This is a genomic window from Candidatus Bathycorpusculum sp., assembly GCF_009778815.1.
GTDB classification, from domain to species: Archaea; Thermoproteota; Bathyarchaeia; order Bathyarchaeales; family Bathycorpusculaceae; genus Bathycorpusculum; species Bathycorpusculum hydrogenotrophicum.
Map to the genome: position 1 here is coordinate 1 of NZ_WRFL01000001.1, position 57,671 is coordinate 57,671.

At 43.8% G+C, this 57,671-nt stretch carries 52 protein-coding genes, 1 tRNA gene and 2 pseudogenes (1 of these 55 running past the window's edge); 21 read left to right on the forward strand and 34 right to left on the reverse strand.

The window, feature by feature from the left end; all coding sequences use genetic code 11:
• Positions 1-2,139, reverse strand: a pseudogene (locus tag FWF39_RS00005) (hypothetical protein); the annotation flags it as partial.
• Between the two features lie 539 nt (positions 2,140-2,678).
• Between FWF39_RS00005 and FWF39_RS00010 the strand changes: the two are divergent.
• Together FWF39_RS00010 and FWF39_RS00015 are read left to right on the forward strand one after the other, a co-directional pair.
• Positions 2,679-3,182, forward strand: coding sequence for a hypothetical protein (locus tag FWF39_RS00010; protein WP_343381377.1), 504 nt, complete (start codon positions 2,679-2,681; stop codon positions 3,180-3,182).
• Positions 3,183-5,213, forward strand: coding sequence for a minichromosome maintenance protein MCM (locus FWF39_RS00015; RefSeq protein ID WP_343381378.1), 2,031 nt, complete (start codon positions 3,183-3,185; stop codon positions 5,211-5,213).
• Between the two features lie 322 nt (positions 5,214-5,535).
• On the opposite strand, the gene FWF39_RS00020 is transcribed toward FWF39_RS00015, so the two are convergent.
• The 5 genes from FWF39_RS00020 to FWF39_RS00040 are packed head-to-tail and all read right to left on the reverse strand — an operon-like array spanning position 5,536 to position 7,764.
• Positions 5,536-6,306, reverse strand: coding sequence for a PAC2 family protein (locus FWF39_RS00020; protein ID WP_343381379.1), 771 nt, complete (start codon positions 6,304-6,306; stop codon positions 5,536-5,538).
• 2 nt (positions 6,307-6,308) lie between these two features.
• Entirely contained in the window at positions 6,309-6,470 is a 162-nt protein-coding gene (locus FWF39_RS00025) for an RNA-protein complex protein Nop10 (RefSeq protein WP_343381380.1), read from the reverse strand.
• The gene (locus FWF39_RS00030; RefSeq protein WP_343381381.1) at positions 6,470-7,255 is read right to left on the reverse strand and encodes a translation initiation factor IF-2 subunit alpha; all 786 of its coding nucleotides are present in this window, start codon (positions 7,253-7,255) and stop codon (positions 6,470-6,472) included. Before FWF39_RS00030 ends, FWF39_RS00025 begins: the two co-directional genes overlap by 1 nt.
• 12 nt (positions 7,256-7,267) lie before the next feature.
• Positions 7,268-7,465, reverse strand: coding sequence for a 30S ribosomal protein S27e (locus FWF39_RS00035; protein WP_343381382.1), 198 nt, complete (start codon positions 7,463-7,465; stop codon positions 7,268-7,270).
• 23 nt (positions 7,466-7,488) lie between these two features.
• Entirely contained in the window at positions 7,489-7,764 is a 276-nt protein-coding gene (locus FWF39_RS00040; RefSeq protein ID WP_343381383.1) for a 50S ribosomal protein L44e, read from the reverse strand.
• 158 nt (positions 7,765-7,922) lie between these two features.
• On the opposite strand from FWF39_RS00040, the gene FWF39_RS00045 reads away from it, so the two are divergent.
• A tRNA-Ser gene (locus tag FWF39_RS00045) sits at positions 7,923-8,047 on the forward strand.
• A gap of 51 nt (positions 8,048-8,098) precedes the next feature.
• Here FWF39_RS00045 and FWF39_RS00050 read toward each other — a convergent pair.
• Positions 8,099-8,993 (reverse strand): annotated as a pseudogene (locus tag FWF39_RS00050) (BRO family protein).
• Positions 8,994-9,350: 357 nt separating this feature from the next.
• Here FWF39_RS00050 and FWF39_RS00055 point away from each other — a divergent pair.
• The 3 genes from FWF39_RS00055 to FWF39_RS00065 all read left to right on the forward strand — a co-directional run bounded on the left by FWF39_RS00055 (position 9,351) and on the right by FWF39_RS00065 (position 13,570).
• The gene (locus FWF39_RS00055) at positions 9,351-10,415 is read left to right on the forward strand and encodes a ribonuclease H-like domain-containing protein (RefSeq protein WP_343381384.1); all 1,065 of its coding nucleotides are present in this window, start codon (positions 9,351-9,353) and stop codon (positions 10,413-10,415) included.
• Positions 10,406-12,736 (forward strand): DEAD/DEAH box helicase, encoded by a 2,331-nt coding sequence (locus FWF39_RS00060; protein WP_343381385.1) that lies wholly within the window; start codon positions 10,406-10,408, stop codon positions 12,734-12,736. The genes FWF39_RS00055 and FWF39_RS00060 overlap by 10 nt, the downstream gene beginning before the upstream one ends.
• 243 nt (positions 12,737-12,979) lie before the next feature.
• Positions 12,980-13,570: a DUF116 domain-containing protein gene (locus FWF39_RS00065; RefSeq protein WP_343381386.1), complete on the forward strand. Its 591-nt coding sequence runs from the start codon at positions 12,980-12,982 to the stop codon at positions 13,568-13,570.
• A gap of 164 nt (positions 13,571-13,734) precedes the next feature.
• Here the strand turns inward: FWF39_RS00065 and FWF39_RS00070 are convergent, their stop codons facing one another.
• From FWF39_RS00070 to FWF39_RS00100, 7 genes are all read right to left on the reverse strand, one after another.
• On the reverse strand, positions 13,735-13,902 hold the full coding sequence (locus tag FWF39_RS00070; protein WP_343381387.1) for a hypothetical protein: 168 nt from the start codon (positions 13,900-13,902) through the stop codon (positions 13,735-13,737).
• A gap of 150 nt (positions 13,903-14,052) precedes the next feature.
• Positions 14,053-15,552, reverse strand: a complete 1,500-nt coding sequence (malQ, locus tag FWF39_RS00075; protein WP_343381388.1) for a 4-alpha-glucanotransferase — start codon at positions 15,550-15,552, stop codon at positions 14,053-14,055.
• Positions 15,545-18,127, reverse strand: a complete 2,583-nt coding sequence (gene treY, locus FWF39_RS00080; protein ID WP_343381389.1) for a malto-oligosyltrehalose synthase — start codon at positions 18,125-18,127, stop codon at positions 15,545-15,547. Before treY ends, malQ begins: the two co-directional genes overlap by 8 nt.
• A gap of 2 nt (positions 18,128-18,129) precedes the next feature.
• Positions 18,130-20,562 (reverse strand): DUF3536 domain-containing protein, encoded by a 2,433-nt coding sequence (locus FWF39_RS00085; RefSeq protein ID WP_343381390.1) that lies wholly within the window; start codon positions 20,560-20,562, stop codon positions 18,130-18,132.
• Positions 20,559-22,436, reverse strand: a complete 1,878-nt coding sequence (gene treZ / locus FWF39_RS00090) for a malto-oligosyltrehalose trehalohydrolase (RefSeq protein ID WP_343381391.1) — start codon at positions 22,434-22,436, stop codon at positions 20,559-20,561. Before treZ ends, FWF39_RS00085 begins: the two co-directional genes overlap by 4 nt.
• Positions 22,437-22,597: 161 nt before the next feature.
• A complete protein-coding gene (locus FWF39_RS00095) occupies positions 22,598-24,046 on the reverse strand; it encodes a tryptophanase (protein WP_343381392.1) in 1,449 nt (482 codons plus the stop codon).
• A gap of 300 nt (positions 24,047-24,346) precedes the next feature.
• Positions 24,347-24,646, reverse strand: coding sequence for a hypothetical protein (locus tag FWF39_RS00100; protein WP_343381393.1), 300 nt, complete (start codon positions 24,644-24,646; stop codon positions 24,347-24,349).
• A gap of 139 nt (positions 24,647-24,785) precedes the next feature.
• On the opposite strand from FWF39_RS00100, the gene FWF39_RS00105 reads away from it, so the two are divergent.
• The 4 genes from FWF39_RS00105 (at position 24,786) to FWF39_RS00120 (ending at position 30,595) form a co-directional block, all read left to right on the forward strand.
• On the forward strand, positions 24,786-26,858 hold the full coding sequence (locus FWF39_RS00105) for a radical SAM protein (RefSeq protein ID WP_343381394.1): 2,073 nt from the start codon (positions 24,786-24,788) through the stop codon (positions 26,856-26,858).
• A 200-nt stretch (positions 26,859-27,058) separates the two neighbouring features.
• Positions 27,059-28,243 (forward strand): magnesium transporter, encoded by a 1,185-nt coding sequence (locus FWF39_RS00110; protein ID WP_343381395.1) that lies wholly within the window; start codon positions 27,059-27,061, stop codon positions 28,241-28,243.
• Positions 28,244-28,361: 118 nt separating this feature from the next.
• A complete protein-coding gene (locus tag FWF39_RS00115) occupies positions 28,362-29,522 on the forward strand; it encodes a TrkA C-terminal domain-containing protein (RefSeq protein ID WP_343381396.1) in 1,161 nt (386 codons plus the stop codon).
• A 194-nt stretch (positions 29,523-29,716) separates the two neighbouring features.
• Entirely contained in the window at positions 29,717-30,595 is an 879-nt protein-coding gene (locus tag FWF39_RS00120) for a hypothetical protein (RefSeq protein WP_343381397.1), read from the forward strand.
• 236 nt (positions 30,596-30,831) lie between these two features.
• On the opposite strand, the gene FWF39_RS00125 is transcribed toward FWF39_RS00120, so the two are convergent.
• Complete coding sequence (locus FWF39_RS00125; RefSeq protein WP_343381398.1) at positions 30,832-31,188, reverse strand: transcriptional regulator; 357 nt, start codon at positions 31,186-31,188, stop codon at positions 30,832-30,834.
• Positions 31,189-31,269: 81 nt separating this feature from the next.
• On the reverse strand, positions 31,270-32,526 hold the full coding sequence (locus FWF39_RS00130; RefSeq protein WP_343381399.1) for an adenosylhomocysteinase: 1,257 nt from the start codon (positions 32,524-32,526) through the stop codon (positions 31,270-31,272).
• 199 nt (positions 32,527-32,725) lie between these two features.
• Between FWF39_RS00130 and FWF39_RS00135 the strand changes: the two genes are divergently transcribed.
• Both FWF39_RS00135 and FWF39_RS00140 read left to right on the forward strand, forming a co-directional pair.
• Entirely contained in the window at positions 32,726-33,274 is a 549-nt protein-coding gene (locus tag FWF39_RS00135; RefSeq protein WP_343381485.1) for an ATP-binding protein, read from the forward strand.
• Between the two features lie 5 nt (positions 33,275-33,279).
• The gene (locus FWF39_RS00140; RefSeq protein ID WP_343381400.1) at positions 33,280-34,146 is read left to right on the forward strand and encodes a PHP domain-containing protein; all 867 of its coding nucleotides are present in this window, start codon (positions 33,280-33,282) and stop codon (positions 34,144-34,146) included.
• Here FWF39_RS00140 and FWF39_RS00145 read toward each other — a convergent pair.
• The 10 genes from FWF39_RS00145 to FWF39_RS00190 all read right to left on the reverse strand — a co-directional run bounded on the left by FWF39_RS00145 (position 34,143) and on the right by FWF39_RS00190 (position 41,796).
• Positions 34,143-35,150, reverse strand: coding sequence for a gluconokinase (locus tag FWF39_RS00145; RefSeq protein WP_343381401.1), 1,008 nt, complete (start codon positions 35,148-35,150; stop codon positions 34,143-34,145). The genes FWF39_RS00140 and FWF39_RS00145 overlap by 4 nt on opposite strands.
• A 95-nt stretch (positions 35,151-35,245) precedes the next feature.
• Entirely contained in the window at positions 35,246-35,875 is a 630-nt protein-coding gene (locus FWF39_RS00150) for a phosphoribosyltransferase family protein (RefSeq protein WP_343381402.1), read from the reverse strand.
• Between the two features lie 117 nt (positions 35,876-35,992).
• The gene (locus tag FWF39_RS00155) at positions 35,993-36,325 is read right to left on the reverse strand and encodes a hypothetical protein (protein WP_343381403.1); all 333 of its coding nucleotides are present in this window, start codon (positions 36,323-36,325) and stop codon (positions 35,993-35,995) included.
• A gap of 56 nt (positions 36,326-36,381) precedes the next feature.
• A complete protein-coding gene (locus FWF39_RS00160) occupies positions 36,382-37,005 on the reverse strand; it encodes a HemK2/MTQ2 family protein methyltransferase (RefSeq protein ID WP_343381404.1) in 624 nt (207 codons plus the stop codon).
• The gene (gene rsmA / locus FWF39_RS00165) at positions 36,989-37,807 is read right to left on the reverse strand and encodes a 16S rRNA (adenine(1518)-N(6)/adenine(1519)-N(6))-dimethyltransferase RsmA (protein WP_343381405.1); all 819 of its coding nucleotides are present in this window, start codon (positions 37,805-37,807) and stop codon (positions 36,989-36,991) included. Before rsmA ends, FWF39_RS00160 begins: the two co-directional genes overlap by 17 nt.
• A gap of 8 nt (positions 37,808-37,815) precedes the next feature.
• Entirely contained in the window at positions 37,816-38,382 is a 567-nt protein-coding gene (locus FWF39_RS00170) for a DUF655 domain-containing protein (RefSeq protein WP_343381406.1), read from the reverse strand.
• Positions 38,383-38,449: 67 nt separating this feature from the next.
• Positions 38,450-38,788, reverse strand: coding sequence for an RNA polymerase Rpb4 (locus FWF39_RS00175; protein WP_343381407.1), 339 nt, complete (start codon positions 38,786-38,788; stop codon positions 38,450-38,452).
• A 10-nt stretch (positions 38,789-38,798) separates the two neighbouring features.
• Positions 38,799-39,098, reverse strand: a complete 300-nt coding sequence (locus tag FWF39_RS00180; protein WP_343381408.1) for a 50S ribosomal protein L21e — start codon at positions 39,096-39,098, stop codon at positions 38,799-38,801.
• A gap of 10 nt (positions 39,099-39,108) precedes the next feature.
• Positions 39,109-40,440, reverse strand: coding sequence for a tRNA pseudouridine(54/55) synthase Pus10 (locus FWF39_RS00185; protein WP_343381409.1), 1,332 nt, complete (start codon positions 40,438-40,440; stop codon positions 39,109-39,111).
• Between the two features lie 9 nt (positions 40,441-40,449).
• Entirely contained in the window at positions 40,450-41,796 is a 1,347-nt protein-coding gene (locus FWF39_RS00190; protein WP_343381410.1) for a signal recognition particle protein Srp54, read from the reverse strand.
• 252 nt (positions 41,797-42,048) lie between these two features.
• Here FWF39_RS00190 and FWF39_RS00195 point away from each other — a divergent pair, with 252 nt between their 5' ends.
• Entirely contained in the window at positions 42,049-42,255 is a 207-nt protein-coding gene (locus FWF39_RS00195) for a hypothetical protein (protein ID WP_343381411.1), read from the forward strand.
• Positions 42,256-42,302: 47 nt separating this feature from the next.
• On the opposite strand, the gene FWF39_RS00200 is transcribed toward FWF39_RS00195, so the two are convergent.
• The gene (locus FWF39_RS00200; protein ID WP_343381412.1) at positions 42,303-42,695 is read right to left on the reverse strand and encodes a translation initiation factor IF-5A; all 393 of its coding nucleotides are present in this window, start codon (positions 42,693-42,695) and stop codon (positions 42,303-42,305) included.
• Between the two features lie 633 nt (positions 42,696-43,328).
• On the opposite strand from FWF39_RS00200, the gene FWF39_RS00205 reads away from it, so the two are divergent.
• Entirely contained in the window at positions 43,329-45,137 is a 1,809-nt protein-coding gene (locus FWF39_RS00205) for a DUF2070 family protein (RefSeq protein ID WP_343381413.1), read from the forward strand.
• Here the strand turns inward: FWF39_RS00205 and FWF39_RS00210 are convergent.
• Both FWF39_RS00210 and FWF39_RS00215 read right to left on the reverse strand, forming a co-directional pair.
• Positions 45,134-45,667, reverse strand: coding sequence for a hypothetical protein (locus FWF39_RS00210; RefSeq protein ID WP_343381414.1), 534 nt, complete (start codon positions 45,665-45,667; stop codon positions 45,134-45,136). The two genes, FWF39_RS00205 and FWF39_RS00210, sit on opposite strands and share 4 nt — an antisense overlap.
• A complete protein-coding gene (locus FWF39_RS00215; RefSeq protein ID WP_343381415.1) occupies positions 45,664-46,500 on the reverse strand; it encodes an NAD(+)/NADH kinase in 837 nt (278 codons plus the stop codon). The genes FWF39_RS00210 and FWF39_RS00215 overlap by 4 nt, the downstream gene beginning before the upstream one ends.
• 317 nt (positions 46,501-46,817) lie before the next feature.
• Here FWF39_RS00215 and FWF39_RS00220 point away from each other — a divergent pair, with 317 nt between their 5' ends.
• Entirely contained in the window at positions 46,818-47,123 is a 306-nt protein-coding gene (locus FWF39_RS00220) for a hypothetical protein (RefSeq protein WP_343381416.1), read from the forward strand.
• A gap of 155 nt (positions 47,124-47,278) precedes the next feature.
• On the opposite strand, the gene FWF39_RS00225 is transcribed toward FWF39_RS00220, so the two are convergent.
• Positions 47,279-47,449 carry a preprotein translocase subunit Sec61beta gene (locus FWF39_RS00225; protein ID WP_343381417.1) on the reverse strand — a complete coding sequence of 57 codons (171 nt, stop codon included), beginning with the start codon at positions 47,447-47,449 and terminating at the stop codon, positions 47,279-47,281.
• 252 nt (positions 47,450-47,701) lie between these two features.
• On the opposite strand from FWF39_RS00225, the gene FWF39_RS00230 reads away from it, so the two are divergent.
• Positions 47,702-47,989, forward strand: a complete 288-nt coding sequence (locus tag FWF39_RS00230) for a MazG nucleotide pyrophosphohydrolase domain-containing protein (protein ID WP_343381418.1) — start codon at positions 47,702-47,704, stop codon at positions 47,987-47,989.
• Here the strand turns inward: FWF39_RS00230 and FWF39_RS00235 are convergent.
• The 3 genes from FWF39_RS00235 to FWF39_RS00245 form a co-directional block, all read right to left on the reverse strand.
• The gene (locus FWF39_RS00235) at positions 47,986-48,159 is read right to left on the reverse strand and encodes a hypothetical protein (RefSeq protein ID WP_343381419.1); all 174 of its coding nucleotides are present in this window, start codon (positions 48,157-48,159) and stop codon (positions 47,986-47,988) included. The two genes, FWF39_RS00230 and FWF39_RS00235, sit on opposite strands and share 4 nt — an antisense overlap.
• Before the next feature lie 133 nt (positions 48,160-48,292).
• Complete coding sequence (locus FWF39_RS00240; RefSeq protein WP_343381420.1) at positions 48,293-51,739, reverse strand: DNA polymerase II large subunit; 3,447 nt, start codon at positions 51,737-51,739, stop codon at positions 48,293-48,295.
• A 113-nt stretch (positions 51,740-51,852) separates the two neighbouring features.
• Positions 51,853-52,113 (reverse strand): hypothetical protein, encoded by a 261-nt coding sequence (locus FWF39_RS00245; RefSeq protein WP_343381421.1) that lies wholly within the window; start codon positions 52,111-52,113, stop codon positions 51,853-51,855.
• Between the two features lie 102 nt (positions 52,114-52,215).
• Between FWF39_RS00245 and FWF39_RS00250 the strand changes: the two genes are divergently transcribed.
• The 4 genes from FWF39_RS00250 to FWF39_RS00265 all read left to right on the forward strand — a co-directional run bounded on the left by FWF39_RS00250 (position 52,216) and on the right by FWF39_RS00265 (position 56,053).
• Positions 52,216-53,049: an NAD+ synthase gene (locus FWF39_RS00250; protein ID WP_343381486.1), complete on the forward strand. Its 834-nt coding sequence runs from the start codon at positions 52,216-52,218 to the stop codon at positions 53,047-53,049.
• Positions 52,961-53,893: a carbon-nitrogen hydrolase family protein gene (locus FWF39_RS00255; RefSeq protein WP_343381422.1), complete on the forward strand. Its 933-nt coding sequence runs from the start codon at positions 52,961-52,963 to the stop codon at positions 53,891-53,893. Before FWF39_RS00250 ends, FWF39_RS00255 begins: the two co-directional genes overlap by 89 nt.
• A 511-nt stretch (positions 53,894-54,404) precedes the next feature.
• Positions 54,405-54,884: a hypothetical protein gene (locus tag FWF39_RS00260; RefSeq protein ID WP_343381423.1), complete on the forward strand. Its 480-nt coding sequence runs from the start codon at positions 54,405-54,407 to the stop codon at positions 54,882-54,884.
• A 272-nt stretch (positions 54,885-55,156) separates the two neighbouring features.
• Positions 55,157-56,053 (forward strand): helix-turn-helix domain-containing protein, encoded by an 897-nt coding sequence (locus FWF39_RS00265; RefSeq protein WP_343381424.1) that lies wholly within the window; start codon positions 55,157-55,159, stop codon positions 56,051-56,053.
• 63 nt (positions 56,054-56,116) lie between these two features.
• Here FWF39_RS00265 and FWF39_RS00270 read toward each other — a convergent pair whose 3' ends face one another.
• Positions 56,117-56,548, reverse strand: a complete 432-nt coding sequence (locus FWF39_RS00270; RefSeq protein ID WP_343381425.1) for a hypothetical protein — start codon at positions 56,546-56,548, stop codon at positions 56,117-56,119.
• Between the two features lie 796 nt (positions 56,549-57,344).
• On the opposite strand from FWF39_RS00270, the gene FWF39_RS00275 reads away from it, so the two are divergent.
• Positions 57,345-57,671 carry the 5' end (the start) of an orc1/cdc6 family replication initiation protein gene (locus tag FWF39_RS00275; RefSeq protein WP_343381426.1) on the forward strand. The gene runs 903 nt beyond the window's last position, so only the first 327 of its 1,230 coding nucleotides appear in the window; the start codon lies at positions 57,345-57,347; its stop codon lies off the right edge, out of view.

The window sequence follows — 57,671 nt, forward strand, 5'->3', positions numbered from 1 at the left end:
GAAGCTGTTGGCTGTGTCGGTTGGGCAGGTGGTTTTGAGAACTGTTATGGATCCTGTTTGGGGTGCTTGTTCTGTGTTTTGATAGAGTATGGATATAGTTTCTCCCTGATCTAGATTGATAAAGACGGTGCGTGTTGCTAAATCGACATATGAGTTGTTGGTGGGGTCGTTTATGATTATGTTGGTTAGGTCCCAGCCTGCTTGTGCAATCTCAGTAACCGTATAACTACCAGGTGCTAGATTGCCGCTGTTCCAAGTCGTGCCATCAGTTAAGCTAAAGCTTCCTGGCGGTGCAGAGGTGACGAAGTTAAAGGCTGTTGAGGCGCTACTGGGGTTGGTTAGTTTAGTGACGCTAAAAGAACCTTCGGGGGGTGCTGCTCGCCAGTTTGCTGTTACGATGACGTTGTTTGGGGGCATGGTAAAGGTTGCGGTTGGAGTATTGGGTAGGGTGATGCCGCCTTGGTTAACGGTCCAGCCGGTAAAGATGTAGCCGGGTCGGGTTCCAGCATTTATGGTGACGGTGTCACCTTCTTGGTAGCTTCCTGCACCGGTTATTTGGGCGTAGCTGTCGATTACGGTTACGTTGTAGAGTATAAAGCGTGTACCGTTTTTGTAGCTTATGTCATAGTTGTTGTATCCTTGGGTGAAGGGGACAGTCCAGACTACGTTGGCGCCTATTTGTGCGTGATATAGTGCATCATCTATGGGGTTTCGGTTGTATGCTACTGAGGCACGGTTATTTGCAAATACCATACCGTTATAGACAAAGAGATGGTTTAGGTTTGCATAGGCTACCCAGATACCACCGCCATCGTTTGAGGCAATGTTACCTGAGATTGTGCCGCTAAATAACTCCACAACACCTTGATTGATGTATATACCACCACCGTCTATGGCCATATTGTTAGAAATTGTGCCGCCAAACATGGTAAAAATGTCATAAGAAAGGGTAGCGATGTATATGCCTCCGCCCTGGTTAGCGGTATTGTTGGAAATTGCGCCGCCAGTCATCGTAAGAGAACCCAAGTTTCCTACGCCTCCGCCCCAGTAGGCTTTGTTAGTAGAAATTTCGCCGCCAGATATTGTGAAAACGCCTAATCTGCTGTTGTATACGCCACCGCCATCAGTGGCTGTGTTATTAGATATTTTGCCGCCAGACAAACGGAAATCGTCACTGTTGTATACGCCGCCACCAAGAGAGGTCGCTGTGTTGTTAGAAATTGTGCCGCCAATTACAGTAAGGCTGCCCTCGTTGTATATACCGCCGCCTTCGTTGGCTGTGTTGTTGAAAACTAAACCGCCCGATATGGTAATGTTGCTATACAATCCGACGTATGGGTATGTCACGTAGTTGAATATGCCACCGCCAATATTGTCCGCTTTGTTGCCAGAGATTTCGCCGCCAGTCATCGTAAAGATGCCAAATGAGTTTTCTACTCCAGCGCCAAGGTTAGTCACGGTGTTACTCGAAATTTTGCCGCCTGACATTGTAAAGTTGCCGACGTTGCCTACGCCGCCGCTACGGTAAGCTGTGTTGCCAGAGATTTCGCCGCCATACATTGTAAAGTTGCCGCTGTTATAGACGCCGCCATCAGAGATAGTTGCGGTGTTGTCTAAAATTTTGCCGCCGGTCATAATGAATGTGCCATAGTTGTTTACGCCAGCGCCATAGTTGGTATATGTGTTGCCAGAGATTTCGCCGCCAGATAAGATCAGTGTGCCGCCTAGCGAAACACCTACGCCGCGGCCGGTAGAGCCGCTTGTATGAGTTACGGTAATGCCTGCTAGATCTAAAATGGCTCCATCGTTAACAGTTATGGTGAATGCTCCGGGTGCACCAATCAGTCTAAAATTACCTGCACCACTACTTGTTAATGTGATTGCTTTGCCTGTATCAATGGTGAGTGGAGCGCCTGTGAGGTGGATATCTGCGGTTAGTTCAATAATGGTAGGTCCTACAGCATTATTGATAGCGTTTCTAAGTTCGGTTTCAGTTGATACGGGGACTGCTGCCGCTGTTAGTATACCAGCAGATAGAGCAGAAAACATCAACACAAAAATCAGAGAGAAAACAAAAAAATCTCTGCGTGAATGATGCCTAGATTTAGTTTTAAAATTTGGTTTAAAATTTTTTCTCATAAAAAAACTCCTTCTAAAAAGCAATGCTAAAACGTAGATGCTAACGTGTATACGTCAACAGATATAGCGTTAAAACATGCATAATTTTAGCAGTTAATCGCGTATATATGCGTTCTGTTTATTGATACTATAGGAAACAAGAGTTCATCCTTTGAGAATCATCTGACACGTTACCAATAACCGTTTGGACGCTAATTTGCTAAATCCTAAACGACCTGCATCAGAGTTGAGCCGCCACAATACAAACCATCCCCAACCACTACACTAGCATACATGCAACTAAGGGTTAAATAAAAAAACAAAAGGGATACTCCGATAAAAAACCAATTAAAGAAACACAGATAGCTAAACAGAGCAAGCCTCAAAGACGGCTCATCTAACTTTAGATAACACGGATTTTTATCGAAAACCCTTAAAGCTATAGCGGCCTAACTGTTGAGTCCCGCAAAGCAATAAGAGATGTATAGAGGGACAAGGGTTTGATAACTAACAAAATCAACACAATGGATTTCTGCTACAAGAATTCCATGGTAAGAATTGTGGCAAATCGCAATTGCCCCGAAATCAAACTAGCAGGCTTAACTGTGGGTCCCTTTGATGAAGGAAATGAATATGAAGTTTACTTTTGGGTAGCTAAAGAATTAACCACTTTGGGTATGGCACATTTTCGTGAAGATGACATCTTAGATGTCACAAAACTGTTCAAGATGCAGTGGAAAGAAGGCGTACAAATTCCCGGACAAATCAGTGAACTGCCCGGCGATTTTTATCCAAAACTGCGCAGATTTCTACAGGATCTAAAAGAACAAGCAACCCAAGCGCAACAATCTGAGAAATTTCATGAATACGACCGCGTCAAACATCTAGCCCGTGACATCACCAACTCACGGCTAAAAAAAATTATCGCCCTCGCCGCAGCCCCCGGACAGGGTGAACAAGTCCTCAAAAAATTAACCACCGAAGAAAAACTCATCTATGATCAACTGGTAAAAATAATCGCTGAATGGAAAACTAAAATCTTGGAACCCGGAGCAGATATGTAGATGACGATTGAAATAAGTGATGCACAACAACGCTTCCAAGAATTTTTTAAGAAAGAAAAGTATAGACAGAGAATCGCTCAACTATCCATCAGCGGCAAAAACTCATTAGCTATTGACTTTGAAGAACTCTATGGCTTTGATCAAGCACTCGCTGAGCAACTCTTAGCCAAACCCGAAATATATCTTAAAAATGCTGCTGACGGCGCCAAGGAGCAACTCCGCATTGAAGATGTGGAGTATGCTGAAAAAGTCGAAAAACTCATTGTACGTGTTGTAAAGCTACTGGGCAAAGAGCAACTCCGCAGACTTGGTTCAAAAAACATGAGTAAAATGGTTATGGTTGAAGGAATCGTCGTCCGTGCTACACCCGTACGCCCTATGGTACAAGTTGCCGCATTCAAATGCAAACGCTGTGGAACGATGAACTATATTGAGCAAACTGGACAGTTCCTCAAAGCCCCCGGCCTTTGTTTAGCAATTGACTGCGAAAAAGACGGCCCCTTTGAATTTAGTCAAGAAGATTCCACATTTATCGACTCGCAAGATCTGCGACTACAAGAAAAACCTGAAGATCTCCCCCCAGGACAGTTACCGCGAGTACTGGCCTGCAAACTCATCGGAGATGAAATTGTTGATGTTGCAAGACCAGGGGATCATGTTTCAATAGTGGGTATTGTGCGAGCATTTGCACCCTCGCTTATGGGGATGGGAAAACTCCGCACGTTTATCCTCCAGCTCGATGCAAACTCTACAGAGGTCTTGGGTAAAGAACCAGAAACTTCTCCACCTACACCTGAGGAAGAAGCTCAAATTCGCGAGCTATCCAAAGATCCATATGTGCATAAAAAAATCATTAGCTCCATTGCACCCTCCATCTTTGGAAACGAGCACCTAAAAGAAGCGGTTATGTATTTGATCTTTGGCGGAGTCTCTAGAAGCCTTCCAGATGTCAACATAAGAGGCGAAATAAACGCCCTTATCATTGGAGATCCAGGCACTGCCAAAAGCCAGATGTTGCAATATGTCTCGCGTTTAGCGCCAAGAGGGCTCTATACATCAGGCAGAGGCACCACCGCCGCTGGATTAACTGCGGCTGTTGTACGCGAGAAAGGCGGAAGCATGTCACTTGAAGCAGGCGCATTGGTATTAGCTGACAAGGGAATTGCCTGTATTGACGAAATGGACAAGATGCGGCCTGAAGACCGTGTTGCCATTCACGAAGCCATGGAACAACACACCGTTTCAGTCGCAAAAGGAGGTATTGTCGCTACCCTAAACGCTCGAACTGCGGTGCTTGCAGCCGCCAACCCATCGCTTGGCAGGTATGAACCCAACCGTACTGTTGCAGAAAATATTTCTCTGCCAGTCACCATACTCTCCAGATTTGACTTGATTTTTGTTTTACGTGATGTGCCCAACAAAGAGGCAGACGGGAAAATGTCGCGCCACATCTTGGAGATGCACAGACGCGGAGTGAGCCCGGTTGAAGTTCAAGTTGATTCTGAATTGCTTCGCAAATACATCAGCTTTGCCAAGAGTATTAAGCCAGAACTCAGCGAAGATGCCCTAAAGCGGCTAAGCGAATTCTATTTAGCGATGCGTTCGGCCAGCGAATCAGAAGGTTCACCTGTTGCTATCACCGCTCGTCAGCTCGAATCACTGGTTCGCGTTTCTGAAGCCCGAGCACGTGTAGCCTTGCGACCCATAGTTACACCTGAAGATGCAGAGGCAGCCATAGCCATCATGAAACGCTCACTAGAGGAAGTGGGCATCGACATGTCTAGCTTTAAAGTTGATATTGATTTGATCATGACTGGCCGCCCCAAGAGCATCCGTGACCGCTTAGGCATAGTACTCTCAACCATTATGGACATGGAAAAATTAACAGGTATAGTTGAACGCGATGCACTGGTCAATGAACTTGAGACCAAACACAAGATTCCAAAAAACGAAATCGAACGCATGATTGGACAACTACTCCGTGAAGGCACAGTCTATGAACCCCGCGAAGGATGCCTAAAGAAGACCTAAACAATTGAAAACAACAAATAACCACACATACTAACGTGAATTAGATAAACATAATAGCTTAGCACACAGGTAACCGGGCTATCAAGATTACTTGATACCGAAATACCACGGGCAATTCATTTAGAGTAGCCAAGAAACCACTTTGAAGGTGCTAATAGAGTATTTTTATCGATAACCTGCAAAGGGAAAAGATGCACAGGTTTGCACGGTTATCAGTCGACAATAAAGAATTGATCAGCTATATCTGAACAATAAATTGAAAAGAGATTGTTTTACCCTTTGACGAGAGGGTATCGTTGGGAACTGAGATATGGGAAAGGGATTAGGAGATGTAGGTTGTTTTTTTGTCTTCTTGTTTGCGGTTTTCCTCAGCTTCAAGCGCACGTTTGACTTCGATTTGTTGAAGTTTTGTGACCATAGTTTCTGCTTTGGCGATTTCGTCGTCTAAGTTTTTGAGGTCTAACTCGAAGTTAAAAGTGGATTTGAGGACTTCGAGCACACTTTTAGCAGCTAGGGGGTCTGGGAGATAGCCGCGGGTTTCACCTAGCAGACAGAGGGCTTCGATTTTTTTGAATTTAGCTAAGCCTAAAATTAGACCAGCGGTGCCTACAATGGGACTTCCAGCGGTGCTAAGTGTTGCGCCGCCATCGATTGCACGGTTTAGGATTGTTTGATCATTTGCAGCAATGTAGACACGGGGTTTTTCTTGGGGTTCTATACGATAGCCACCGATTGTTGCAATGGCTTTTACGCCGTATTTCTCGCTAAAGTCCAGCATGCGATCAGCGATTTCGTATTGGCCTTCGATAGTTTGGGATTGACTGTCGCCTGTAAAGAGAATGATGTCATTGCCGTTGGGGTTTTGATAGTAGTAAAAACTACCCCTCAGGAGCCGTACGTTACCTTTTTTGTTAACTAGGACGAAGTAGGGAAAATGCGGTGAGTAGAGATAGGCAATTTTTTTGGCTTTGAGCTGTTTTATGAGGTAGCGCAATGCAATTTTACCAACCAGCCCCAATCCGGGGAGGCCTTCGATGAGCACGGGGTTGTTGGGTTGGATTTGGCTGAATTCTTTAATGTATGTTTCCTTCATGTTTATTGGCTCCTTTTAGCGGCCATACGGTATTTGAGGTATTTATCGTCAGGGGAAAATTTTGCGGGATGTGGAATTCGCACGTTCCCTCCACATGCGGTACAATTTGCCTTGTTGAGTGTGTAGATGCCACATTTTTCGCATTTACGCAGCTGCCAGTTCACTATTTCTCCCTTCTAAAACTGCCTTGGCCGCCTGCTTTAACAATATAGTTTACGATGTTATCTGCGGTTTTTTGCATGACATCTTCTGCACGCTTATAGTTTTCTGCTTGTACTTCCATACTGTATTTTGGAGCAGCTATGACATAGAAGGTAAGTTTGGCATCTTTGATTTTTTCAGTTTTAGCTTTTTGGAAGGCTTCTTTGATGACTCGTACACCATTGGGTTTTACGACTCGGATTTCGAGCACTCCGCGGACTTTGACGAGTTTGACATGGATACGTTCCTGTGCGACTTCGCTGAATGCTTTGGCGATGTCTTCGGGGACACCTATGTCGATTAGTGCGTCTGATCCTTCCACTGCAGCTTTCTCGAAGCCTTCGTATAGGTCATATTTTTGTTCGATTATAGTTCCGGCTTTTTGGTAGACTTCTTCGCTTGTCATACCGAGTTTTTCAGCGACACCGCGAAGCAGTGCGTCTGCTTTGCGCTCTTTTTTCCAGGACATGACTTTTTCTATGCGTTCGCGTTTGGTGACTCGACGCAGAGAGAGATCGATGTGGCCTTTATCGTGGTCTACCCGGAGAACTTTGAGGGTTACTTTTTGGCCTTCCCGTACGAAATCACGGATATTGCGGATCCAAGATGAGGAGATTTCGGAGACATGGAGGAGACCTCGTTTGTCGTACTCGTCGAGTTTAGCGTAAGCGCCATAATCTGTAACTGTTTCGATTGTAGCGATGACAAGGTCACCGACTTCGGGCCATTGCGGCTTACGCTCAGCCATTGGTTTTGACACCTACTCGAGAACCGAAAGAACTTCGCCGTTTATTTTTGCTCTGCCGCCACTGGGTTCAGCTAAGGTTACACCGCATACATTGCAGGTTATAGTGTTGACGGCATTGCTGAAGAGAAGCTGCTCGTTGCCGCATTTCTGGCATTTAACACGCAGAAAAACGCTACGGGGTTTTGGGATAAGTTTATTCCATTCAGACATAATTTTTTCTCCTGTTAAATTATTTATTGTATCTGGAGTTTTCTTAGGCGTATGCCGTCTTTATGATACATATAGTTACAGAGTTTACATTTCAAACGCAGAGTCTGCTTTTTGGTTGTTTTGGCAAACTCACGCTGCAACGGATACTTTTGACCACCATACCCTGTTTTTTCACGTGCGTGGGCTCTCTCGCCAGCGGCAAGTGCCCGGCGTTTACCCGCCTTATAGAGGCTGACCGTGTGTACGGTGTGAGTTTTACATTTAGGACAGTACGTGTTGATTTCTTTAGGAACGTTCACGCTAATTCACTACCAGCTTCCCAATAAGGGGACACTCTTATTCTTATACTTTATGACCTGTCTTTTGCGCTAATGCATCTTTACTTATCAAAAGCCTAATTGATAGGTGATTTACAGACTGAAAACTCTTTTAGACAGAACACCAAGTTATCTACCGGGCCGGGGTGGCGGAGTGGTTATCGCGCCAGCCTCGAGATCAAACAAAAGAGGGCAAGAGCCAGAAATGGCAAGACAGCTGGTGGGCTTCGCGCCCGCAGGGGTTCGAGTCCCTTCCCCGGCGCCATCATTCTATCGCCAACAAAAATCACGCTAAACCTTTCACATGTTTGAAGCATTATTCCTCAGCCTTATCCGTTCCGTCAACCTTACTTTCAACTACATCCGCAAGAAGCCGTGTAAAATCAACTGCCTTCTTTGAAGTTATAACGGGCTTCCTGTTTGCGCTTCAATTTCTTTACGAGCATTTCCAGCAACACTCCCACCACGTTTCGCAACCTCCTTATTTTTTTCAAAAGTATTCGGTTTCTTCCTTTGAAATCTCTGTGGTGGTCGCTTCAGCAAGCATATTTAGTACCAGCTCTAAAGTAGTCATGTTATCACGCAAGCCCTCTTTTTTTAAGCCTTTCACAGTTTTATACTATCTTGTCGTCAATCCCGACTATGCTTGAGTGATTTCATCAGTTAAAATGGCATATTCGCCGCCCTTTACACCCCGATCCGCCCATTCATCAACCAATTCTTTTCGGACCTGTATTGCTTGTAATCTTTGATTGATCCATTCTCGGCTGTAGCCTTGTTTTAAATAAGTAACAAGAGCCCGATCAATCGACAACTCTGGATCAAATGTTTCCTCAATTCGGTCTTTTCCAACCGCGGCAAGCCATAACTTAAACGGCTCCGACTTAGGCGAAGGAATAGACTGAATTATGCGTAAAATTTGTTCTGTATCAGCAGTATCGGTAAGACGCATTTTTCCGTCTTCGGCAGGCATTTTCAACTGCTGACATTTTATCAGCAGTTCATTTGCGCCCTCTGCATTAAGTCGTTCCTTTAATTTAGCCCAATAATTACTTGCTCCGCGCGTTGCGTAACCTGGTCAGTCAATATACCTATACATCAACTATGGAAAAATACCAGTCTTGTTTTTCTTCATCCCAAACAGTACGAACCCGTTTATTCTCAAAGAGCTTAATATTTTTATCAACCATAAACCCACTCACCTTTAACATCATAGCCCCGATTACACATTAACATATTTAACACAAAAATGTAAAATTTGGGAAGCAAAATGAAACTCGAGGATATTATTGTGGTGATTATTTTTTGGTTGTGTCTTCTAATGCATAGTTGATTATGTTTGACGTAGAGCTTTTATAACAATTGAACTGTTGTAGTTTGATCGATAAGTGTCAATTAGCTACGTTTGCAGGAAATGCAAAAAGAGTTACTCAAAAGAAGAGTATGTTCAAAGTAGATTCTGCACGATCTGTGGTTCTTTTCTGTTGGCGACTTTCAATAAAGAAGCGCCAGGTTTACCATCAACTATTCCGGGGGAAATTCAAAGTGGGAGGGTATCTAAGGAAAGAATGGCGCTGTTTAGAGTTGCTGAGAGTCTGCGGAAAAGAGTCGGGCAGTCAAGAGAATTTAAGGTTGTGTCTGAAAAAGGACCTGAACCGCAAAAACCGCAGGTGTTTGAGAGCTGGATATGGAGCTCTGAATATGAACAGGCACTAAAATTTGAGAAACAACTCCTTAGGCAGTATAGAGGTAAATCCCTTGAGGATGCATTGCCGGGTAAGATAGTTTCAAATGAGCAAGGACAATGCTATGAGATATCCTCCTCCTGCTGTGCTAAATTCAAAACGGTGACCTATGAGCAAAGTCGTCAAGTTATGATCTCTGATCTTAAAGTACTTCCAGGTATAGGGCCGGCAAATGAGCAACTGCTAAAAAACCAAGGGTATAAGACAGTAGAGGACTTGGAACGCCATCCCCGCTGGAAGATGCAAGCCTATGAATATATGAAATTGATTGACAAAAAAGAGGTGAATTTAGCCCAGAAATGGCTCTGGCAACGACTTCCAAAATCTCATCCATTGTTACACTATTTAGCGGGGTTCTGTCAAAACCAAGATTTTGCCATTGTTGATATTGAAACCTTGGGGTTATCCGAGCGGCCTATAATTTTACTAGGTATAGCTAAACCAACAAAGAATCACATTTGTACAACCCAATTTCTGCTAAGAGATATCCCCGATGAACCCAGTGCCATATATGCATTAATCGCTCAACTCGATCCAAACCTATCGCTTATCACCTATAATGGAAAAAGTTTTGACATTCCCTACATTAAGCAGAGATTAGCCTACTATGGATTGGATGGTTACATAGATAACACAAATTTTGATATTCTACATTTTACAAGGCGCGCATTAAAACCCAAACTTACCGATTGCAAACTAGAAACAGTAGAAAAATATCTAGGAATCAAAAGAGACATCAATATTCCAGGAGCTTTGGTTCCTCACTTCTATGATACCTATCTGAGAACAAAAAATGTGGGGCCGCTTGTGCCAATAGTTGAGCATAACCGGCAAGATTTACTAACCCTTGGGACTTTGTTTTCTAAGCTCTATGAGGAATGGGCTTGATAGAGGAATTCATCAGAGGCATCAAGCAATCGCGTTCTTATAAAAAACAAATTGTACACCTAGAAGAGTTACCAGCACACAAAGCCGTCTGGGGTGAACTTGAAAAGCCACTGCCGGAGAATTTGCAGAAGGTTTTGTTAAATCGAAAAATTCAGCTGTATTCACACCAAGCTCAAGCGATTAATGCGGCTAGATCTGGAAAAAATGTAGTTATAGCGACACCCACAGCTTCGGGTAAGACCTTAGCGTTCAATATACCAGTCTTTGAAGCCCTAACAAGGGATAGCAAAGCAACGGCACTCTACATCTACCCCGCAAAGGCATTAACAAATGACCAACTAAAAGTTCTAAAAGAACTAGAAAAAGAGAGCCAAATAAAAGTAGACCCAAATATCTATGATGGAGATACCCCTCAGTATCAGCGAGCAAGCATAAGAGAAAACTCGCGAATCATCCTCACCAACCCCTATGGCCTACATCAATATCTCCCCTGGCATTATAAATGGCGTAAGTTCTTTCAAAATCTCAAATTCATTGTAATGGATGAGGCTCACATTTACCGCGGAGTGTTTGGTTCAAATGTAGCTATGTTAATTAGGCGATTGCTAAGGATCTGCAATCATTATCATGCAACCCCTCAGATTATTCTTTCCTCGGCAACCATTGCAAATCCAGAAGAACACGCCAAAAGGCTCACTGGAAAAGACTTTGAGGTCATATCAAATGATGGCTCACCCAGAGGAAAGAAATCGTTTGTTTTTTGGAATCCACCCTTTGAAGATTCAACCAACACCCTTCGAAGGTCAACTCATCAAGAAACAAAAGACCTCCTGACACTTAGCGTGTTACAAAATTTGCAAACGCTTTGTTTTACAACCTCAAGACAGATGGCGGAGCTAATTACCCGATGGACCAAAACAGAACTCACCGCAAAGTCCAAGCCAACTAATGTCATTACGGCATATCGAGCAGGTTATCTGCCTCAAGAACGACGAGACATAGAAAACAGGCTGAAAAATAAAAATTTAATTGGAGTAGTCTCAACCAATGCATTGGAACTTGGAATAGACATAGGCTCACTTGACTCAGTTATAATCTCGGGCTATCCGGGAACGGTCATTTCAACTTGGCAACAAGCAGGAAGGGCAGGCAGAAGCAACATGGATTCTCTTGTGATGCTTGTGGCTTATCAAAATCCACTGGATCAATATTTTATGAAGCATCCAAGTGACTTCTTTGGCAGACCGCATGAACAAGCAATAATTGGTTTGCACAATCACTACATCACCTCAGGTCATATCATGTGTGCAACCAGCGAGTTACCGATAAATGAGGGAGATAAACAATTTTTTCCCGAATTGCTCTCAGCAAGCATTCAAGCATTAGAACAAGAAAAATTAGTCAAAAAAACGCCACATGGCTGGGTCTACTCAGGAACAGCACGAACAACCGAAGTGGTGAGTCTTGGAAATATTTCCGATAAAACAGTCACCGTTTTTTGCAATGAGAACCTGCTTGAAACCCTAACGTTAAACAAAGCCTATGAAGAAGCACACACCGGCGCAGTTTTACTCCATCAAGGTGAAACCTACATCTGTGAAAGCTTAGACCTTAACCATTTAGTAGCCAAAGTAAAGCAGGAAAACGTCCACTACCATACAGAAGCACTAAAAGACGTTGAGGTAACAATCAATAAAACACATGAAAAAAGCAACAAGAGCACAAAGATAGGATTAGGCGAGCTATCAATCACAGAAACATACCACACCTACATCACCAAAACATATGATACCGTTATTGAGAGAAGCACGCTTGATCTGCCGCCGCTGACGTTCTCAACGATTGGAGTATGGTTTAGCATTCCAGACAAAGTTAGAGAGCTCATAGAGAATCAAAGCCTTGATTTTGCTGGCGGCCTTCACGCAGTTGAACATGCTATGATAGCGATGTCTCCAATCTTTGCAATGTGTGATCGATGGGATATTGGAGGAGTATCAACCCCGCTACACCCAGACACTAAAGAGCCAACAATTTTTATCTACGATGGCTTTGAAGGAGGGATTGGCATCTCAGAAGCACTCTATGCAAAAATAAAGCCACTATGGGAAAAAACCTTAGACCTCATAGATAACTGTGAATGTAGAGAAGGATGTCCCTCATGCATATATTCACCAAAATGCGGTAACGAAAATGAACCTTTAGATAAAAAAGCAGCCAGCATCATACTAAAGGAGCTACTGAAATTTTTTGCCGTCGACGATAATAATAGCAAAGAGCAAAAGTTTGATGTGGCCAAGCGATATCAAAAAAAGATAAAATAAGTTTCAAGTCTACAACATATCACACGATGCTAAACTAACAGTCACCAACACTACAGCCAGTGTCTGATTCTGCTAACCGGCCATGGAGTGTAAATGCAGTAAGCGAGTTAACAAAAAAGTACTAAAAAGGTCAACATGCGGCAAAGAAAATCAAGTTTTTGGAAATATTGAGGCTACATAGGGGAATTTCTTTTAAGCGGGACTTTGCATATTTAGCACATGCCCTACAAATTTACGTTTGACTTGTCTAACGTTCCAAGGTTTTTCTTCACCGAGCTTGCAACAATTAGTTACCAAAAGGGCATGCATACAACCATTTTAAAAACCTCTAGTGATATTATAACAAAATTCAAAATTGAAGAACTAACAGGACTCAACATCAATGATGCCCTAGTCTTACTGCATGATTTAATTGACATGCAAGTAGCAAATCTAAATGAGCAAAACAAATTTTTAGAAAGCAAAAAAAGAGCCCTTTTGCTCCCGCATTGTTCAAGGAAATATTTAGATAATCGGTGCCAAGCAAGTTTTGATAGCAATATCCCAAGTTACATTTGTGCACACTGCGCTGAGGATTGTCTCATCAATAAAGCAGATAAAATAGCCAAAGAAAAAGGCTATGATGTATATGTTTTAGCAGGAGGTAGCTGTATTCCCAAGATTTTTAATAACACAAAATATGAAGGCGTAGTAGGTGTAGCATGCGGTGAAGAAGCAAAAATGCTACGTTCACCATTAAGCAACAAAGGCCTAGCAGTACAAGCCATACCATTGATAAAAAATGGCTGTGCAAACACAGTTTTTAACATAGAAACACTTGCAGAAATACTCTAACATTATCAACCAAAAAACCGGACGGCTTTTTAAGCCGTCAAAATCTTGGCAAACAAAATATAATTCAACAGACTTTTCACCTCAAAATCCCGAATACGAATTTAGTGGCAACTTCCTCTCGGCCACACCATGAATATCGAGGAATCAGAAGCTTAGGTACGGGTTTAGGGGATTTCGGCCAGATTATCACGCAGTGCTAACCAGCGCTTAAACTCTAAGCCGGTACATTTACCGCGTCCCAACCAGTTATCACCATATTTGAGTTTCAACTTTTCATTATAAGATGCAAAAGTTTCCGCTTCACTTACCTCTATACTTTCTTTCTTTGGCACTATAGGGCCCCATGAGGGTATAGACATCTCTTTAAATTAAATCTTGGCCAAAATTAAGACCCAATCAGCAACAGATTAACTACTATAGAACAATATTTCCATCGCTAAGCGATTTAATTTTTGTTTATTTAATTATCATCGTCCTACCCATCAAGCTCTGTTGGCGGTAACGGTAATATCGTAGAGTTCATCTATGCACAGGTTTGCAAGTTGTTTTTCTGTTACCCGCCACTGCCAGTTGTCTTTTGGGTGACCAGGATTGTTCATTCGGGTTTTAGCGTCTAATCCCAAAACATCTTGAAGGGGAAAAATACACAACCCAGCTAAAGAGGAGATAACCAGTTTGATAGCTTCAAAACTGACATCACGTTTAGAAACTGGACGGCCAATTAGCTTGAGAAAGGCTTGGCGTTGTTTAGCAGTTGCTTCGGTGGTAAACCATCCGAAGACCGTGTTGGTGTCATGGGTGCTGGTGTATGCAACTGAATTTTTAGTATAGTTCTCTGGAGCATGAGGATTAGTTTTGGAACTGTCTAAGCCAAAGAGCAATACGCGCATACCGGGAATCCCCAGTTGCTTGATGGCCCGTTTAACCGGTTTGTCGATGTAGCCTAAATCCTCGGCTATGAAGGGTAAGGATGGAAAAGTCTGCGTTAGGGTCTCAAAAAATGCATTGACTGGTGTTTTGATCCATTGTCCGCTTTGGGCAGTTTTTGCTTTTGCTGATACCTGCCAGTAGGCTACAAACCCGCGGAAATGATCCAGACGCAATCTATCACATTGGGTTAGGGTATGTTTTATGCGTTTTATCCACCATTCAAAGTTGGTGACTTGGTGGTTTTGCCAATTATAGACAGGGTTACCCCACAACTGCCCCAATGAACTAAAGTAATCGGGGGGTACGCCTCCAACGTATTTGGATTTGCCGTTTTGGTAGAGACTAAAGAGCTCAGGATGTACCCAAACATCGGCGCTGTCGTGCGCAACATAGAAGGGTAAATCGCCAATGAGATTTATCTGGCGTGTTTTGCAGTATTTTTTTAGGCGGTACCATTGGTTAGAGAAGAGGTACTGTGAAAATTTTTCAGCTTCAATTTCTTCTTTTAGTTGTTGCTGTTTGTGGGCGATTGCATAGAGTTCGCGGTTTTTAATAGATAAGGGCCAGTCATACCATGGGATACCTGTTTTTTGTCTCAACGCATTGTAGAGTGCATAGTCACACAGCCAATGGTTATTTTGGCTACAAAAAGTTTCAAACTCGGAGGTAGCGTTGAGCTTTGATTTTTTGAAGTTTTGGTAGGCCGCTTTTAGCATGAGTTGTTTTTTAGAATAGATAGCTGCAAAATTCACTTTGGCGTTAGATGTTGAGAGATGTTTGATGTCTAGTTTAGATAAAAGGCCATCTTGAACAAGCAAATAAGGGCTGATTAAGAGGGGGTTTCCAGCGAAGGCGGAACTTGTTTGGTAGGGTGAATTGGAGTCTTCGAGCCGGGTTGGCGATAACGGCAGAATACTCCAATAGTGTTGCTTACTGCTAGCAAGCAAATCAGCAAATCTATAGCTCTCAGGGCCCAAGTCACCGATACCAAACATCGAAGGAAGGGAAGTTATGTGAAGCAAAATCCCACTGGCACGCTGAGATTTAGCCATGTTTGTCACCATAGAGCAGGGCAACGGGAAAATCGTTGAGAACCACACTTAGGGGTAGTTGTCCGCAGTCAGAGAATAGAGGTTTTCCAGTGAATATATCAATCCATCTGGAGGGCAGACCTTCAGGAAGGCTTAGGCAGGTATCTGCCCAGTTAATATCGTACCAATTTTGGGGGTTAGACATTTGGGATTTGCTCAACTCTACAGAGAGCAACTCAGTAACAAATCTGGGTACAACAACCAACGCATAATCGCCGCTACCGCTGTTGTTTATTCGGCAGAAAGCCACTACGTGATTAGATTGAGGGCCTTTGATGGTTATTGGCAAGTATTTGCCTTTCTCAAAGAGCAGAGGTTGGCTCTTTCGGAACTGAAGCGCTTTGTAGATTATGTAGAGTTTAGCTTTTCCATCGCTTGGAGTAGCCAAAAGAGTTATTGCTTTTTTGGGGTTTAGGGTTGCAACTTTGGATAGTAGCTTTTGTCTCAGCGCAAAATCTATGGGGCGGCGGTTGTCGGGGTCAACAAGGGTTAGATCCCACAGCTCAGTGCCCCAGTAAAAGTCAGGAATGCCGGGACAGACAATTTTTAGCAGGGTTTGGGTAAGTGAATTGAGAAGACCATAGGTAGCGATTTTTCTCTGGAGAGGCAAAAATGCATCCATAAACTCGGCGTCAGATAGAAGTGAGAGTGCAAAAGCAACCACTGTATCTTCATAGGGCAGGTTGGGTTCAATCCAGCAGGAATGCACTTTGGCCTCCCGCAGAGTCTTAATTATGTGCTGAGCTATGCGGTTGGGGAACTCTTGCTGTTCTATATCATCCCAGGGATAAGCGCCTAGGAGTGTTTGGTAGAGATAATAAGTTTCATTGTCGTCTGGGACGGCGGCACCGTTGATCTGCGTCTTTTTTGAGAAAATGATTTTTTGCCATTGCGCTATGTTGGTTTGGAATTCATTGGGAATTTGGCTCAATATGTTAAGCCTTGCCCGTGTGTCCTCACCGCGTTTGGTGTCATGGGTACTTGTGGCGTTGAGGGTCAACGGCCAGGTCTGTTGTCGTAACTGGTTAAATTCATGGAACTGATCTGTGGATATGCCAAACTGAGCGGGATTTGAGCCTACTTCGTTTAGGGATAGTAACCTTACATAGCGGTAGAGCAGGGTGTCCTCAAAGCCTTTAGCCATAACAGCGCCTGTGAACTGTTGGAATCGTCTCAGCGCAAACAATGCATTGGGCGATGTCTGGCGCTTGTTTAACAATCGGGTCAGTACGGTGAGCTGAGTGGTAAGCGGGGGATTTCGCGTTTGGACTAATTTAATTGCAACTCTAAATGCTGAATCATCATCGCTGTTTGACCCGTCAATATAGGTGCGATAAGTAGGAAAGCAAGCCAGCAACTCCACAACCATTAGAAGCGTTTGGTCAAGCGACACATTATACATCGATTCACCCATAGCGTTAGCAAACAATCTTGCCAAGTTTTGTGCATCTCCCAAAAAATAGGTCATCACAACGGCTTTCTTTGCTTGGTACAATAGGTCCTCAAAGGTTTGGGTGTTACCGGTGAAATTTTGGTAGAGGGTAGTAAATGTGGATTCATTAGCACTTTGTACCAAGAGCTTGTTGACATAGTTAAGAAAGTCATAGCCTGTGGTGCCTTCAATGGGCCAAGTTTTTGGCAGAGGTTCCTCACCTGTTAGGATTTTCTCCACCAATAGGTAAGATCTGGGACAGCGCACACGCAATTCTTTGAGGTAGGTTTTGGGATCATATAAACCATCGATATGATCGACCCTTAAACCGCCAATTGCATTGCGCTGCATCAACTCGAAAATGAGACGATGCCATTCCGCAAAAGCGGCGGGGTTTTCCATACAGGTACCAATTAAGCCGTTGATGTCAAAAAAACGACGATAGTTAATGCATCTATATGCAGTTTGCCAATGAGCAAAACGGTAGTATTGTTTGGATAGCAATGTGCTGAAGAGTTGGGGATTGTTATTATATTTATCAAGCACCTGCTGAATTGAACCCTCTAGGGTTAGATGCTGCTGAGTAGTATCGTTTAGTGGAAATGTGAGATTACCATAGACTATTTTGAAACCGGCATCATAGGCCAAACTTATTTGACCTTTTTTTAAGCATTGATTTGGGGGCTTTGCTAGGATGGGTAACAACAGTTTTCCCGATAGCTTCTTTGAGGGATAATTCCAGTCTATGTCAAAAAAACGGGCGTAGGTTGAGTTGGAACCTTTGGTTAAAACGTCGTAGAGTTGTTTGTTTTGAGGGGTGCATGCGGCGTGATTTGGGACGATGTCTTGTAACCAGTCCAATCCGTAAGCGTTGAGCTCGTTTAGGAGGTCCTCAAGGTCGGCTCTGGTGCCGAGTTCTGGGTTTAGGGCGGTGGGATTGGTTATGTTGTAGCCGTGTAGACTACCTGGTTGAGCTTGGAAAATTGGTGAGGCATAGATGTGGGATATACCGAGTTTGCTGAGGTAGGGCACGATATCTCGCAGGCTACTAAAGGGGAAGGTTTGGTTTAATTGTATGCGATAAGTTGCTCGGGGGGCTTTCATGGTTATGTCAGCCGTATTCCGATTAATTCACATAGGCTAGTAAACGCTATAACCCAAGTCTGTGAGGTTGGATCTGTTTTGGTTTTTAGGGTTTGATACTGGTTCTGTGTGATTTTGAAGAGGATATTTTGGGATTGCCAAAGATTAAGGGGTAGAGAAAGCTCGTGGATCATGCGGATTAGGGTGGTTAGGTTGTTTAGGGTTTCGAGGGTTTGGGGTGTTTGGGCGAGTTTGTTGAATTCTTGGGTGATTTTTTGGCTAGCTTGGAACCCTAAGAGTTGAGAGTCCAAGGTGAGGGTGAGGTATTTGGAGTCATTGATGAGTTTTTGTAGTTTCTCTAAATCTATGGTTTGGGAGCGGAGTAGTTGTTCTATTTCCATGTTGATGACAACTTCGGCGGCTGATTGCAGGGGCTTGGGTGGGAGGATGCGGTTTTCTTTCATGAATCGAAGTATTGCTGAGTTATCATGATAGATGATGTCGTTGAGTTCTTTGGCTTTGTTTAAGCCATCAGCCACGATGTAGTCAAGGATGTAGTGTTGATCGTCTTTGAAGAGATCAGTTAGGGAATAGTTGGGTCCAAAATATTTTGATATATCTAAAAGTATTTCGTTGATCTGTTCTTTCTCAAAGGTTTCAATCAGCTTAGCAGATAGGGTGAGGAATTGATTTTGGGGCATGTTGGGTTGGGCTCCGCAGATGACATTGTGATCACCTAGCCAGAGGGCAGCGCAGCTAAAGGTTTGTTCATCAAGGGTTATGGAGGAGAAAACTGTGGAGCGGTTGAGGTGGAGACGGAATTTTCCGTCGTCTTGTTTTTCAATGTTTTCCATTTTTATGCTAAAACAGTTATTGGGTATCTGGGAGGCGGCTGAGGGGGGTTCTATGTTGTCAGCAAAGAGTTCGCGCATGGTGTTTTGGGCGCTTATCTTGGCAAAGTCTACTATGGCGGGTTTTACAAATATGTTATAGATTTTTGCGCCGTTAGAGAATTCGGGTATGTTGCTGGGTGCGCCTTCAAGTATTTGGAGGTACTGGGTCTCTAGATCGAGGTTGAAGAGGTCTTTGGTTAGTTGCATCACCCGTGCGGCATACATCATGACCTGCACTGTTTCAATACCGCTGATTTCGTCAAAAAACCACCCGCAACTTGTGTACATAAGCATGGTGTGGCGTTGTAGTTCTAAGAGTTGGATAGCTCGACGTTTTTCATTTTCGTTTAGCGGCTGCTTTGAGTGATTTGAGAGAAACAGTTCAATGTTTTCTCTTGAGCGGTTTAGGACTACTTTGATGTAGTCGTTTCGGCTGACCCAGGGATCAGTTAGATACTGGGCAACTGCTTGTTCAAATTGGGGTATTAGAGTGTCTCTTAGCCAGTCCATGGCTTCTCGGAGGGGTTTGCGCCAGGTCTGATGCCAGCCGGCTCTACCCATGTTGTCACCACAATCAGCTCGCCATCGCTCAATGCCATGACTGCAACTCCAGGAGGTGTTTTGGGCTATCTGTACTTCATGTCGCGGGGGATGCTTTTCGAGGAACTCTCCATAGTTTGTGAGTTTAACTGTTTCGTTAGATACGATGGAGTAGATGCAGTATGCTAAAGTCATATCCCCGTGAGGGTGATGGTGTCCATAGAGTTCGCCGTCACTGGCGATATTTTCTATTTGTCCCTCGCCATCTTGGGGGTTTAGGGCGTCGATGAGACGTTTGGCGAAGGCTTCACCGTTTTCAAGCAAATGCCCAAAGGAGATATCAACAGCTGTACGCCGGTCAAAGAAAAACAATACGATTGTTTTTCCGGAGGGTAAATAACACAAGTAGGGGTAGCGGGGATCAATTTTGCCATCCGAAACATCAAACCAGTTGTCCTCGCCGATTTTGCGTATCTTTAGGGCTTGATGAGATGAGAGAATAGTGAATTTAATGTTGTTCTCTGCTAAAACCTCTAGGGTTTCTATATCTACCGCCGTCTCAGATAACCACATACCCTCAGGAAATCTCTCAAAGCGTAACTCAAAATCGTAAATAGCCCACTTTACCTGTGTTTCCTTGTCACGGCGATTAGCCAAGGGCATAATCATGTGATTGTAGATCTGTGCTATAGCGGAGCCATGTCCTCCAAAATTAGTCAGGCTTTCTTTGTCAGCATCAAGGATGGCTTGATAAACTGGGGGTTTGTGTTTAGCTAGCCAATAGAGCAGAGTGGGGCCAAAGTTGAAGCTGATACGGCTGTAATTATTTATTAAGCCCATAATGCGCCACTCCGAGTCCATAACTCGACTAACAGCATTGGGAGCATAACACTCAGCGGTTATACGTTCGTTCCAATCATGGTAGGGTTGGGCAGAGTCTTGAAATTCAACTTCTTCAAGCCAAGGGTTTTCACGGGGAGGCTGGTAGAAGTGCCCATGGATACAGATATAGCGCTCAGTCAACTTGGATCATCCTGGGATTGCTTGAGAAATACGGCCAAATTGAAGGCCCCAATAGTATGCGTGTCACCGCTATTAGCCAACGTTGGAAGCAGTGAGCCTAAACCGGCATAAGCAAAATCTGCTGAATCGAGCACTTTCACATATGGACCGCCTTCAAAGGGGAAAGTATAGCGTGTTGGAGTGTTTGCACAGTTTGCAATGATACCGGCTTCTTCTGCATTATCGCTTTGTTTATGCACAAATAAAACAGGTTTCTTTATGTAGAGGTGTTTTATTTGCCGCTGGGTCTGGGGCTGAAAAAGCGGGTGTTTTCTTCGCAACTCAATTAAGGCATGGTAATATGAGAGGATTTTTTGTCCCTGCTCGGTGTTACGGGTTTGCCAGTTAAGTGTGGATTGTTCAAAGGTTTGGGGGCTCTGGGGGTCAGGCACCTCCCCTTGCCAATGAAAAGATGCGAACTCTTTTTTTCGGCCTGTTCTGACCGCCTCAGAGAGGGTTTTGTTTTGGTAGTCGACAAAAAACTGAAAAGGAGCTGTCTCGCCATACTCTTCACCCATAAACAATAAGGGAACATAGGGTGAGAGTAACACAATACCAGCTGATAGTTTTGCGGCTTCAAATCCAGCTAAGGTAGCTAAGCGCTCCCCTAAGAGGCGATTACCCACTTGGTCATGGTTTTGGCTAAAGACGATGAATTGATCAGCCGCTAACCAGCGGTAGGATTCCTCGGGACGTTTGCGTTTGTAGTTGGGTTCATCTCCGACAAAGACAAAGCCCTCAGTTAGAGTCTCAGCTAGATCTTCAATACGGCCATAGTCGCCGTAGTAGCCTTCGTGTTCGCCTGTGAGCAGTGCAAAAACTGCATGCTGGAAATCATCGAGCCACTGTGCATCAAAGCCAAAGCCGCCCTTGTCTATGGGGGTGAGAACTTGAGGTATGTTGTAGCCACTTTCGGCTATGAGATATGTTTTTCTGCCCGTCGTTTTGGCGTATGCGTGGGTTTTTTCGTTGAGTTCAACTAGAAAGTGGCGGGGACTTTTATCGTGCATAGAGAGAACGGCATCGAGGCGTATGCCATCGAGGTGGTAGTGGTTTAGCCAGTGAAAGAGGTTTTCAAGAAAGTAGTTACGCACTCCCTCGCTTTGGGGGCCGTCAAGATTTATGCTTGCTCCCCAGCGACCGAGTTGTGTGCTGGGAAAGTAGGGTCCGTAGTTGTTTAGGCAACTGCCTTCAGGTCCTAGATGATTGTATACACAATCCACAAACAGTGCGACGCCTTGGTTGTGGCACTCATTAACTAGTGCTTTTAGGCCGTTGGGTTCCCCATAGCTGTTGTGCACAGCAAAGGGAAAGACACTGTCATAGCCCCAGTTACGTTTGCCGCTAAACTGCATGATGGGCATAAGCTCCACCGCATTTATGCCCAATTCACGTAGTGTCTTGATGCGGTTTTGAACGGCTTGAAGAGTGCCCTCTTGAGTGAAGGTGCCCACGTGTAATTCATAAAATATCAAATCTTTGAGGTCTAAGCCACACCATTGCTGGTCGCTCCAGCGAAAAACATCATGATCAATAACCTGTGAGGCACCAAAAACGCCCTCGGGCTGATAGTGGGAGGCTGGATCAGGGGTTTGGGTTTTGTTGTCTAGTTCGTAGAGATAGCGGGTGTCTGCTTCAAGACCCTCTATGGTAGTGGTCCAATAGCCGCCCGCTGATTTGTCCATGGAAAAATATTGGTTTTCTTTGGGCAACACAAGCGTAAGGCGTTTTTGGTTTGGAGCCCAGACTATAAAACGACAGGTCCCATCTTGAAAATCCGCTCCAACATACAACGCTTTAACCCCAAAACTAAAACGAACAGAGACAAACGGCACTTTGTAAAACTATTAGGTTTAGCCGTTAAAACTCTATCAGCATTATAGGGGAGACAACTAAATAATAATATTGGCTAGATTTTTGATGACTTTAAAAATAAGTGAGTAAAGGGAGATGAATTCTCCGAAAGGAATCTTCCTTTGGAGGGTTGGTTAGCGGATTAGAGGCTGTCGCCAAAATCAGCTTTAAATTTAGCCACCAGTTTTTCCTGCCAGTCAGATACGGGAGCTAATTTACCCATAAAGAACCGTAAAACTTTGGGTTCTTCCACAAATTTCAATCCACCGATGAGTTTGCGGTTGTCGTAGAGCCAAACGATACGGTCGATTGCATATTTAATTTGTGAGAGGGTAAAGACTCTTCGAGGAACGGCCAAGCGTAAAAGTTCCATGTTGGAATAATGCTCAGAGCCATCAGCCTCACGATCTTCAGAGAGGGTACCACGTTCCATACCTCGGATGCCGCCGGCAATAAATAGAGCCGCACCCAACGCGCCTGCGGGATATTCGGATTGAGGAATATGGGAAACAAACTCCATGGCATTTAGGTGACAACCTAAACCGCCTGCGGGTGTAACGACAGGTACACCGCGTTGTTTTAGCTCATTTACCATATATTCAATAAACAATGGCCCTTGACTGATCATATCGTAATCCATTGTTTCATCTAAACCAACAGTGATTGCTTCCATCTCGCGAACACTCATACCGCCATAGGTTAAGAAGCCTTCAAAGAGTGGGACTAGTTCGCGCATTTTCATATACAATTCATGATTGCTTGTGCAAATGCCGCCGCCGCGAGCATGACCTAATTTTCGAGCGGAGAAATAAATAATATCAGCCTGATCAGCGATTTCGCGAGCAATTTTTCTGATATCCACATTCTGATAAGCTGGTTCGCGCACTTTGATGAAATACAAGTTGTCTGCTAGGAGGCTTGCGTCAAGTACCAAGAGGAGGTTGTGTTGTTTGCAGATGTTATAAATTTCTTTTAGGTTTGCAAGAGAGAAAGGCTGGCCGCCGATTAGATTTGTACCGGCTTCTAGGCGCACAAACGAGATTCGCTCTACGCCATATTCAGCTATGGCTTTTTTTAGAAGCTCAGGAGACATATTGCCTTTGAAGGGGTTGTTGCTCTCAACGATCAATGCTTCAGGGTAGTGAATTTCTAAAACGGTACCGCCCTGGAGGCATATGTGTGCTTTTGTAGTTGTGAAGTGATAATTTGTGGGCACGATGTCGCCTTTTTTTACAAACACTCGGGAGATGATGTGTTCGCATGCACGGCCCTGATGAGCAGGCAAGACATATTTTGTTCCAAAAATTTCTTCGAGTTTGTTTTCCAGTTTAGAGAAAGTTGCACTTCCGGCATAGCTGTCATCAGCAACCATCATGGCGCTAAGTTGAAGGTCGCTCATAGCGTTTACGCCACTGTCGGTTAGCATGTCTAGAAATGTGTCTTTATTTCGGAGCAGAAAAGTATTGTTACCAGCTTCCTTAATGGCTTTTAATCGATCATCAATGGGCAGTAAATTTAATTTTTGTACAACCCGCACTTTGTGCATTTCAAGGGGTACAGCGTTACCGGTATAGAATTTTAATTCGCGCATACTGGTCTCCTCATCTCTTCTGCTATCCTTTAATCAATATAATTTATATGCTTTAATATAAAAACAGGTAACATAAAGACAAACAACAAATTCTTTTCTTGATTGGGTATCCGCCGCTTGGAATATAACACATGTTAGGTAGTAAAAGAAAAAACAATACAGACACACTCGGTTTTATTCGGAACCTCCATGCGGTATAAACTCACGGTTGACCGTAGTGGAAGTAGATTGAGAACCCTTTTGGGAATCAACCAGTTAAGATATTATCTGTACTCTTCAGCGGCTATTGGAGACACTGAACTACATGCCCATCATGCCGTGTTCATGTTCACCTTCTTCGTTGATGTGGTGCATGACATGGAGGCCTAAGCCTGTTGCGGCGCCTGCGGCTAATCCTATGAGCAGGTTGTTTAGCCACTCGAAGTGCCACAATAAGGCAATCACAACAAGGATGTCAAATCCAATGGCGACAACGAGGTAACCAGCACACCACATTTTAACGCTCATACCGCGGGGCTTGTTGATGCCTATACCGCCCAACACACCCAGCATAATTAAGAAACCGACTAATGCGTAGATTAGATTAAAGTTGAAGTCCATTTGGTGCACCCTTGCCTTTGGCTATGTTTCTTCGGGCTTAATTAGGCTATTGGGTCAACTAAAATTGATATCGTTGTTTAGCAAGGTTGCTAAGCTTTTTTAGGGTCACCATCAATCTCTAATGCGTTTGGGTGAACAGATGGCAAACTTTGATGTTAGGCAATGCCATAAATGGGCACAATTACTAAATGATCGAAAGGCAAAACTTGACCAAGCATTGTGTGCCATTGATAAGCAAGATTTTGATGTAGCAAAAAAATTAGTTTCACAGATTTTTGCTGGTTTTATGGGTGGCAGACAAGCTGATCCAGGCATGGCGGGTTCGTTGCTCTATCACATGGCAATGATTACCAAAATGGAAACAGAAACACAAGTACTCCTTGACGAGTTAGACATCAGTCAACCAGATGTTTCTGTTGTATTATCCAAGATTTATGGAGAATTCTATACCGATGCTCAAGAACTCGTCAAAGAATACATGGAACTTAACTTTGATTTCAAAAAAATCGTCTCCATCAAACACCCCGACAGTGAAGAAAAAATCAGTTTATTTAACAAGCTAAAAGAACAACAAAAAAAGACAGAAACACTACTAGCAAGCAAAGACGCCCAAGCCGCACCGGCGTTAGAGAAATTGTTTAGAGATTGGGCCGAGCAGGTTATCTTGATGCGGCTTCTCCAAGAATACGAAACCATCCGAGGATTACTGGTTCTATCCGAACTTGTAAAGTCAGAAGGACTAGAGACTGTGGAGAAAGTGATGGAGCATGTGCGCGATACGTTTGGACAGGAAACGGTAAACATCGCCTTGGATGTAACCCTAAAAGTAGGCATGCGCAGAGAAAAACTCCAATCAGTCATGCTAAGTGATCACTTCATCAACATGAACATGGGTATGGAAAATCTGGATGGCAAGATGGAGTTTCTCAACTGTCCCATCTATGGCAGTCATCGCTTCGCAGAAGAAAAATATGGGGTCGACCCAAAAACTACGGCATTGTTCTGCAAACATTTCTGCTTTGCTCATGCCAAGGCCATGCTCGATACTGTTTTGCCGTTTCCCTTTACGCTATGGCAACCCAAACGTCTCGCCAGCGATGGTATATGTGAATATTACCTCAAACTCGCTTACTCCCCCCAAGCCCAAAAACCAGAGCGTTTTGTACCGCTGGTTATGTCTTGGAATGTTACCCGCGAATGTAATCTCAAATGCAGTCACTGCTACCTAGACGCGGATGGAAAGAAACTAGATAATGAATTATCCACCCAAGAGGGCAAGCAACTGATGGATCAAATCCATGAAGTTAGTCGGCCTCTGCTTATTCTTAGCGGCGGGGAACCCATGTTGCGTCCCGATATTTTTGAACTCATCGAGTATGGCTCCAAAAAAGGAATCAAAATGGGATTGGGAAGCAGTGGATATCTCATCGATGATGCTGTTGCAAAGAAGCTTAAAACGTCAGGTATTGCAACCGTTTCTATTAGTCTTGACTCACATATCCCTGCACAACATGATGATTTTCGCGGCGTAAATAACGCTTGGGAACGGGCGGTCAATGCCTGCAAGGCTCTGCGCAAAAACAATGTACTTGTTCAAGTCAACACCACCCTTACCCATGAAAACTATGATCAAATAGATGACATCATGAGTCTAGCCGAATCCATCGGGGTTGAAAATTTCCATCTATTCTTCTTGGTACCCACTGGGCGCGGCGTAAAACTTACCGATATTTCACCCCAAAAATACGAAGAGATGATAACCACCACGTTTGCCAAAGTCCATCGCCACCGCCTAAACGTACGTCCCTCCTGCGCACCACAGTTTATGCGTATTGCCCAAGGCATGAACTTGGATATGAGACAGTGGATTCGAGGATGCATTGCAGGCATGTATTATTGCCGCATCTACCCCAACGGTGATGTAACCCCCTGCCCCTATATGCCAATCAAACTAGGCAATGTGCGAGAACAGAGCTTCAAAGATATCTGGTTTAACTCTGAAGTCTTTAAAAACCTCCGCAACCCCAACTGCCTCAAAGGCAAATGCGGCGCCTGCGAATACAAAATACAATGCGGCGGCTGCCGAGCCCGTGCCTATGGCTTATCCAGCGACTTTATTGATTACTGCGGCGATCTCCATGTACCATCTGAACAGAAAAAAGATTACCTAACCGAAGACCCTTGGTGCGTATATCAACCAAAAAACTACTAACCAACCTCCAAACCTGACGGACAGATATAGTTGGCAACCGTTAAGGCGGTGCTGTATGAATGCGGATACCAAAATGCGCAGAGAAAATAATAGTCGTATCACACAGCAACCGTTGAGGATAATTAGGATTTTGGCCTAGACAACATTTAACTTAAGAACCTTCAACATACTAACACTATAGGAGGCCAGGGTAGATGCACATGGGTAACTTTCAGAGTTTCCTTGGAACGTTTAAAGAGACCTCCCTAGCCTGTATTCTTGATTTAGGCGGTTTACTTGCGGGTTTTATGATTGCACTGCAACTCGGGGTTTTTGAGATTACCCCTTGGGCTATAGCACTCTATCCTGCGATAATTAGCGTAAAAGCAATTATTACTGGGTTGCTTACAGGACGCTTAAGCACTGCGCTACACTTAGGAACAGCTTATCCGCGCTTTTTTGGTAACACTAAAAGTTTCTACAAACTGCTCAGTGCAATGGTTGTTCTAACCCTAACAACAAGTGCAACCATCAGCCTAGTTGCGATGTTGTTTGGTTCTCTGTTTTGGGGAGTTACAATCAGCGAGTTTCCAGCCATTCTAACAGTCATGGTTGCTACCCTCTCGCTGGGATTGCTAATTACGGTGATAACGATTAAATTCACGTTTATCTCCTTTAAACGAAGTCTAGACCCCGACACAATTGTCTATCCTGCAGTTTCCATCTTGGCCAATATACTGATAACTTTTCTCTACATAGTGGTCCTTAATCTATACTTCTCAGTTGGGCAGTGGGCAATTGTCATCTTTGGTTTAATCAATGTAGGTTTAGTGTTGGCTGTTTTGCCCCTAAACGCTCGAGATAGGGAATTTCGACAAATCATCAAAGAATCTCTGCCCACCATACTCCTAGTTGCTTTTCTGGTAAACATTACAGGCACATTTCTAAAAGGCATAAGCAACATTGTAAATGGCAACAGAACAATCTATACTGTTTATCCTGCCATGATTGATATGATGGGTGATGCAGGTTTGATAGTGAGTTCTGCGGCTACGGTAAAGCTTACGCTGGGGGTTTTATCGCCGACCCTTGGTGCGATTAAAAATCATGCAAAAAGCATTCTGAGTGCGTGGGTATCGACATTTATGTTCTTTGTAGTCATAGCGGTAGTTGCATTAGCAGTCAATGGTCCCTTTACGGGGATAGCATTGGGTAATCTGTTGCTGATTCTTTTGGTTTCAAACGTGATTGCTTTTGCAGCTATTGTGCTAGTGCTTTTTGCCATTTCGATTTTAACGTTTAAGTATGGTTTAGATCCAGACAATTTTGTCATCCCACTGGTAAGTGCTTTGGCGGATGCTCTAACTACGATAGCGTTGTTTGTGGCGTTATTGTTGCTGTTTTAGATAGCATAATTAAAATATGCTAGAAGAGGTATTGATTGGTTGGAGCGCTCTTTAAAAGTTGCACAAGTTTGAGAAAGTAGAGTATAAACCGATCCCTGTCCGAGAACTACTTTTACAAATGAAGAACATCTCTGAATTAATGATAGACCTAGCCTACTCATCAGCCCTCTATAACGATAAAGATCTAGCCGAAGATGTACTGGCACTAGAAGATAGAGTGGATAACTTGGCTTATCTGCTAGAGATGGAAATTATGCTTGCCGCAAGAGACCCACGAGATGCGGAACAACTCATTGGGGTTTCAACGGTTGCGGCATCGGCTGATAAGATATCTGATGCAGCAGGAGATATAGCGGCCATTGTTACCCGCAATATCGGCATTCACCCGATCATAGGTGAGATTTTTGAAAAAGTTGAAGAGCGCATCATGAAAGTTACCGTGCAACCCAATTCGAGTTTAATTGAAAAACAAATTGGTGAACTTGACCTAGCGGCGAGTATGGGTGTGGATATAATTGCTATCCGTCGTAACCATGACTGGATACTTAACCCCAACAAACAGGAACGGGTTTACCAAGCAGATATTCTCATCACACGTGGTGCTCCCTCGGGTGTAGAGGAATTCAAGGATTTAGCAGAGGGCGATCTAACCACTATGGATGGGGAGAATCGGGTCAAGTTTGAGGAGATTGTTTCACGCTTTGTGGAATTGAAAGACACCTCAGAGTTGATGATGGATTTAGCATATTCTGCTTTGATGCTTAACAGTAAAGAGCTCGCAGATGAAGTTGAGCGGCTTGAAGAGCGTATGGATGATATGCATACAGGCTTTGAGTTACTGGCTTTAACGAGCGGTTTTAAAAATGAAGAAGCCCCAGGTTTTCTGGGATTAATTCGTCTGGGGATGGCAACTGAGAAAATCGCTGATGCCGCCGCAGAAATAGCGGAGGTTGTGTTACGGGGCATTGAACCGCATCCTATCCTCAAGTTAGCTATCCGAGAAGCTGAAGAAACCGTGATGCAAACCAAAGTCACGCTGGATTCGCCGCTGATAGGTAAGAGCTTAAAAGAGGCCCGTGTACACGATGAAACCGGTATGTGGGTACTGGTTATAAAACGTGATGACCTGTGTGTGCGTCCAAGACCCGACACAAAAATACGGGCAGGCGATATCCTAGTTGCCAGCGGATATACCGAGGGCACCGATGCCCTAAAGAGACTGGCCTCACCAAAACTAGAAGACGGCTCAGAAGACACCGAGAACACCGATGATATATAGCCGCAAAAAAGCGGCACTATTTTTCCGCTTTATTTCTACGCAACACGATTTTGTTTATGCGTTAACATCTCACTCAAAGCAATGTTAGCGTTGGCAGGATATAATGGGTGTACAACACTACAGTTGAGGAGCTACTTTGATGGTTGTACGGGCAACAACAAAATCCTTAATTCTTATCAACGGGTAATAGTTTGATGTGGGAATGTCTGATATTTAAATTACAAGATAACTCTAGTTTATCATCATCACCGTCAGCACTATCTTCCGAGATTCAAAAAACGCCCAAGAAACGTCATCAAATTTTTTATGCCATCATTGCGGTGTCGGTGGTACTTGTCGTGATATGCGCAACAGTTCTTTTGATTCCACTAAATGAGAGTTCACCTCGGGAGTTGAGCTTAAACTATGCTGTAGGTGAGCGTATGATTTATGAAAATACAAACATACTAACAAGCCAAATAGCAGAGGTAGAACGTTCTTTGTCAGATACGGCCACCTATAGGCATGACCAGAATTCAACCTTAATTATAGAGGTTCTAAGTGAAAACAGCGATAGCTACACAGTAAGACAAACAGGCACCATGACCCCCGATGTAGGTATAACTATATCGCCACTCACGCGATCCATTGACAAAGCAAGTTATTACATTAACTTTGTTGAGCCGCAGGGACAATTTATTTTCCACAACATCGACAGTAACCCAACATTTTTAGCCTACTTGGCCCAAGACAAAATTGCGGTGGGCGATGTCTGGACCATATCTGCAAACGTCGGTGATGCAAGTTTGGGGAGGACAGGCGAATTCATACTAAAATTTGTAGGAATACAAGAAATAACAGTTCCAGCAGGTACCTTCCAAACCATGCGTATTGAAATAACCAGTAAAGACCTAAGCTCTCACACACCCGACGTCAACATGACAATAAATAGCATTAATATGCAAATAAATGGCACCTCATATGTAGAGTGGGGGACCTTTCGCTTAATTAAAGCGGACCTAACACAAACGGAAGATGCGAGCAAAATAACGACGTATTCAGAGAGGACTTTGATTGAATTCACAAAACCCTAATTTTGTTTGACGATTCCTCGTCAAAATTTTTTTGACAATATTACCAGATCGTCTCATGATTTCTGGAAATTAAATTTTGAATAATCAAAGTAGTCTACAATGGGATGGAAAGAATCTACTAATATCATAATAAAGAGAACAGTTTCTACTCAGCGGTTTATATTGATAGGGAGTAGAGCGCTAGTTTAATTAAAAAAATTTAAAGGAAAGAATAGAATTTAGAGAAAAAGGATAGGTTATTTCTTTTTCTTAACTGCTGGTTTTTCTTCGGTGTCCGCAGTTTCTTCAGGAGCAGATACGGTTTGTTCTGCTTCTTTTTTATCCTCTATTTCAGTTGTGATTTCTTCGATTGGTTTTGGCGGGGGTGTTGTTGCCATTGTCCAGCCTATCCATGCGCCTATGAAGAGTATGGCAACGAAAGCGATTAGAACGGGCAGGGCGATGAGCCAGTATCGAACAGCGTCAACAGAGCCAACGTCAAGCCATGGCTGGATAAGTTGGGCATAACCGAAGAGTGCAACCAAATAAACGATAGCGACGACTGTGCAGACTAGGAGTATTGCTCCACCTATTGCTTGATCTTTGCTAACCATTTAGTGATTCACCACTTATTAGCCATTGTAGCCGATTAATCAATTTAAAGTTTGCCATGTTTTAGTGGGATACAACACTTGTTAGGTTGTTCCCATTTCCCATGTTGAGAGGTATTTTTTTTGCTCTTCAGTCAACTCGTCGATTTTAACGCCCATGGTTTGGAGTTTAAGCTCAGCAATTTTTTCGTCAATGTCTTTGGGTACTACGTAGACTTTGGTCTCAAGCTTGTCAGCTTTAGCGATGTATTCAGCACACAGGGCCTGATTGGCAAAAGACATGTCCATAACTTCGGAGGGATGACCCTCAGCTGCTGCAAGGTTTACGAGCCGTCCTTCTGCTAGGAGATAGAGGCGGCGTCCATCTTTGAGCGTGTATTCCTCCATGTTGGAACGCATCGTGCGATGAGAGCTTGACAACGATTCCAACTCAGGGATATTTATTTCTACATTGAAGTGCCCGCTGTTGCACATAATCGCACCGTCCTTCATTTTCTCAAAGTGCTCCTTACGTAAAACATGAATGTCCCCTGTGGCAGTGGCAAATATGTCACCAATAACTGCTGCCTCAGACATGGGCATAACCCGTAGACCATTCATAACTGCTTCCAATGCACGAGTTGGCTGTACCTCTGTGACTATGACGTTTGCACCTAAGCCTTGGGCGCGCATAGCGATGCCTCTGCTACACCAGCCATATCCGCCGACTACAAAGTTTTTGCCGGCTAAAAGAACAGAGGTTGCACGCAAGATACCATCGATGGTGCTTTGGCCTGTGCCGTAGCGGTTGTCAAAGAGGTATTTTGTGAGGGCTTCGTTGACGGCTACTATGGGATATTTGAGGCTACCGTCTTGTTCCATGGCTTTTAGGCGAACTACACCTGTGGTGGTTTCCTCAGAGCCGCCTTTGATATTTTTAATAAGGTCTTGGCGTTTACTGTGAAGCATGCCCACAACATCAGCACCATCATCCATAGTGATGGTTGGGCTGTATTCAAGGACCTTCTCGATGCATCTATAGTAGTCCTCGGTGTTTTGTCCTCGCCAGGCAAACACGTGTACGCCGCTATCTGCCAATGCAGCAGCAACGTCGTCTTGGGTTGAGAGGGGGTTTGAACCGCATAATGCGACTTTGGCGCCCCCCGCAATGAGGACATTGATGAGAACCGCAGTTTCTTTAGTGACATGAAGACATGCGGCAAGAGTTTGACCGGTAAGAGGTTTTTCTTTTTCAAACCTTTGTTTGATGATATTTAGAACAGGCATGTTTTTGGCTGCCCATTCGATCTGTAAGTGACCTTGGGGGGCTAACTTTATGTCTTTAACTTGAAAGTTTTCCATGAACGGTTCCTTCTTTAACGAATTGGGGCATTCGCCTTATTTAGAATTTACCTACAATTCATAAGGTGTATAGTGTGGTGCGCAGGGTTTTGCTGGAAAAGTTAAAGTAGATCAAACTGAGCTAACTCTAAGAGAGAGAGCATCGAATTTGAAGGAGCCTTTTGCTGGTTTTATAGAAAAACTTGAACCCCGCACTTTGGTGATCACATGTGGTTTGCCTGCAAGTTTGAAAACCGGCGTGGCTGAGGAAATCTCAAAAATCAAAGGTTACCCTATTTTGCACAGCGACACTATTCGACTTGAAGTCTTAAAAGATAAGGACATTTTTGATCCTCAAGTCGCGGGCAACATGAACAATAGGCTAGCAGTCTATGAAGAAATGTTTAGACAAGCAACCATATTAGCAAAAGAAGAAAACGGCGTCATTTTGGATGCTACCTTTATCACTCAGGCACTGCGGGAACGCGCCGCAGAGATCGCTGTAAAAAACGGGTTGGCGTTTGCCATCTTTGAAACCAGCTGTACCCAAGAAACTGCTCTAAATCGAATCAGGGGCCGCAGTAGAGAAAAATATGAATCCAACGCACTGACCCAAGAAGCCTACTTGGCCAACAAAAACAAATTTGAACCTATAACTATAGACACCATAAAAACCAAGTTTCCAACCCTAGAAATTGTGTATTTAACGGTTGATACCTGCCAGTACGGAATAAATAATTGGACCATAACTAAGCAAGAAAAAAGGTAACACATTTGACTATTGATTTACATATCCATTCATCGGCTTCCGATGGCAAATTTAGTGTTCAAGAAATTCTAAGGGAAGCCAAAGTCCGAGGCCTGAGCTTTTTATCGCTAACTAATCATGACAACATTAGTGATCAAAACCAAGCTATCACCCAAGCAAAAAAAGCAGGTATTGATTATGTCAGTGGTGTTGAGTTAAATGTTACCTTCACTTACCAAAAATACAAAGAGGGTAAACCGTTCGCTCTGGATTTTTTGGGATACCAATTTAACCCCGCCAATCAAGCACTTCAAGACAAGCTTACGCTAATAGCACATTACCGTCAAGTGCGAGCAACAAAAATCTTGGAGAATCTTAATGCAGAATTCAAAAAAGAAAATATCCCAGCCTTAACAGAGGACGATCTGCACAAAATTGAGGAAACCGTTGAGGGGTCACTAGGGCGGCCACACATCGCGGATTATCTTATCAAAAAACAAATTGTAGCCAATCGACAGGAAGCCTTTGAGAAGTACCTCATGAAATGTGATGTCCCAAAGTATCCGTTGAACTTGGAGGAGGCCTCAAAGCTCATCCGAGATGCGGGAGGAAAACTTGTGCTTGCCCACCCAAGCGATATCTGTGGAACTTCTCTACAACCCATAACATCGGTTCCACAGGAGCAGACCAAAATAATTCAAGAAACCATGTTGCACTATATTGATGGAGTAGAATGTTGGCATCCAAGCCATAGTGCAGAAACCACCAATCACTACATCAAATTCGCAAAAGAACACAACTTGCTTATGACAGGGGGCAGTGACTGCCACCAAAAACCCGTCATCATGGGCATCGTTGAAATTCCCAGCTGGGTAAGAGACCAGTTTTGTTAGAGACTCTGGGCATACCTGGCAGCTAACTGGAAATAGGCCGATGCTTCTTTGACTGCTAGGCGTTTATCTGCTACGACTATGTTTGGGTCGTCTAAGCGGAAACTGACTACTTTGCCTCGCACATAGGCACGATAGCATTTATAGAATGGTAACATCTGCGCCAGCTGGGCGTCTTTTGAGTAGAGGATGTATTGTTTGATGAAGTAATTAGATAGGTCGTTTCGGTTTTGGTAGTCAAGATCCATAGCTAGAAAAGCTACATCAGAGGCTATGTCACTATAGCGGAAGCGATCGTTGAATTCGATGGCATCAAATATACAAATTGGGTCGGTTACAAAGATGTTACTGGAGTAGAGATCACCATGGCAGTCGCGCACCCGCCCATCCGCGATACGGCTCTCAAAAAGAGCAGAGTTTAGGTCCATAAAATCGGTTATTTTTTGTTGAATTAAATTGTAATCGGTTTGGGAGATGGTTTGGTCAATGTATTTTTGAGTTTGTGCAAAGTTTTCAACCCAATTTGTCTTTACGATTTCCAATCCGCCAAACGTATTTATCTCTGGGCTGGTTTGTGCTTCGGAGTGGAATTTAGCGACTATAGCGGCGATTTCATCAATAGTTTTCTCAGTTATTTGGTTCTTCTGTAACAATTCGCTCATTAGTCGTTCTTGGGGTAGGCGTAGCATTTTGACTGCATATTCAACGGTTTCGCCGTCTCCACCTATGTGCAGTTTATCTGTTTTGTTGATGGGAACTACGTCGAGGTATATGTGGGGACACAGTCGCCTGTTGAGCTGGAGTTCTTTTCGGCAGTAAATCTGTCGCTTCTCAAGGGTGGAGAAATCTAGAAATCCAAAGTTTACAGGTTTCTTAATTTTATAAACGTATTTTTCAGTGATAAAGACAAATGAGATATGGGTTTGGACGAGCTCTATTTTGTTGACTGGATCAGGGTAGGTCTCAGGCTTTAGCATAGCCTCAACTATGAGATTTGTGGACTGCATTATTGATATCCCAAGTTATTCTGGAGCCGGCAACCAATAAACATAGGGTACATAGGGACAAAATGTCCCCTGTAAAATGACAACCGTATTGTTTGCTAGGTTGAGGTTGTCTTGAAGTTTTTTACGTAATCAAGAACGCTTGTAGCTTGTTCTTGGGTAATATGTTCATGTTTAACCAGTGAAGTGACTATGTCGGTGATTTTAGCTAAGGCGTGGATTTGATAGCCCAGGCTTTCGAGTTTTTCTTTACCGCCATGTTCACGGTTTACCACAACCAACATATGCTTAACAGATGCGTCCAGTGATACCAGGGGTTTTATGCCCTCAATTTTAGATAGGCCTTCACTGATAACGTCATCAAAGAAGAGCACACTATCGCCTTTGACTATGTCGGCGCCGGCGGTTCTGCCTGTTACGCCATAGGCTTTCTCCTCTTTGCGTACAATAACACAGGGCATAGCAAGTTTGATGGCAATGCTTGGGGCGATGAGAGCCCCTTTGAGTTCAATACTAGCCAGCTTGTCGATGTGCTCAGATGCGGCAATTTGGCGGATTTTCTCAGCTGCAACTTCGGCGATAATGTCGAGTTGTTTAGGTGCTGCTAGTACACGAGCTAGGTCTATGTAGTAGGGACTGACTGCACCGGATTTTATTTTAAAACTTCCAAATTTTAGACACCCTGAGAGATAGAGAGCGTCTGCAATTTTATCGGTGACGGGAGACATAGGCGTTCTACGATGTGAATGGGTAACTAAGAATTTAACCCTTTACTGACAGCTCTAAACAGAGATACAAGTAACTAACTTACGATGAGAGAAACAAGATGCTCTTGTTTGTTGGGGTTATTTTGAGGATGTACAAACAACGATCCATTTGACGTTGTCAAAACCGTATTTGGTTATGAGAGGATCGAGAAAATCTGGAGCTAGGTCATCTTCGATTTCTGTGAAAACCACAGTATCGCCGATGCGGTAGACAACTGCTATATCAGTGAGATCTTGTAGAGCAGAATATTGACCTTTGATTTCCCAATAGGTAGAATCTGATTTGACCTCTTTCATAATCCAGGAGTACTTGTCACCTGGATGTTCGCCTTCTGTGTAGTTGAAAGCACAAACGATGTCGCCGACGGTTTTGGGATCATCAGATGTCTTTACATAAAACCAGACAGTCACATTTGACACCAGTAATAAAGTATTGGTGTACCCCCTTAAAAGCAGCTATTACAAATTTAGACAGAGAAGGGTTTGGCTTCTATTAGTGTAAGGGTTTCAAAAAACGGAAGACTACGTTCTGCTGTTACGCATGCACTGAGGCCCTGTTGGTTAAATCCGCTGAGGGTTTTTTCAACGCCAGTTAGTGTGGACTGCATAAGAAGAACTTTGCCAGAGGACGTTAGGTATTCAGAAACCTCGGTTATGAATCGATCAACCACTCCTCGACCGTCTGCACCGCCGGCCCAAGATCGCCCAATCCAAGTTGTCTCTTCACCTTGTTCAGAGGGCAGGTAGGGTGCATTGAACAATACTAAATCAAATCGAACATTGTTTTGCAGTGCACAAAACAGGTCGCCTTGCAGAAAAGCGATTTTGTCGGTTATATGGTTGATATGGGCGTTTTCTTTGGCACATCGAATGGCATAGGGATTTAGGTCTATTGCTGTTACGTCACCGCTTTTTTTTGCCGCCAGCACCGCAAGGATGCCGCACCCAGTGCCTAGATCTAAAACCCGTATGCCGGGGGTTATATGGAGATTTTCAGCAAAGAGAAAGGAATCCTCGGCGGGTTCATACACATCTTCATAAACATTAAAAGAAAATCCGTTAAATGCTAGGCGTTTAGTTGGGTAGGGCATTTAGGATGGCTCCGAAATCTTGGGGGGTCAGTTCTCGGGGGCGGCGCTCAGCGAAAGGTAAAGTTTGGGCTATTTTTTCTGCGGCTTGTTTGTCAAGTTTTAGGTTGTTGCGTAAGAAGGGTGTGATGGCTTTGGAAAGTTTTTTGTTGCGTTCGCTAAACAGCCATTTGGTTAACTGGATAAAGAGGCCAGGGTTTTTTATTTCAAAGGGTTTTTTGGTCCAAGGTTTGAGGCAGAGAATAGTTGAGTCTACCTCTGGGGGTGGATAAAATTTATCTTTAGGTACCTCATTGTGGAGGGTGACGTTTGCTTGTTGGTGGACAGCCACGGTTAGCCAGCTGTATTCTTCGCTACCCACGGTTGCGATGAGGCGTTTTGCGAATTCTTTTTGTACAATCATCACTGTTGCGTTGACGTTTTGTTCTATGGTCCACATGACCAGTTGGGATGAGAGGTAGTATGGGGGTATGGCAATTACTTTGTTAAATTTGGGTAATTGTACTTTTAGAACATCACCCGCTACAATAACTATGTTTGGTAGGTCTTGGGTGTTTTTACGCAGTATGGGGACAAATTGGGGGTCTTTTTCTACAGCTATTACGGTGTGGCATTTGTTGGAGAGAAAGCAGGTGAGAAATCCAAAGCCTGCGCCTACATCTAAAACTGTATCGGAGGGGTTTAGAGTTGCGTATTCGCAGAGTTTAGAATAAAGGGTGGGGTCAATCATGAAGTTTTGACCCAAGAGTTTGTTGGGGGTTAGGTGATGGGTTAATAGCAGGGTTTGGATTTGCTCTTGGCTCATCGTTATCCTTACTGTGCCCGTGTGAACAGTCGATACTTGCTGTCGCCTTCAAGCTCTTCGAGGACACGTTTGGTAATTAGCTTGACAGGGTTGGGTAACTCGGTGCGTTTCTGCAGATCCTCAAAGCTTTCAAAGGGTTTGCGTTGGCGTTCGTTTATGACCTGCCACATGTATTTTTTGCCTATACCTGGAACCAATTCTAGGGCGTGCATGCGGGGGGTTATGGCGCGGGCAGTGTTGAAGAAGTTAACGAACCATTTTTCACGATTCTGTACCACTTTGGTTATGACGCTTGGGAGTTCGGCTCTTGCGGCGGCTGTTAATTCTTCATAGCCAATGCGACCGATGATGTAGGTGACTTCTTCGCGGCTGTTTTTGCCCACATAGACACGGTCGCCGGGCTTAAGCATTAGAGTTTCTTTAACTAGGGCTTCCAAGACAGTGAAGAATTCTTCACCGACACATTGAATAAGGGCGCCTGCACGGTAACCTGCTCTGCCAGTGGGGCGGAACCCTGGTTTGCCATGCGGAAGGAAGTCTAATACGTAAGCATTCTCTTCATAGCGTTTTTCCATGACTGCCAACTCGTATATCCTATAGAGTATTCTCTAGTCTAGTTAAAAATACTTTAGCCGCTCAGAGTTACTTGAGCAGGCGGTTCTCGTTTAAGAGTTCGACGATTTGGTTTAGTTTTTGGGCTTCGATGATTTTTTTGCCGCCGGCTAAGAAGATGCGGAGTTCATCTACGGTTTGGGGCATACAGTTTATGATTTGGACCGCTTCGGATTCGTCGAGTTCGTACTCTTTGGTGAGTTTCTGCAAGAGTTCCTCAGCTGCTTCCGGCTCTGCTTTTGTAAATTTGCTTACATAGTCAAAGGTGCGGCGCTGGAATTGGTCAAGGTTTTCTTCACCGATTGTTTCCAGTACTTTTTTAACCTGTGGCAGAGTTAGACGGTTTTCGCTTACTTCGCTCTTGCTCATATTTGTTCACTCACTGACCTGTGTATGGCTCTAGATGATCTGGGCGGACAATTATGGTTTTGGTGGCTTCGCCCTGTGGAACACTAATCACATAAGCTCTACCCCGTTTCTCTATGATTTGGCCGATTTTACCGTGGAAACGTTTGTGGGGCATGCTCTTTTGGACGCTGGAATTCATTTTTATGATAACTTGATTACCAGCTTCGTATGGGTGTAGTAGTTTTCCGATTTGGGGTTTGCCTCTGGCGCGGGTGGGTTTGCGCAGAAGACTGCGTGTACCCGAGTAGTAGCCTTTTGAACCTCTCATCAATTTTCACCTGTTATTCCATTATTACATTGAGAACGTCAAGCTTAAGCGTCTTCGCTGGATTATCGAGCAAAGCTGAAACATTTGGTACTGTACGTCCTTCATCTCCAGACACCAATTCTTTTACATAGAGCCCGCCCTGACAACGAATTAAGAGCAGGGCCCGCTTAAGCGTCACCTTCTTAACTTCAAGCTTATATATGTACCTTTCTCGAACAATGTCTGCCCGACGATGCACAACCCTAAGAGGAGTCTGTTGTTTAATCACGGTTCCGGAGAGCTTTTGTTCAATCAATCGTAAACCCTCCTCAGTAAGGTCTTTTTCGAATTCAGCCAACAGTCGATACTCTTTTTGAGCACTTTCACCCTTTTTGAGGTGACGCACATCATCTTTAACAGCAAAATGCAACTCAGAAACCTCAACCTTTCCAACGGCACCCGCATTAACAGCCGCGGCAATTTGCTCTAGATCCACAGACCGTTTCTTTGGTTTAGAGATCTCCACTATAAAGGGACGCCCAGTGCCCAGCATACGAGCATCAATGTCTTCTCGCCCAGAAGCATGGAAAAAAGATTCCGCACCCTCGGTGGCTTCAAGCAGGGGCTTAGATGTATAGGCCTCAACGGATTCAGGATAGAGTTTACCAGTACCACCGCATTTGGAGCATCCTCGACCGCGACAAGAGCAGAGCCATTCAGATTGGGGAATCGTGCGAACAAGTTTACGGTATCGGCCCCCGACAAATAAGGGGTTAATTTGGAGACGGATTTTTTCTTCAAACGGATTTATTATTGCAACAACATCGGGTTTGAGGTATTCTGCCTCTTTGCCCGCAGCCTTAGCAAGGGCTTTACCCAACACGCGCCCAAATTCATGACGTATGCTCTCGCCGTATTGGATGTCTTGAGTGGCTTTGAATTCGTCCTCACGTTCCTCCACCGTAGTAGGCAACTCGATACCAACTAGAAAAGTGGAGAATTCGTAGCCTTCAAGGGCGGTTTGGGTTTTCTCAACCAAGTTATCGACTAGGTCAAATTTACCGTCACAGAGATAGCAGGTAACATCAGCGGTTTGTTTAGGACTGCGTTTTTTTAGGTGTTTGAGCGTTTGTTGCGCAGTTGCTGAGAAGCCGCTGGTTGCCAAAATTTTGAGACGCTTTATACCCTCAAGGTCTTTTTCTGCGGCGGCTAACTCACTGGCTTGCATGGTTAGGGTGGTTTTCAATACAGCGCCGCGTACATTGTTTTCCATGTTGTAGCCCAAAGAGGCAAACTGTCGACCCAAGCAGTGATCACAAAGCGGGTATTTACTGAGTAAATCATAGGCTTTCTCTAAAACATCCATAATTGACACCTAGAAACCCATTGGAGACATGCCTTTGCCGCCGCCCAAGCCGAAAGGTAACTTCTTTTTGCGTTTAAACATCTTTAGCATCTTGCGCATCATAATGTATTGCTTGAGGAGTTCTTTAACGTCTTTTTCGGTAGTTCCTGAACCGCGGGCAATGCGGCGGGCACGGGAACTGTTGAGTATTTTTGGGTTTTCTTTCTCTGCGGGGGTCATGGATTGGATGATTATTTGCCAAGTGTCAAGGCGGCCCTCGGCGTTGTTAAGCATGTCATCAGGAATGTTTTGCTGAGACATACCAGGAATCATTTTCATGACTTTGCTAAAGGGACCCATGTTTTTGACTGCTGCGAATTGTTCATACATATCGGTTAGTGTAAAGTTGCCGCTTAGGATTTCTTTGGCTTTTTTGGGCGGTACTTTAATTTCGGCGTCATGAACTTTTTCAAGAAGGGTTTCAAGATCGCCCATACCAAGGAGGCGGCCAACAAATCGAGAAGGTACAAAGGCCTCAAGGTCTTCGATTTTTTCGCCTGTGCCGATGAATTTTATGGGGGCGCCTGTGGCTGCGACTGCGGAAAGAGCGCCGCCGCCGCGGCTTGAGCCGTCGAGTTTGGTAACTATAATAGCGCCGATGGGAGTGGCTTCATGGAATGTTTTGGCTTGTGCAAGTGCTTGCTGGCCAATAGTGCCGTCAATAACCATGATAATCTCGTTGGGCTGAATGCCTTTCTCGATATCTTTCATTTCTTTGATAAGGTCTTTTTCTTCTTTGTGGCGACCTGCAGTGTCAACGATGATCAAGTCGCGGTCAGCAAACTGTTTGAAGCCTTCTTTGGCAACTTTGACAGGATCTTTGGCTTTGGGGTCTCCATAAATGGGAACGTTAATTCTAGCGGCTAGTTGTTGGAGCTGGGCATAAGCGCCGGGGCGAAAAGTATCTGCGGCAATTAAGCCGACTTTTAAGCCGCGTTTTTGGAAGTATCGGGCTAGTTTGGAGGCATGGGTTGTTTTACCGGACCCTTGAATACCTACCAGCATGATGGTTTTCTTTTTGCCTGGCTCCACTTTGAGGGGAACCGGCTTATCTCCTATAAAACGGGTGAGTTCTTCGTAGACCACTTTTATGACATGTTCACGTCTGGAAACTCCGGGCGGCACCTTTTCTTTTAGGGCGCGTTCCTCGATGCTTTTACTGATTTGGAGCACCAATTGTACATTAACATCGGATTGAAGCAGTGCGCGTTGGATGTCGCGAACCAGTTCCTTCACTGCGGCTTCGTCGACTACGCCGGCTTTGAAGAGCTTTTTTATGGCGCCCGTTAGGGAGGAACTTAATTTGTCTAGTGACATTAGAGTCTCCAGTCCTTACATTCTGTTTCTCTTTTAGATAAAGATTACACACTAAACCGGGTAAATTTGAATTTGCCGCCATTGCGTTTCAGTGAAGCCTCAGTTAAATTTCCCCATTAGCTATTCTTCACAATTCAGACGGCTCTTCATGCATCATTGGCTTCAATGAGAAGGCATCAAGCTAGAACATAAACATTGATGGAAAATCTTAAAACCTTATACAAACAAACAGTTACAACAGCAGGTGGAAACTTGGGCGCTGAACGTGTAATTCATGCAACCATATTCATATTGTTACTGGCGGGGCTGGCGGCTCTATGCCTCTGGACAGTCTTGGGTTATATCCCATTTGAAGATAACAAGATTTTATTTATTGCTATTTTGCCGCTTAGCTGGGGAATAATACTGCTTGCTATGTATTTGAGTTTTAGTAAACTGGGCTGGAAATGGTGGAACTAATAGCCAAGTATGAAAAAGAGCTGTTGATAAAAGAAATGTAGAGGCGCTTATTTTGCGCGTACGATTTTGACTTTGCCAAGAATTCGCCAGTATTCTATTTCTGTGCCGGGAACCAGCTTGGCTTTAAGGTCTTCTTCTTCGGGGAAGGGCGCGTCAATATATTCGTAGGATTCTAAGTCCATAATTTGGACACCGGTGGGGTTAACTGCGAAGACTTGACCGGGTCGTTTGTCAATTATGGGGATTTCTGCGGTTGCGTCAACAGGTTTAACAAACTGACGTTTCTGGTCATCAAATACGCCGATGGCAACGATTCTGGCTTTAGCTGCACCGTGTTTGCCGGGCTTGGATTTAGCTATATCGACAATACGGCAGGGCTCACCTTCAATCATCATGTAGCCGCCGACGCGTAATTCTCCGACATCTACTGGTCTGCTCATATATAATCACCAATTTTCTAACAATGCATTCTCAACATCGCCATATATAGATTAAGGTATCTCCGAAGTATTGTAGACACAATTATCGCTTAATTTTCCACTCCAAATAAAATTTTGATCCAACTCAGAATTAAGCTTGAACTTTAGAGAAAACCCTGAAAACAAAAAACCGCAGATAACCCCTCAGTCAGGCAAAGTTTTAGAAAGTCACATCAAGTCAAGTTCAATTTAGCTTCACTCATTGACAAGCTATTTATAAATAGGCTGTCGATGTATTGACAAGCTATTTATAAATGAGCTGTCAGATACTAACGAGAAAACATCACCATTATACCAATTTGGCTATTTTTACTACTGATTTGATTTATTAGCTAATTCTGTAAGCCATACTAATTTTTATTTATTTCAGCCACAAAATACTCAGCAGAACTACCACTAAATTTAGCCTTTTTATCACTATTTCTTTCCCCCGCATCTCAAAACTGCGTATACACATGCTTTAATCCTAAAGCTTTCGTTTCAACCAACAAACATTAAGTATTATTTTATGAAGTTTATTTAAGGGCAAAAGAGCTCTGGAATAACTAGCTAAATTTTAATAGTGCTGTTGGGTTCCATAGTGCCGACTGAAAAATGGAGACAGACCCTTCCCTTAGCAGCTCAATGTACAACGCTAAGAAGCATTATTCATCGTTGTTTAGTCTGCCCTCCTATGAGAAGTCTCTTCTCTACACTGCCGCTATATGTATCGTTGGCGCCAGCCTTGCTGCATACATATCTTCGGGTAGCGTTCTCAGTTTAGTTTTGGGCAGCATATTTTTTGTTGTAACAACGTCTACGGATTTGGTTATCAGCAAAGTTGTCCTAAGGGAAGATCCTATATTTATCCTGCGCAGAACCGCAGCGACATCATTTGTTGGCTGGCTTATCTGGTTGGCGGTAATGGTATTAGGTGCGGTTTTAGGCTTGTTTTTTGACAGTATGTCTTGGACAAAGTTTGTGCTCTTAGGCTTCGCCGCTATTTTGACTCTGCGTTCGCTTGTGGTCATGGCAACCTCTGAGAGCACTCTATGGCGCCAGGTTATAGCAGTTTTGTTACAACCGGTTCTCTGTATTGTTGCTTTTTTGACTTTTTTGTGGGGTATCTCAGGGGGGCTTGGTTTGGGCGGTTTGTCGTTTATAGTCTTGGCACCAATCATCAGTTTCGGTGCAGTGTATCTGTTTTTGGGTTCCATTGATCGTTTGGGAAAGCCCTATGGGTTGGCATCTATGCCACTGTTTAAGGCGTTTATGCTTAATTGGACAACGGGTCTTAATGCTCCGCTGGAGAAGCATCTTGAGGCTATGGGTGAGAATGCAGATATCGATGTAGCGTTGCTTAAATTTGAGGGTGCTAAGCCTAAAGCGGCGATCATTGTTCCTCAGGTGCATCCGGGGCCTTTCAAAAATATTGGCAGTAGTCTTTTGCCATCGATGCTTAAAAGTTGCTTTGAAGAAAAAGTGGGTGGTGTGGCCTGTACGCCTTTGGGTATTTTGGGGCATGAGTTGGATTTAGCGTCTCAAGCTCAAAACCAGCGGATAGTTAGTAAAGTAATATCTTCGGCCAAGTTTTCAGCGGGTTTGGATTTGGCCTCGCCTTTTGTGCGGGTTACTGATGGGGTTGCGATTGCATCTTGTCAAATTTTTGGTGATATGGCATTTCTTTCTTTTTCGCTTGCGCCCAAAACAACAGAGGATATGCCTCAAGAGTTGGGTCGGTTGGTGCGTGAGGAAGTCAAAAAGTATGGGCTTAAGCATGCGATGGTGGTTAATGCTCATAACTGTTTGGATGTAGTGGTGGATACTGAGGAGCACGTTGAAGAGCTTGGGCGGGCGGCAGTGAAGTGTCTTGAGCAGGTAGCACAGTTGGCGCGTAATCCCTTTAGAGTTGGCGCCGCTACGGTTTTGCCCAAAGAATTCACCTTAAAACAGGGTATGGGAACAGGCGGCATAACTGCTATTGTAGTTGAAGTTGAGAAACAAAAAACGTTATACATCGTTATTGATGGTAATAACATGATACCTCATCTGCGTGAAAAAATCCTTGCGGCCTTGGCGGCAGAGGGTTTTGCGCAAAGTGAAGTTTTCACCACCGATACCCATGCCGTTAGCGCGCTATCAACAGGCAGTCAAGGATACCATCCCGTGGGTGAAGCTATGGACCATGAGCGGCTTATTAAATACATAAAAAAGGCAGCCGAAAAAGCTGTGGCAAACTTGGAGGATGCTAAAGCAGGTTGTGTAGAGTTTGTTGTGCCGCAGGTTCGAGTCATTGGGGAAGAGCGGCTTGATGCCATAACAACACTTGTAGATAAGGCGATAGTACGGGCAAAAAAGGCAGCACCCATAGTTTTTGGTGTTGAGGGACTGCTGCTTATTGTTTTGTTGCTGTTGTTGCTCTAGTTTTGGCGTTTGGGTTTTCTTTTTAGATTGGTGCCGCAGATTTGGCATTCTTTAAATTTGCTATCTGCGGGGTATTGTTTGTGGCAGGCGGGGCAGTATCGGATCCACTCAAGGAGACGTTTGATGCCAAAGGTGATTTGGGCGGAGAACTCTATACCCAGTTGTTTGGCGACGTTTTGAATAGAGTAGTCGTCTGTGACTATTTGTGGTGTTGTGCCTTGTTGTTTTAGTTCAAATGCCAGAGCTAAGAGTTGTAGATCGGTTTCGGAGAGTTTGTGGTAGTCGCCTGCTTTGCTAGCGGCTATTTTTGCTTCAGTTGCATATTGGGGGCTAGGTGTTCTAATTTGGACTTTGTTGCTTTCTATGGCTGTTTGGAAACGCATTTTGACCATGCTGTTGCGCAGAATTTCTTCCTCAACCTTGGGGACAGTTATCTGTTCGCAACTCATTGCAAAAGGATCAAAACCCCCCAGAAACGCAGAGGTGTCTAACACAGCGATTTTTTTTGTGGTTGCAGGGGGTTGGGTCATTGGGTTCCCTTGAAGAGTAATCTGTTGCGTAGCCGATCATAGAAACTGGTTTCAAAGCGTATAAAGGATGTTACGTTTTTTGATTTTGTTACGTTTAGGGTCAATTCATCGGTGGTTATCTGTTTGCGATAGTTGCCATCGATTAAGACTAGCATTTTTTCTTTGAGTACATTAAAGGTTAGGTTGGAATCTGCAGGGAACACTAGAGAATGAAACACTGTTAGAGAGCAAATGGGGGTTAGTACAAATGCATCAACTGTAGGATCTAGTACGGGGCCGCCTGCGGAGAGGGAGTAGCCGGTGGAACCTGTTTGGGTGCTTATGATTAGGCCGTCAGCTTGGCATTTTAGGAGGGGCTTGCCATCTTTGCAGATGTCGGCATATAGAATTTTGGAGGGTTCGCCTGTGGAGATGACAACATCGTTTAGGGCATCAGGGAGGATTTCTTTACCGGCGCATACAGCCATTTTTGCAGATTTTTCTATATGATAGTCACCATTTAGAATGCGGTCCACTGCGGCGCAGGCGTCTTGGGGCTCGATTTCGGTTAAGAATCCTCGAACACCCATATTGACAGTTAGAAGAGGCGTGTCGGGTTTTGGTGCGTTCATGGCAGCCCGTAGTATGGTGCCATCACCACCGATGGTTATTATAAAATCGGTGTTCATGTCGGCGAGGGGGATGAATTGTTCTTTGCTTGTGATTTTACCGGCAAGGGAATCATCTATGTAGACCTTTAATCCCTTCTGGGCAAGGTACTCTGCCAGCGTATCAGAAAGTTTTAGCGCCTGATTTTTGTCATAGCGGGAGACTAAACCAACGCTTTTGAACATATTATTCACCACTGCTAAATACGGGTGAACCTATCTTATATTAACGTTCGTAAGAAAGGGGGGTTTTAGCCGTTAAAAATTTTCAGCCACACAACCGGTAGCGTTTCTAAGTAGGCACAAGTATTTGGGTTTTGACAGGAAATACATTGATAACTATAACCTAAAAAAGTCAACAACACTGTTTTAACATAAAAATGGCAAAGTTAACCGTAAATATTTGAAGGTTTGCTGGTTAGAGCCCTAAAACCAACATGGCCAAGCATAGATAGGGTTTTATCCCATAATCGCCATCAATACTATTCCCTGAAGTCTTATCTATGCCCGAGCAAGAATTGCCCCCCTCCATCTTCTACATGCTGGAGCGAAATGTTGGCAAAAAAATTCAAGTTATTCTCGACCCCTCCTACGGTTTTGAAGGCACCTTAGTAGCGGTCACTCAAGGGCACCTCTCAGGCATTTGGCTCTCTGATACAGACGTAATTGTTCTGCGATCCACAATGGCACAACCAGTTCCACAGGTAGCTAGCCGAGAAGAAAGAGGCGAGATGTACCTAAACCTAAACACCGTTCAAAGAATAGAAATCCTACCGCCCACCCAACCCCGAAGCAACAGAGAAAAATAGAACATTATTCAAAATTGGATACATAACCATAGCTCAGTTAAAGCTAAGTCTGTGAGAAAGAATTACAAATTCAGATGTTAATTACCTCGAATTTGAGGCAATTAAAAAAGAACTAACAAAACGAAGTAGTTGTTAACAACAAGAAAGAAATTAGTTTAGAAGAAGATTTTTGCCAAGACTGAAACAACAATCAGTGAAATTGCTAAAGCAACAAGCAGTTCAGGGCGGATTTTTATGCCTTCAGTTTCTTCTTCGAAGAACCTCAGCAAACCTGCACTTGCAGCAGGCATTGGTCCGCCTTCCTTCTTACGTTTTCTCATACCCATAGATATCGTATCCTAAGAGTGTAATACATGTCTAATACAGGCTTAAACTAATTAAGCTTATGCCAAAAATCCACAATCAAACAACCACAACCAGATGAAAAGAAAACAGCTTTGATCACACTTCAACAACTCCACCCGTCACAACCAGCCAGTCTACACGTTTAGTTTTTGGTTGGTATACAAAAGCATCAACCAACACAGAAAAACCATTTAACTCTAACCACCCACCAAATACTCTTGCGAGGTTACGCTATGCAGATAAGTGAATTTCAAGAAATGATGAAGCGACTCTATTTTGAGCGCGATTGTGCACGTGGTACCCAGGGCACCTTTAACTGGCTGGTAGATGAAGTGCAAGAGTTAGGTGCAGAACTCAAAGGCAACGACCGCGAAGCGACCGAGAAAGAATTTGCCGATGTCATCGCTTGGCTGGCATCGCTGGCAAACATTATGGGCATAGACCTTGAAAAGGCAACGTTAGCAAAGTATCCAAATAAATGTCCCAAATGCGATTCATCGCCTTGTCAGTGTACATTTTAGCCAAGACGTTTCTGTCCCAGACCAGAGGAGAGCCAAACGTAACGGCGGCTACCTCTGCGCTCTATTGTGCCTTCAGATTTTAGGAGCCGCAGATGGTACATCACAACACTATAGGTCAATTTGGATGTTTGAGCGAGTTTAGCAGCACTAAAGGGCTCTCTGTCAAGCAACACTAAAAGTTTAGTTCGAGCCGAAAGCCCGCTTCGAATATTTCGGATGCTTTTCAGATAAGCGTTGGGATGCCAAGTTTGCTTTATTTACCTCACCACACAATTAGTGCACAGCTATGCTTGAAAAACTTAGCTATTTGAAGTCAAAGAGAGTGGCCTGTTTGGGTTTTTTGTTATCAAACATCAAAGTAATTTCCTCTTTGATAAGGTTCATGCGTTGGGTGTAATAGTTGGGCAACCCATATTTATCGACTAGTTGTTGAGCGGCTTTAAGATATTTTTCAATGTTACCACGATAGACAGTTAGGGTAAGAGCGCCGCCGCATCGGGTGCATTTGCCGCCAAGCGGGAGACGACGGTATTTTGCGTTACAGGATTTACATCTAAATCCCTGAGTGGAAAAGGCACGCATGTTTCCAGCGATGTCACGCATCAGATGGGTGTTGAGGACTTTTAGAGCAACCCGTTTGGCATCAACAGCATCGATTTTTTCGCCCAACCCCAGCTGCATGTTGAGCTTATCAGTCATAGATTTGAATTCTTTGTAACTGCTATTGGCGTTGCCCAGATTAATATTGGTGCAAGGAGTGGTAAATTGGAAGCCTTCAAACTGGCCTTCAGTGCCTAGTCGATGGCTGACAACATCCATAAAGGTGCTAATGAGACGGGCTTCACCTTTGATTAGGGTTTGTTTGTAGAATTCCAGAGGATAGGTTATACTGACATCGAAATCGTGAGCTTGGCGTTGTACTTCTTTGGTGTTTACAAAGGGGATAAGCAGAATGGGTGCATCCATAATACCGCCTATTTGGGCGGGTAAAAAGTTGCGAGAGAAATTAATCAGTGTATCAAGAGCTAGCATGATGGCGTCTTCGTCACCGTCACAGTCTCGACGTTTAGCGGAGTGCCAGATGGGGTGGGCATAGATTAAATTGCGGCTTGTGAAACCCACCACTCGACCCAAGATGCAAGCACAGGTGTGGGGGGCTAAGCCAAAGATTAGGTGTCCAACCATGTCTTCGGGTTTTGTAACGTTGTAGAAAGCGGGGAGTTTGTAGACCCGGGTGAGGAGTTCGTCGATAAAGTTAGCGGTTTGCACCAGGTATGTACCGGCGCTCCAGGGGATAACGACGTCTTGGATTTTTAGTTCGCAAACTTGGTTGGGATCGGTTAGGGGTAAGCCGTGGGTGTCGGCATGATAGCCCATTTGGTGCATCTTTTCAATGGATACCCCGATTTCAACCGGTGTGATATGAGTGAGAGGCGCGTTGGTACCGTCGAAGCGTATGGTACCATCCTTATAGGTGGATACGCCATGTTTTGCACGCAAAATACCTTTCTCTAAAATTTCAGGCATCTTGTCAGCGTTGGTTAGGCCCTTCACGCCTCGCAACATTTTAGGCGTTGAGCAACCAAGGTTGTTGCTTGCATTTGATAGCAGTTCTCTAAAGTTAAGGGGTTGGCGCTGATAGAGTACTGCATCGGCTTTGCAGGTGCCGCAGTAATCGTCTTTTAGGGCTCGACCGCATCTTGGGCAAACTTTTTCGGGAACCGTTGGAGCATCACAGGTGTCACATTTTATTTTTCGGGTGTAGGTTTTGCAATCGGGACATTTGCGCTTAGCTAAATCGACAAAAACGGGTCCTTTTTTAGCGGCTTCACAAAAGTCTCGATGGGAACCACCTGCTAGGCCTACAGGAAAAAGGACATGGACCATGGGACGCATTTCACGGTGTTTGGCTTTCTCGGGTCGACCCATACGACCACCCACATAGGTTGGAGCTTTATCTTTAACCTCAACACCGCACAATGCACTTAGCAATTCCAGTACAGTGGTTGCCTGCAGGGCTTCAGTTAGTCTAGGGGTCCCATAGCCAAGAGTAAAAGCCATCATCGCAGCATCTTCGCCGCTCATAACAAGTTTTCCATCAATGATGCTGTGGGGAGCGAAAATTTTGCGAAGCGACTTTATAGCATCCTCAGTTGCTATGCCGGTAATCATTGTGATGGTTGATGAATCACCATCAGCATCATCATTGTTGGTTAGGGTCACTTGGCTTGTTTGGAGCCATTGGCGTAACGGTTCTACTTCTTGAGGTGTTGAGAGGCTTGTCCAGTAGAAGGTTGCGCTGGGTGCAAGGGGAATACCAAAAGTTTGGCTAAGGGCAACGGCTTCTTTGGTTGTGGGTTTGTTTTGAAAGGGATCAGCTATGAAGTCTTCGAGACGTTCAGCTGGGATTTGGCAGTCTTGGGCGGCTTTTTGGTAGTTGCCGCTATATTTTGTGAGTGCATTTTGGAGGTCTTTTGTCCACCATTCCTCCACGTATCCTGAGGGAGGAAGTGCTTTGTTGCTGTAGAGAAAGTCTCCAAAATCAATGAGCATATCGCCTAGGAAGAGGATTTTTTGGATTTTGCCCTTAACGGTGGATTCATAGTTCTCAAGTGATACTCTAACGACCGAGTTATCTTTGAGCAACACCACAGGTTTCTCGATGCTGTCTACGGGCATGGTAACGCCGCCTTTGCCGGGGAGTTCTAGGCGCATTTGGGTGCCAGCGGCTAGAAAGCTCTCCACAACAAGCATGGTGGCAGGATGGATGCCTACTGCTGAGAGTCCGGTGTTTCTTGATCGACCATATCGGAGTCTAAAACCGCCACGTGTTGAGGGGAATGCGAAGATGGGGCGCCCGGCAATTACGTCGTCCATAAAGCCGCCGGATTTTTTTTCAGATTTTTTCTTAAAGTTTTTGAGCCATTCCCAGCCTGAGAAGCCAAGTTTGTCGATGATGACATGGACTTTTAATGCGCGTCCGACGATACCGTCGTTTATTACGCGCAGAGCGCCGCCTCGGACGCGGTTAGTTTCGACTCGTTCGAGGTTACGATAAGAAGAGACCTCAACAGGGTCTGATTCTGTACCTGTGCATTCCACTGGTACAAGGTTGAGTGCTTTGCGGAGTTCTTCGTCGGGGATGTGATATTGGAAGCGGCCAACGGAGCGTTCGTAAAGTCTGAGTTCTTCTATGAAGCGAGAGATTTCTTCTTCGGTTGGCCTATAAACGTCTAACTCTAGTTCTCGTCGTACATAGTCGCCAACGACAAGGGTTAGAGCTTGATCGGTGCCTCCGGCTGAGCGTATAGGACCGGCAAAATAGATGCCTAGATAGCGGGTTTGGTCAGCGTTTTTTTTGATTTTTACTTGTGCGATGCCCTGAATTGGTGCAGCGGTTAAACCTTCAGTAAAAATTGCTAATGCGGTACGGATAGCTTGCTCGGCTAGTTTTTCGGGTGATTTTTCTTCATCCGTTTGGGCGAATTTGCCTTGTGCGATTTCTTTAGCGGCATAGAAAGCAATTTCTTCGCGGGGCATAGTTTTGCTGAGTTCGCGAATGCTAATAGCAACACCTTTGGGTCCAACCAGTCCCTCAACCAAATCGGCGATGTCTTGGGCTATGATGCACTCTGTTTTTAGTGCAGGATCTAAGCCTACTGATCGGGCGCTGTCGCTTATGGTGTAAAGATGTTTGAGTTCGGTTTCCATGGTTTGGATGTAGGTTTGGTAGTCCTTGCTTATGTTCAAACGGTCAGCAACTCACAGCCAAAATATACACTGAGAGTTATTTTGGTTTCGAATACAAATAGAAATAATATAAAAGAAGATCAAAGACCGAATTGATTGTTGCTGTTATATGTCTAGGGGTTTGTGGTGGAGGTTTTTTTTGTAGGGCCATAAATTCGATCGGTTAGCATACAGTAGACGTCAACTTCGCTCTGCGGTGCTTTGATTGTGAATTCTTCTTCGAGCCCACAACTACTGCATCTGGCAACGGAGCGTCCGCCTTCTTCTCTAAAGATTTCTACACGTACGGTTTCTTTTCCGCACATAGGGCAGGAGAAGAATTTTGGCAATTTTCTTCGTGGTATGTGAACAACTTTTTTGCGTCTTCGCCCCATATAATATCCTTCTTTATTATCAAATGATGGTGGATAATATTTATGCCTGTCCTTAAATACTTGCCTACTCACCATGAATAGGATGTGTATATTGTGAAGTTGATGCCTTCTATATTGGAGATGGATTTTGGGGAGGTAGAGAAAAGAATCTGCCGCTTCATCAAAGAATATGTTGAAAACGCGGGAGCAGACGGCATCGTTTTGGGGTTAAGCGGGGGCGTAGACAGCGCAATTGCCGCGGCATTGGCAAGTTTAGCTGTGGGCGGCGAGAATGTCTTAGCGCTTATGCTTCCAGAAAAAGAAACCAACAAACAAAAAGATCTCGATGATGCCATCGCCATCGCGGATCAATTTCATATCCAGACACAGCTCTGTGACATAACAGAAACCCTAAACGGCATCTACAAAAGTATCCCTGCCTTTGACCATGCCAATCGTCTCTGTAGAGGAAACATCAAAGCCAGGACGCGTATGATTTTTATCTACTACTATGCTAACAATCAAAATCGCATCGTTTGCGGCACTTCAGATAAATCTGAAACTATGATGGGATACTTTACGAAGTGGGGTGATATGGCAGCCGATATCACGCCAAACATTGATCTCTATAAAAGTCAAGTACGCAAGTTAGCCCTGCATCTGGGAATCCCAAAAGTGCTGGCACTAAAGCCTGCAACGCCTGCATTGTGGCCGGAGCAACTTGCGGAATCAGAACTGGAAATCAAGTATGAAACCCTGGATCTTATTCTCTATGGGCTTGAGCGGTTCATGAAACCTCAGGAAATCGCTGAAGAGCTAGAAATTGAGCAGGGTGCTGTTGATAGGATTAAGGCTCGATGGCTGGCAAATGAGCATAAACGCAGATTACCTCTTTCGCCTAAACTTGGTTTCCGAACGGTGGGAAATGATTTTAGGCTCCCAAGACACACCTACTAGAGAAGTGATCATGAAAACCAAAATCAAGCTTGCCCTCTGTCAAATCAGCAGTAAACGGGAAAACAAAGAAGGAAACCTTGCTCAGTTTGAAGAATTAATGTTTAAAGCAAAAGAGCAGGGAGCAGATTTAGCGATTTTTCCTGAAATGTCTCTTACAGGTTATGTTCTTCATGACCAGGTTTATGAGCAAGCTGAACAAATTCCGGGACCCTCAGTTCAAAGAGTTGAGGAACTAGCCAAAAAAACGGGTTTACATGTGATTTTTGGGATGCCGGAGCTGAGCGAGAAAACACAGGCTACACTCTACAATACCGCTGTGTTTGTGGGTCCGGAAGGATATATTGGCAAATATCGCAAAATGTATTTGCCTACCCATAGTGCGTTTGAAGAGAAACGGTATTTCCGTCCGGGATATGAACCTGCGGTGTTCCAAACCAGTATCGGCAACATTGGTTTAACGATTTGTTATGATATTTTCTTTCCTGAGGTGTTTAGGTTACCCCGACTAAAGGGGGCACAACTTATTGTTTGTATTTCTGCTTCGCCGGCGATGCGTCGTGGCTATTTTGAAATCTTGACTTCTGCTCGAGCTTTGGAAAATACGGCATATTTGGCCTACGTTAACCTTGTGGGTGTGGAGGATGGTCTGCAGTTTTGGGGTGGGAGCCGTCTTGTGGGTCCTACGGGGGATGTTTTAGCTGTGGCCAAGTATAATGAGAAAGATCTTGTGATTTGCGAGGTTGATTTTTCGGATTTGCGGATGGCTGAGGCGTTTATTCCTGCTTTGCGGGATTTGCGTCCGGAACTCTATGAAAAACTTAGGCAGTTTTCTGAGGAAATTTAGCTCGCATATAAGGTTGATGCTTGGAAACTGCATCACAGGCGCATCACAGGGATGTGATGTCTGTGATTTAGGGTGAAATAAGCGTGATTTGGGCGTGATTAGGTGATGTCACGGCTGTTTTTACAATATCACCTGTGAGGTTTAGCATGTTGGCGTGTGTTTTGGTGCTAGTTCGGGGCTAAAAAAGTGTGTTTTATTTCGCTAGAGATGTTAAAATTGGACAGGGATAGGCTTTAGGGCGTTTGCAAAAGTGCATTTTTTGTGTAAAGTTCAGGTGTAATGGCGTAAAAAAATACCGAGAAATTAACCTTTTCTATGTCAACTGGCATAAATCAAACGTTAAATACTAAATTATCAGATTTACAGAGTTATTTAGCTGAATAATGGTTGATTTAGTCATATTTAGAACTCAAATATAGCTGTAATTTGGGTTTTTAGGGCTTTGAAAGGATAAAAACATGAGTTAGTATACAAATCTGTATCCATTTAGACTATGGAGGAATACTGTAATTTGAAGCTAAAAGACGGTGTAACAGTCTGGTTAAATGGGGCATTAAATGACCCCATTGTCAAAATATTAGCCAAAAATAGCCAATTAACGAAAGTCCAGCTCGAAACTCTGCTTATTGACGTTTTATCCGAAAATATGTCGGACAAACAGCTAAAGTACGATGATAAAGCCGCATTACGACTAACAAAGGCGAAAATAAGCCGCGGTAGCTTTAATAGGACTTTAAAACAGTCCCGTGAAAACGTCATTAAATCCATCTATACAGTGTTACTTTTGGGGTATTTGGGTGTTTTTGAGAGTACAACTCTTGACCCGTATCTCGAAATAGCAAATAAACTACACGAATATGTCGAGGCGCACCAGAACGTACCAAGCAAAGAGGGGGAACTAAAAGACCATCAAAAAGTCATAGAAATCATCAGAAATGAGCTAGAAACGAGCCTAAAACGGCTTTCTAGCACCTCAGAAGGCCCTTTGTGACGTCACAAATCACAGTTTTTTCCCATCATTTTTTGCTTTTTTTAGGAAGTAAATAACCCTTCAAAAACAAGCTTTATCCAAGCGACAATTAACTAAAGAGACCTAATTTACAGACTTTTCAACCCATGGATACAGGCTGGAAGCGGAGCTTTAATACAATTTGTGATGTGTGATGTCATACTTTCCATGAAAGGAATCACCGATAACCTTAAAAGTCCATGGAGAATACTGTGATGTGTGATGCAACTGTTAAAATCACATAAAAATCACGGTTGAGTCACATTCAAATCACAGTTAAAGTCACGGAGGGAAAAATCACGGTTGATCTCACAATAGTAATCTTGGTCGTTTTAGCAACTGTCACTGTAGTAGCAGGATATCAGTACTATAAACACATCCGAATGGCACATCAAGAATACGAGAAAGCCAATATGGAATATGAAAAAGCCAACATGGAATATGAAAAAGCCAACATGGAATACGAGAAAGCCAAAGATTTCCTCGAAGATATTGTGCTAAGTTTTGATCGTGAACTTAAACGTGAATCAGCAAAGTTTGACACAATGGTATCAAAGGTTGAAGGAAGCTATACGACTGCAGATGTGAGTTACAGAAAAGCAGAGACAATTGAGCGTAAAATAGAACCAATGGAAACTCAGTTAGATGTGCTCATCCAATCATATAATACTATATCGCAAGAGATCACAGATAGTCAAACAGAGAGTATGCAGTATAATTCAAATGTGCTCTCAGGGTTGTCTGGTCTGGAAGTAAAACTAAAGGACATAGACGCTACACAGGGAGCGCTTAGAAGCAAAATATCAGACCTTGAAGAACAATTCAAAAAGTTAGCCGCTACTCCACCGCCACAACCTCAGTTTGCAACTGAAGTCATGTTACCGCCTATACCTATCAAACGTGATAAAGCACTAGCAGCATTAACAGATACTGAAATTCAAGTCTTAGAAATGCTCTCCAAAGAAGGATCGAAAACAGCACCAGAAATTAAAGAGAGGGTACATCTAAGCCGGGAGCATACTGCACGCTTAATGAAGAAACTCTATGAGGACGGCTATTTAGAGAGAGAAGCAGGCAAACTTCCTTTCCGCTATAGTATAAAAAAAGAAATGGAAGCACTACTACAAAAAGTAGAAAATCCTGCGATTTAATACACTACCTTGTTCTTAGAACTGTGTGAAGAACTGTGAACAGTTGTGAACGGCTGTGAAGTGCTACTTTATGATGTGTTGTTTAATTGCTGGTGCAATATTTGGTGCTGCCTTATATTTGAGGCTGTTTGAATTGCCGGTTCTAAGCAACATGCCTTTGTCGACCATACGTGCTAGATAAGTAGAGATGGTGCTTAGACTAACTGGTTCTTTGAGCTCTGTTTCATATATGGTTTGGATGTCTTTGGAAGTGAACCAGATCAATGGAAAATTTTTCTGGACAACATGTTGAACCTTTTCAAAACGTGATAGTTGCCGGTTAGGCATCGCTGGGCTGGAATTGACAACTGGGTTTTCGTTTGGTGCACCGCCTAACAACTCGACTAAATCAAGAAGACGCAGAGCTTTATCGCGGGTCACTTGACCCTCAAAAGCAATGGTATATCGATTCCCATCGCTGTCGAAGAGCTCAACACGCATTTTACGAGCCGGCACACTTTCACCTATAGGTTGTTCACAATATCTCTACTTCACACCTTATAACTGTGATGGTGAAACAAGCAATAAAAAAAAGTATAATTCAGACATAAAATCACTAATTAAGCTGTTTTTGTACTTATTTCAGAATTACCAGCTTCACAGAAAAACAGATTTGTGAAATAGCTAACTTGACGGTTTGGTTTAGGATTTCCAGTAGAAGTGTAGGGGTGCCTTGTTCACTGTAAACTGACCTAATTAGGATATTTTTCAACAAAACAGGCATATTAAAACGTCAGATTTACTACTGATTTACAAGCATTCACAGTTTTGTGAACAGAAAATCAGCTGTGAAGTTCGGTCAAACTTTACATGTTGATCATTAGGCAAAAAAATTCCAGACAGATCCAGTCCAAGCTGGTTAGCGTTACTTTTAGGCCGTTTTTCCATGGTTTTAGAACCACAGAGCCACCCCTCCATTTCCGCTCGAAGATTTTTAGGCAAAAAAGAAGTCAGGCGAGGCAGAAAAAATATTCACAGCAGGTTTGTCTAAGTTTTTGGACAAGAAGAATTAATATACATAATTCTGCGTTATTACAAAGAGTATAATCTTATTCATTATTATTATTACCAAACTACTTTAACGATTTTTTTCTCCAGTAGAAACTTTGGGGTGTGTGTTCTCTTGGTTGCTGTCTGTTTTCCTCTTCTTTTAGAAATGTTTTGTACTCAAACCAGTTTTTTGTACTGTATCCTTTATCTGTTCCACTCGAAATAACGGTTGTACCTCTGTGGAAAAGGACGATAGGGCAATATGGGAAACTCAGTATTAGATGACGTATTTGACAGCTTTGTCAATGGCATACGGCTGTTTAAAGATCGTGAAGTTCTAAGACATGATTATCTACCAGACAAATTACCCCACCGAGAAGACCAAATCCGCCTCTTAGGTTCAACTGTTGCCCCTGTCCTAAAAGATGCCCGTTGTTCAAACATATTTATCTACGGCAAAACCGGCACAGGCAAAACTGCCGTCACCAAATACGTTCTGAGCCATCTAGAATCAAAAGCCAAAGAGTACGGCGCTCAAGTAAAATTCTGCTACATCAACTGCCGAATGGTCGGCTCAGAATACCGCGTG

Bases quoted from the DNA above. Each gene is read 5' to 3' on its own strand.
- FWF39_RS00015 (WP_343381378.1), top strand. From the start codon at position 3,183: ATGACGATTGAAATAAGTGATGCACAACAACGCTTCCAAGAATTTTTT.
- FWF39_RS00020 (WP_343381379.1), bottom strand. From the start codon at position 6,306: ATGAAGGAAACATACATTAAAGAATTCAGCCAAATCCAACCCAACAAC.
- FWF39_RS00030 (WP_343381381.1), bottom strand. From the start codon at position 7,255: ATGGCTGAGCGTAAGCCGCAATGGCCCGAAGTCGGTGACCTTGTCATC.
- FWF39_RS00035 (WP_343381382.1), bottom strand. From the start codon at position 7,465: ATGTCTGAATGGAATAAACTTATCCCAAAACCCCGTAGCGTTTTTCTG.
- FWF39_RS00055 (WP_343381384.1), top strand. From the start codon at position 9,351: ATGGCGCTGTTTAGAGTTGCTGAGAGTCTGCGGAAAAGAGTCGGGCAG.
- FWF39_RS00060 (WP_343381385.1), top strand. From the start codon at position 10,406: ATGGGCTTGATAGAGGAATTCATCAGAGGCATCAAGCAATCGCGTTCT.
- malQ (WP_343381388.1), bottom strand. From the start codon at position 15,552: ATGGCTAAATCTCAGCGTGCCAGTGGGATTTTGCTTCACATAACTTCC.
- treY (WP_343381389.1), bottom strand. From the start codon at position 18,127: ATGAAAGCCCCCCGAGCAACTTATCGCATACAATTAAACCAAACCTTC.
- FWF39_RS00095 (WP_343381392.1), bottom strand. From the start codon at position 24,046: ATGCGCGAATTAAAATTCTATACCGGTAACGCTGTACCCCTTGAAATG.
- FWF39_RS00100 (WP_343381393.1), bottom strand. From the start codon at position 24,646: ATGGACTTCAACTTTAATCTAATCTACGCATTAGTCGGTTTCTTAATT.
- FWF39_RS00105 (WP_343381394.1), top strand. From the start codon at position 24,786: ATGGCAAACTTTGATGTTAGGCAATGCCATAAATGGGCACAATTACTA.
- FWF39_RS00110 (WP_343381395.1), top strand. From the start codon at position 27,059: ATGGGTAACTTTCAGAGTTTCCTTGGAACGTTTAAAGAGACCTCCCTA.
- FWF39_RS00115 (WP_343381396.1), top strand. From the start codon at position 28,362: ATGAAGAACATCTCTGAATTAATGATAGACCTAGCCTACTCATCAGCC.
- FWF39_RS00120 (WP_343381397.1), top strand. From the start codon at position 29,717: ATGTGGGAATGTCTGATATTTAAATTACAAGATAACTCTAGTTTATCA.
- FWF39_RS00125 (WP_343381398.1), bottom strand. From the start codon at position 31,188: ATGGTTAGCAAAGATCAAGCAATAGGTGGAGCAATACTCCTAGTCTGC.
- FWF39_RS00130 (WP_343381399.1), bottom strand. From the start codon at position 32,526: ATGGAAAACTTTCAAGTTAAAGACATAAAGTTAGCCCCCCAAGGTCAC.
- FWF39_RS00145 (WP_343381401.1), bottom strand. From the start codon at position 35,150: ATGCAGTCCACAAATCTCATAGTTGAGGCTATGCTAAAGCCTGAGACC.
- FWF39_RS00150 (WP_343381402.1), bottom strand. From the start codon at position 35,875: ATGTCTCCCGTCACCGATAAAATTGCAGACGCTCTCTATCTCTCAGGG.
- FWF39_RS00160 (WP_343381404.1), bottom strand. From the start codon at position 37,005: ATGCCCTACCCAACTAAACGCCTAGCATTTAACGGATTTTCTTTTAAT.
- rsmA (WP_343381405.1), bottom strand. From the start codon at position 37,807: ATGAGCCAAGAGCAAATCCAAACCCTGCTATTAACCCATCACCTAACC.
- FWF39_RS00170 (WP_343381406.1), bottom strand. From the start codon at position 38,382: ATGGAAAAACGCTATGAAGAGAATGCTTACGTATTAGACTTCCTTCCG.
- FWF39_RS00175 (WP_343381407.1), bottom strand. From the start codon at position 38,788: ATGAGCAAGAGCGAAGTAAGCGAAAACCGTCTAACTCTGCCACAGGTT.
- FWF39_RS00185 (WP_343381409.1), bottom strand. From the start codon at position 40,440: ATGGATGTTTTAGAGAAAGCCTATGATTTACTCAGTAAATACCCGCTT.
- FWF39_RS00190 (WP_343381410.1), bottom strand. From the start codon at position 41,796: ATGTCACTAGACAAATTAAGTTCCTCCCTAACGGGCGCCATAAAAAAG.
- FWF39_RS00200 (WP_343381412.1), bottom strand. From the start codon at position 42,695: ATGAGCAGACCAGTAGATGTCGGAGAATTACGCGTCGGCGGCTACATG.
- FWF39_RS00205 (WP_343381413.1), top strand. From the start codon at position 43,329: ATGGAGACAGACCCTTCCCTTAGCAGCTCAATGTACAACGCTAAGAAG.
- FWF39_RS00210 (WP_343381414.1), bottom strand. From the start codon at position 45,667: ATGACCCAACCCCCTGCAACCACAAAAAAAATCGCTGTGTTAGACACC.
- FWF39_RS00215 (WP_343381415.1), bottom strand. From the start codon at position 46,500: ATGTTCAAAAGCGTTGGTTTAGTCTCCCGCTATGACAAAAATCAGGCG.
- FWF39_RS00220 (WP_343381416.1), top strand. From the start codon at position 46,818: ATGCCCGAGCAAGAATTGCCCCCCTCCATCTTCTACATGCTGGAGCGA.
- FWF39_RS00225 (WP_343381417.1), bottom strand. From the start codon at position 47,449: ATGGGTATGAGAAAACGTAAGAAGGAAGGCGGACCAATGCCTGCTGCA.
- FWF39_RS00230 (WP_343381418.1), top strand. From the start codon at position 47,702: ATGCAGATAAGTGAATTTCAAGAAATGATGAAGCGACTCTATTTTGAG.
- FWF39_RS00245 (WP_343381421.1), bottom strand. From the start codon at position 52,113: ATGGGGCGAAGACGCAAAAAAGTTGTTCACATACCACGAAGAAAATTG.
- FWF39_RS00250 (WP_343381486.1), top strand. From the start codon at position 52,216: ATGCCTTCTATATTGGAGATGGATTTTGGGGAGGTAGAGAAAAGAATC.
- FWF39_RS00255 (WP_343381422.1), top strand. From the start codon at position 52,961: ATGAGCATAAACGCAGATTACCTCTTTCGCCTAAACTTGGTTTCCGAA.